This is a genomic window from Arthrobacter sp. zg-Y238 (genome assembly GCF_024385525.1).
Taxonomy (GTDB): domain Bacteria; phylum Actinomycetota; class Actinomycetes; order Actinomycetales; family Micrococcaceae; genus Arthrobacter_B; species Arthrobacter_B jinronghuae.
The window spans coordinates 114,465-169,024 of the sequence record NZ_JANFLU010000006.1 but is presented as its reverse complement, the minus strand read 5'-3'; the positions used below and the strand labels follow the sequence as shown (position 1 = coordinate 169,024).

45 protein-coding genes, 3 tRNA genes and 1 rRNA gene (1 of these 49 only partly in view) are annotated in these 54,560 nt (G+C 65.3%); 27 read left to right on the top strand and 22 right to left on the bottom strand.

Annotation, left to right across the window (positions count from 1 at the left end):
* The 4 genes from NNX38_RS06975 to NNX38_RS06960 form a co-directional block, all read right to left on the bottom strand.
* Positions 1 to 107 (bottom strand): 16S ribosomal RNA (locus NNX38_RS06975); the annotation flags it as partial.
* 651 nt (positions 108 to 758) lie between these two features.
* Positions 759 to 1,547 (bottom strand): MBL fold metallo-hydrolase, encoded by a 789-nt coding sequence (locus NNX38_RS06970; RefSeq protein WP_370646383.1) that lies wholly within the window; start codon positions 1,545 to 1,547, stop codon positions 759 to 761.
* Positions 1,548 to 1,554: 7 nt separating this feature from the next.
* Positions 1,555 to 2,661, bottom strand: a complete 1,107-nt coding sequence (locus tag NNX38_RS06965) for a branched-chain amino acid aminotransferase (protein ID WP_255797344.1) — start codon at positions 2,659 to 2,661, stop codon at positions 1,555 to 1,557.
* Positions 2,662 to 2,722: 61 nt separating this feature from the next.
* Positions 2,723 to 3,787, bottom strand: a complete 1,065-nt coding sequence (locus NNX38_RS06960; protein ID WP_255797343.1) for a 3-isopropylmalate dehydrogenase — start codon at positions 3,785 to 3,787, stop codon at positions 2,723 to 2,725.
* 131 nt (positions 3,788 to 3,918) lie between these two features.
* Here NNX38_RS06960 and NNX38_RS06955 point away from each other — a divergent pair, with 131 nt between their 5' ends.
* The 6 genes from NNX38_RS06955 (at position 3,919) to NNX38_RS06930 (ending at position 10,132) form a co-directional block, all read left to right on the top strand.
* The gene (locus NNX38_RS06955; protein ID WP_255797342.1) at positions 3,919 to 5,109 is read left to right on the top strand and encodes a sensor histidine kinase; all 1,191 of its coding nucleotides are present in this window, start codon (positions 3,919 to 3,921) and stop codon (positions 5,107 to 5,109) included.
* A 5-nt stretch (positions 5,110 to 5,114) separates the two neighbouring features.
* Positions 5,115 to 5,837 carry a response regulator transcription factor gene (locus NNX38_RS06950; RefSeq protein ID WP_255797341.1) on the top strand — a complete coding sequence of 241 codons (723 nt, stop codon included), beginning with the start codon at positions 5,115 to 5,117 and terminating at the stop codon, positions 5,835 to 5,837.
* A gap of 4 nt (positions 5,838 to 5,841) precedes the next feature.
* The gene (locus NNX38_RS06945; RefSeq protein WP_255797340.1) at positions 5,842 to 6,156 is read left to right on the top strand and encodes an MmcQ/YjbR family DNA-binding protein; all 315 of its coding nucleotides are present in this window, start codon (positions 5,842 to 5,844) and stop codon (positions 6,154 to 6,156) included.
* A gap of 68 nt (positions 6,157 to 6,224) precedes the next feature.
* Positions 6,225 to 6,995 (top strand): ABC transporter ATP-binding protein, encoded by a 771-nt coding sequence (locus tag NNX38_RS06940; protein ID WP_255797339.1) that lies wholly within the window; start codon positions 6,225 to 6,227, stop codon positions 6,993 to 6,995.
* Between the two features lie 2 nt (positions 6,996 to 6,997).
* A complete protein-coding gene (locus NNX38_RS06935) occupies positions 6,998 to 9,508 on the top strand; it encodes an ABC transporter permease (protein WP_255797338.1) in 2,511 nt (836 codons plus the stop codon).
* Between the two features lie 111 nt (positions 9,509 to 9,619).
* Positions 9,620 to 10,132, top strand: coding sequence for a hypothetical protein (locus tag NNX38_RS06930; RefSeq protein ID WP_255797337.1), 513 nt, complete (start codon positions 9,620 to 9,622; stop codon positions 10,130 to 10,132).
* A gap of 62 nt (positions 10,133 to 10,194) precedes the next feature.
* Here the strand turns inward: NNX38_RS06930 and metG are convergent, their stop codons facing one another.
* The 7 genes from metG to ilvD form a co-directional block, all read right to left on the bottom strand.
* The gene (gene metG, locus NNX38_RS06925) at positions 10,195 to 11,754 is read right to left on the bottom strand and encodes a methionine--tRNA ligase (RefSeq protein WP_255797336.1); all 1,560 of its coding nucleotides are present in this window, start codon (positions 11,752 to 11,754) and stop codon (positions 10,195 to 10,197) included.
* A 9-nt stretch (positions 11,755 to 11,763) separates the two neighbouring features.
* A complete protein-coding gene (locus NNX38_RS06920) occupies positions 11,764 to 12,498 on the bottom strand; it encodes a hypothetical protein (RefSeq protein ID WP_255797335.1) in 735 nt (244 codons plus the stop codon).
* A gap of 85 nt (positions 12,499 to 12,583) precedes the next feature.
* Positions 12,584 to 14,179, bottom strand: a complete 1,596-nt coding sequence (gene serA, locus NNX38_RS06915; RefSeq protein ID WP_255797334.1) for a phosphoglycerate dehydrogenase — start codon at positions 14,177 to 14,179, stop codon at positions 12,584 to 12,586.
* A gap of 131 nt (positions 14,180 to 14,310) precedes the next feature.
* Positions 14,311 to 15,336, bottom strand: coding sequence for a ketol-acid reductoisomerase (gene ilvC, locus NNX38_RS06910; RefSeq protein ID WP_255797333.1), 1,026 nt, complete (start codon positions 15,334 to 15,336; stop codon positions 14,311 to 14,313).
* A 48-nt stretch (positions 15,337 to 15,384) separates the two neighbouring features.
* The gene (ilvN, locus tag NNX38_RS06905) at positions 15,385 to 15,897 is read right to left on the bottom strand and encodes an acetolactate synthase small subunit (RefSeq protein ID WP_227918205.1); all 513 of its coding nucleotides are present in this window, start codon (positions 15,895 to 15,897) and stop codon (positions 15,385 to 15,387) included.
* A gap of 3 nt (positions 15,898 to 15,900) precedes the next feature.
* On the bottom strand, positions 15,901 to 17,808 hold the full coding sequence (locus NNX38_RS06900) for an acetolactate synthase large subunit (RefSeq protein ID WP_255797332.1): 1,908 nt from the start codon (positions 17,806 to 17,808) through the stop codon (positions 15,901 to 15,903).
* 408 nt (positions 17,809 to 18,216) lie between these two features.
* A complete protein-coding gene (ilvD, locus tag NNX38_RS06895; RefSeq protein WP_255797331.1) occupies positions 18,217 to 19,920 on the bottom strand; it encodes a dihydroxy-acid dehydratase in 1,704 nt (567 codons plus the stop codon).
* A gap of 150 nt (positions 19,921 to 20,070) precedes the next feature.
* On the opposite strand from ilvD, the gene NNX38_RS06890 reads away from it, so the two are divergent.
* Positions 20,071 to 20,556 (top strand): hypothetical protein, encoded by a 486-nt coding sequence (locus NNX38_RS06890; RefSeq protein ID WP_255797330.1) that lies wholly within the window; start codon positions 20,071 to 20,073, stop codon positions 20,554 to 20,556.
* Positions 20,557 to 20,567: 11 nt separating this feature from the next.
* On the opposite strand, the gene NNX38_RS06885 is transcribed toward NNX38_RS06890, so the two are convergent.
* Positions 20,568 to 21,533 (bottom strand): 2-hydroxyacid dehydrogenase, encoded by a 966-nt coding sequence (locus tag NNX38_RS06885; RefSeq protein WP_255797329.1) that lies wholly within the window; start codon positions 21,531 to 21,533, stop codon positions 20,568 to 20,570.
* A 124-nt stretch (positions 21,534 to 21,657) separates the two neighbouring features.
* Here NNX38_RS06885 and NNX38_RS06880 point away from each other — a divergent pair, with 124 nt between their 5' ends.
* From NNX38_RS06880 to NNX38_RS06865, 4 genes are all read left to right on the top strand, one after another.
* Entirely contained in the window at positions 21,658 to 21,981 is a 324-nt protein-coding gene (locus tag NNX38_RS06880; protein ID WP_255797328.1) for a hypothetical protein, read from the top strand.
* Between the two features lie 117 nt (positions 21,982 to 22,098).
* Positions 22,099 to 22,174: transfer RNA gene (locus NNX38_RS06875), tRNA-Lys, on the top strand.
* A 177-nt stretch (positions 22,175 to 22,351) separates the two neighbouring features.
* Positions 22,352 to 22,427: transfer RNA gene (locus NNX38_RS06870), tRNA-Lys, on the top strand.
* 195 nt (positions 22,428 to 22,622) lie between these two features.
* Positions 22,623 to 24,473, top strand: a complete 1,851-nt coding sequence (locus tag NNX38_RS06865) for a tannase/feruloyl esterase family alpha/beta hydrolase (RefSeq protein WP_255797327.1) — start codon at positions 22,623 to 22,625, stop codon at positions 24,471 to 24,473.
* Positions 24,474 to 24,497: 24 nt separating this feature from the next.
* Here the strand turns inward: NNX38_RS06865 and NNX38_RS06860 are convergent, their stop codons facing one another.
* The 3 genes from NNX38_RS06860 to NNX38_RS06850 form a co-directional block, all read right to left on the bottom strand.
* Positions 24,498 to 25,292 (bottom strand): GNAT family N-acetyltransferase, encoded by a 795-nt coding sequence (locus NNX38_RS06860; protein ID WP_255797326.1) that lies wholly within the window; start codon positions 25,290 to 25,292, stop codon positions 24,498 to 24,500.
* A 33-nt stretch (positions 25,293 to 25,325) separates the two neighbouring features.
* Positions 25,326 to 26,498: an RtcB family protein gene (locus NNX38_RS06855; protein ID WP_255797325.1), complete on the bottom strand. Its 1,173-nt coding sequence runs from the start codon at positions 26,496 to 26,498 to the stop codon at positions 25,326 to 25,328.
* 109 nt (positions 26,499 to 26,607) lie between these two features.
* On the bottom strand, positions 26,608 to 27,150 hold the full coding sequence (locus NNX38_RS06850) for a MarR family winged helix-turn-helix transcriptional regulator (RefSeq protein WP_255797324.1): 543 nt from the start codon (positions 27,148 to 27,150) through the stop codon (positions 26,608 to 26,610).
* Between the two features lie 149 nt (positions 27,151 to 27,299).
* Here NNX38_RS06850 and bcp point away from each other — a divergent pair, with 149 nt between their 5' ends.
* The 5 genes from bcp to NNX38_RS06825 all read left to right on the top strand — a co-directional run bounded on the left by bcp (position 27,300) and on the right by NNX38_RS06825 (position 31,887).
* Entirely contained in the window at positions 27,300 to 27,767 is a 468-nt protein-coding gene (gene bcp, locus NNX38_RS06845) for a thioredoxin-dependent thiol peroxidase (protein ID WP_229949412.1), read from the top strand.
* Positions 27,768 to 27,825: 58 nt separating this feature from the next.
* Positions 27,826 to 27,910: transfer RNA gene (locus tag NNX38_RS06840), tRNA-Leu, on the top strand.
* Between the two features lie 235 nt (positions 27,911 to 28,145).
* Positions 28,146 to 29,840, top strand: a complete 1,695-nt coding sequence (locus NNX38_RS06835; RefSeq protein ID WP_255797323.1) for an ABC transporter substrate-binding protein — start codon at positions 28,146 to 28,148, stop codon at positions 29,838 to 29,840.
* Positions 29,841 to 29,941: 101 nt separating this feature from the next.
* A complete protein-coding gene (locus tag NNX38_RS06830; protein WP_255797322.1) occupies positions 29,942 to 30,946 on the top strand; it encodes an ABC transporter permease in 1,005 nt (334 codons plus the stop codon).
* 32 nt (positions 30,947 to 30,978) lie between these two features.
* The gene (locus NNX38_RS06825; protein WP_255797352.1) at positions 30,979 to 31,887 is read left to right on the top strand and encodes an ABC transporter permease; all 909 of its coding nucleotides are present in this window, start codon (positions 30,979 to 30,981) and stop codon (positions 31,885 to 31,887) included.
* Positions 31,888 to 31,995: 108 nt separating this feature from the next.
* Here NNX38_RS06825 and NNX38_RS06820 read toward each other — a convergent pair whose 3' ends face one another.
* Positions 31,996 to 32,451, bottom strand: coding sequence for a tetratricopeptide repeat protein (locus NNX38_RS06820; RefSeq protein WP_255797351.1), 456 nt, complete (start codon positions 32,449 to 32,451; stop codon positions 31,996 to 31,998).
* 83 nt (positions 32,452 to 32,534) lie between these two features.
* The gene (locus tag NNX38_RS06815; protein ID WP_255797321.1) at positions 32,535 to 34,256 is read right to left on the bottom strand and encodes an ABC transporter ATP-binding protein; all 1,722 of its coding nucleotides are present in this window, start codon (positions 34,254 to 34,256) and stop codon (positions 32,535 to 32,537) included.
* Positions 34,257 to 34,381: 125 nt separating this feature from the next.
* Between NNX38_RS06815 and NNX38_RS06810 the strand changes: the two genes are divergently transcribed.
* The 3 genes from NNX38_RS06810 (at position 34,382) to NNX38_RS06800 (ending at position 40,955) form a co-directional block, all read left to right on the top strand.
* A complete protein-coding gene (locus tag NNX38_RS06810; protein ID WP_370646382.1) occupies positions 34,382 to 36,106 on the top strand; it encodes an ABC transporter substrate-binding protein in 1,725 nt (574 codons plus the stop codon).
* 104 nt (positions 36,107 to 36,210) lie between these two features.
* Positions 36,211 to 37,701: a malate:quinone oxidoreductase gene (locus NNX38_RS06805; protein ID WP_255797320.1), complete on the top strand. Its 1,491-nt coding sequence runs from the start codon at positions 36,211 to 36,213 to the stop codon at positions 37,699 to 37,701.
* Positions 37,702 to 37,820: 119 nt separating this feature from the next.
* On the top strand, positions 37,821 to 40,955 hold the full coding sequence (locus NNX38_RS06800; protein WP_255797319.1) for an efflux RND transporter permease subunit: 3,135 nt from the start codon (positions 37,821 to 37,823) through the stop codon (positions 40,953 to 40,955).
* Between the two features lie 120 nt (positions 40,956 to 41,075).
* Here the strand turns inward: NNX38_RS06800 and NNX38_RS06795 are convergent, their stop codons facing one another.
* Positions 41,076 to 42,887, bottom strand: coding sequence for an HNH endonuclease signature motif containing protein (locus tag NNX38_RS06795; protein ID WP_304661558.1), 1,812 nt, complete (start codon positions 42,885 to 42,887; stop codon positions 41,076 to 41,078).
* Positions 42,888 to 43,332: 445 nt separating this feature from the next.
* On the opposite strand from NNX38_RS06795, the gene NNX38_RS06790 reads away from it, so the two are divergent.
* Both NNX38_RS06790 and NNX38_RS06785 read left to right on the top strand, forming a co-directional pair.
* Positions 43,333 to 44,457, top strand: a complete 1,125-nt coding sequence (locus NNX38_RS06790) for an LLM class flavin-dependent oxidoreductase (RefSeq protein ID WP_229949427.1) — start codon at positions 43,333 to 43,335, stop codon at positions 44,455 to 44,457.
* A 9-nt stretch (positions 44,458 to 44,466) separates the two neighbouring features.
* A complete protein-coding gene (locus NNX38_RS06785) occupies positions 44,467 to 44,922 on the top strand; it encodes a MarR family winged helix-turn-helix transcriptional regulator (protein ID WP_255797318.1) in 456 nt (151 codons plus the stop codon).
* Here NNX38_RS06785 and NNX38_RS06780 read toward each other — a convergent pair.
* From NNX38_RS06780 to NNX38_RS06770, 3 genes are read right to left on the bottom strand one after another with little or no spacing between them, the layout of a single operon-like run.
* On the bottom strand, positions 44,919 to 46,382 hold the full coding sequence (locus tag NNX38_RS06780; protein WP_255797317.1) for an MFS transporter: 1,464 nt from the start codon (positions 46,380 to 46,382) through the stop codon (positions 44,919 to 44,921). The two genes, NNX38_RS06785 and NNX38_RS06780, sit on opposite strands and share 4 nt — an antisense overlap.
* Positions 46,382 to 47,782: a M20/M25/M40 family metallo-hydrolase gene (locus NNX38_RS06775; RefSeq protein ID WP_255797316.1), complete on the bottom strand. Its 1,401-nt coding sequence runs from the start codon at positions 47,780 to 47,782 to the stop codon at positions 46,382 to 46,384. The genes NNX38_RS06780 and NNX38_RS06775 overlap by 1 nt, the downstream gene beginning before the upstream one ends.
* Before the next feature lie 35 nt (positions 47,783 to 47,817).
* A complete protein-coding gene (locus NNX38_RS06770; protein WP_255797315.1) occupies positions 47,818 to 48,294 on the bottom strand; it encodes an Lrp/AsnC family transcriptional regulator in 477 nt (158 codons plus the stop codon).
* A 185-nt stretch (positions 48,295 to 48,479) separates the two neighbouring features.
* Between NNX38_RS06770 and NNX38_RS06765 the strand changes: the two genes are divergently transcribed.
* The 6 genes from NNX38_RS06765 to NNX38_RS06740 all read left to right on the top strand — a co-directional run bounded on the left by NNX38_RS06765 (position 48,480) and on the right by NNX38_RS06740 (position 54,397).
* Positions 48,480 to 49,916 (top strand): amino acid permease, encoded by a 1,437-nt coding sequence (locus tag NNX38_RS06765; RefSeq protein WP_255797314.1) that lies wholly within the window; start codon positions 48,480 to 48,482, stop codon positions 49,914 to 49,916.
* Between the two features lie 106 nt (positions 49,917 to 50,022).
* Positions 50,023 to 51,042 (top strand): thiamine pyrophosphate-dependent enzyme, encoded by a 1,020-nt coding sequence (locus NNX38_RS06760; RefSeq protein WP_255797313.1) that lies wholly within the window; start codon positions 50,023 to 50,025, stop codon positions 51,040 to 51,042.
* Between the two features lie 133 nt (positions 51,043 to 51,175).
* Positions 51,176 to 52,141, top strand: a complete 966-nt coding sequence (locus NNX38_RS06755) for an alpha-ketoacid dehydrogenase subunit beta (RefSeq protein ID WP_255797348.1) — start codon at positions 51,176 to 51,178, stop codon at positions 52,139 to 52,141.
* The gene (locus NNX38_RS06750) at positions 52,134 to 52,463 is read left to right on the top strand and encodes a biotin/lipoyl-containing protein (RefSeq protein WP_227918229.1); all 330 of its coding nucleotides are present in this window, start codon (positions 52,134 to 52,136) and stop codon (positions 52,461 to 52,463) included. Before NNX38_RS06755 ends, NNX38_RS06750 begins: the two co-directional genes overlap by 8 nt.
* 3 nt (positions 52,464 to 52,466) lie before the next feature.
* On the top strand, positions 52,467 to 53,279 hold the full coding sequence (locus NNX38_RS06745) for an alpha/beta fold hydrolase (RefSeq protein WP_255797312.1): 813 nt from the start codon (positions 52,467 to 52,469) through the stop codon (positions 53,277 to 53,279).
* 152 nt (positions 53,280 to 53,431) lie between these two features.
* On the top strand, positions 53,432 to 54,397 hold the full coding sequence (locus NNX38_RS06740) for a serine/threonine-protein kinase (RefSeq protein ID WP_255797311.1): 966 nt from the start codon (positions 53,432 to 53,434) through the stop codon (positions 54,395 to 54,397).
* Positions 54,398 to 54,472: 75 nt separating this feature from the next.
* On the opposite strand, the gene NNX38_RS06735 is transcribed toward NNX38_RS06740, so the two are convergent.
* A protein-coding gene (locus NNX38_RS06735; protein WP_255789884.1) for a hypothetical protein crosses the window boundary here: on the bottom strand, positions 54,473 to 54,560 show its 3' portion. It continues 83 nt past the right edge of the window; the window shows 88 of its 171 coding nt (coding positions 84-171); its start codon lies beyond the right edge, outside the window — the gene reads right to left on this strand; it ends in the stop codon at positions 54,473 to 54,475.

Here is a 54,560-nt window from a genome sequence, read left to right as displayed (position 1 = left end):
CGTTCGCCACTAATCATTCTGTGCAAGCACAGAAGTCATCGTTCGACTTGCATGTGTTAAGCACGCCGCCAGCGTTCATCCTGAGCCAGGATCAAACTCTCCGTAAATGTGTTACAGACACAGCACCGAAGCCAAGGAAAATTGGCTGCAGGCACTGCACTAAATTCGAAACCGGCTAAAAAAACCGTCCCTTACCCACGGGGTGGGCGGAACGGCCTGTTCAACCAATCAAAATAAATTGGTATCAATAAACTTGGCACACTATTGAGTTCTCAAACAACAGACGCAATCCGAAAATACTCGGGAAAACAATGTTTTCCTTTTCTTCTTCGCTGCAATGTTTTATATCTTATTCCATTCCGGCGTTATTTGCAATTCGCGGCTTCCCTTGTCGGGACCCGGTGAAAAGCGTTTTCCGCCGTTCCGGACCCAGCATCCATCGGAGTCTTTCCCACCGGCCCTGCAAAGGGCGCGCGCTGGTTGGACTCTGTTTTTTGTTGGGGTTTGGCCGCCATGCTCGGGCGCTTTTCCAGCGTCCCGGCCGCGGCGACTCATGCAACTTTACACATCGCTTCCGGTCCTTGCAAACCGGATTGAAGTGATCCGCCGCACAGGCTTCGGGACCCTTTTACTGTCCCCGGCCCTGCAGCCGATATATCCATTCTAGGACCGGGCGGCAGCCTCTACGCAACCCGGCAGGCGGTTTTCCTCGTCACATCCGAAGCCACTGTGCGACAGGCAATGGACGGACGCCTTCGTCAGCTGCCCTTCCGTAGATAAGCGAGCTGGGCGGCCACCGAGAGTTCCGCTGCACGGCGGACGTTCGCCGGCACATCGGAGTAGACCAGGTCAGCGATCTCCCCCGCACCTGCATCCGGGCCGGCTTGTTCCAGGGCTGTCCGGATCTGTTCCAGACGCTCTTCGCGGTGGTCTCGGTAGGTCAGGACCAGAGAACTGAGGTCCGCCTGAACCGGTCCGTGTCCGGGAAGGACCATGGCCGGGCCAAGGAGAGAGAGCATATCCAGCGTGTCCAGATAATCGCCGAGGTTTCCGTCCGGGTAGTCCAGCACGGTAGTCCCCCGCCCCAGGATGGTGTCCCCCGTCAGGACGGAACCGTTGGCGCCGTCGTCGGGAAGCCAGAAGCACACCGAATCCGACGTGTGGCCCGGAGTTGCAAGGACCCGGATGTCCACGCCTGCGGCAGAGATCTCTTCATCAGCTGCCAGCGGTTTGCCTGAGACGCAGAAAGCGGGATCAAACGCCCGCACCGGAGCTCCGGTCAGTTCGGCGAACCGTCTGCTGGCCTCCGTGTGGTCGGGGTGCCGGTGGGTGATGAGCACCAGCTCCACGGTTCCGGCATCGGCGAGGGCCTGCAGGTGCCCTTCGTCCTGGGGACCAGGGTCCACCACCACCGTGCTTCCGGATCCGGGGGCAGCCACAAGGTAGCTGTTGGTGCCGTCCAGCGACATGGGACCCGGGTTCGGCGCCAGCCTTACACGGGTCAGGTCACTGCTGCGGACCACTCCGGATTCCGGAAGCATGGGCATGGTTTTCCTAGGCCAGACGGGTGAGCCAGCCGTGGGTATCCTCCACGGTGCCGGTCTGGATGCCGAGCAGCTGCTCGCGGATGGACATGGTCACTTCTCCGGGCTTGGCATCAGCGGAGCCGATGACCTCGTTCTCCGACTTAAGCTGCCCGATGGGTGTGATGACAGCGGCCGTGCCGCACGCGAACACTTCGGTGATGTCGCCTGAGGCAATGCCCTCGCGCCATTCGTCCAAGGTGATCTTGCGTTCCTGGACGTCCATGCCGCGGTCGCGGCCCAGCTGCAGAACGGACGAGCGGGTAATGCCGTGCAGGATGGTGCCGGACAGGGCCGGCGTGACCAGGCGGCCGTCCTTGAAGACGAAGAAGACGTTCATGCCGCCCAGTTCTTCAACGGCGTTGTCATTGAATTCATCCAGGAACAGCACCTGCTTGCAACCGTTCGCTTCGCCTTCCATCTGGGCAATGAGCGACGCCGCGTAGTTACCGCCGCACTTGGCTTCCCCGGTGCCGCCGCGGCCTGCGCGGGCGTACTTGGTGGAGAGCCAGATGGATACGGGCTTCAGTTCCCCGCCGAAGTAGTTGCCGGCCGGGGAAGCGATGACGCGGTAGGACACCTCACGGGCAGGACGCACGCCGAGGAAGGGCTCGGTGGCAATCATGAACGGGCGCAGGTACAGCGCAGCGCCTTCACCGTCGGGGATCCAGTCCTTGTCCAGTGCCACCAACTGGCGGATGGACTCCAGGAAGAGTTCCTCGGGCAATTCCGGCAGGGCAAGCCGGCGGGCGGAAAGGTTCAGGCGGGCCGCATTGGCTTCCGGCCGGAAACTCACCACTGAACCGTCTGCATGGCGGTAAACCTTCAGTCCCTCGAAAATCTCCTGGCCGTAGTGCAGCACGCCGGCGGCAGGGTCAATGGAGATGGGACCGTAAGGCTCAATGCGCGCGTTCTGCCACTCCTGCTCACCGGATTCCCCCGCCTTCCAGTCAATGACGGCGGTGTGGTCGGTGAAGTAGTCGCCGAACCCGGGGTTTGCCAGGATGGCTGCACGCTCGGCGGCGGGCTTGGGATGGGTGGAAAGCTCCTGGGAAAATTCCAGTGCGCTGACGGTCATGATTCCTCCACTGTGAACGGCAAAAACCCGTTCTACGACTGCTTATTGGCTATCAACGAGCTTATGACACCGCGGCGGCGATGGCATCGCCGACCTCGGCGGTGGTACGCCGCGTTCCGTCCCGCCCGGAAAGATCCTTTTCCACTGCCCGCTCCACCTTGGCTGCTTCATCGTCAAAGCCCAGGTGCTGCAGCAGCAGGGCCGCCGAGAGGATGGCTGCGGTGGGATCAGCCTTTTGCTGACCGGCAATATCGGGTGCGGACCCGTGGACCGGCTCGAACATGGACGGGAAGGTGCGGTCCATGTTGATGTTGCCTGAGGCCGCCAGGCCGATACCGCCGGTGATTGCCGCCGCCAGGTCCGTGATGATGTCGCCGAACAAGTTGTCGGTGACAATCACGTCGAACCGTGACGGATCGCTCACCATGAAAATGGTGGCGGCGTCTACGTGCAGATAGTCGTGGGTGACCTCGGGGAACTCGTGCGCCACCTTCTCCACCGTGCGCTTCCAGAGCCTGCCGGCGTTCACCAGCACGTTGTGCTTGTGTACCAGGGTGAGGTGACGGCGCGGCCGGGCGGCGGCCCGTTGGAAGGCATCGCGGACGACCCGTTCCACGCCGTAGGCGGTGTTCAGGGATACCTCGGTGGCGATTTCCTGCGGGGTTCCTTCCCGCAGCACTCCCCCGTTGCCGGCGTAGGGACCTTCGGTACCTTCGCGCACCACAATGAAGTCGACGTTGCCGGGGGCAGCGAGCGGGCTGTGCACACCCGGATACAGGCGGGACGGCCGAAGGTTGACGTAGTGGTCCAAGCTGAACCGCAGCTTCAGCAGCAGTTCGCGTTCAATCAGCCCGGACGGGACGAGCGTGTCCCCCGGTGCAGCCCCCACTGCACCGAACAGGATGGCATCGTGTCCCTTGAGTGCTTGCAGGGTGTGCTCCGGAAGCGTCTCCCCGGTTTCCAGCCAGTGCTCGGCTCCCAGCGGGTATTCCGTCAACTCGAACCGGACGGGGCTGCCGCCGGTGACTGCCAGCAGCACTTTTACTGCTTCGGCGGTGACTTCGGGCCCAATCCCGTCTCCGGGGATGACGGCCAGGGAAATGGTTCGGGGTGTTTCTTCACTCATGCTGCCCATCCTAGGAAACAGGTCCAGATACCGGGCAACCCGTCCCGCATCGTGGACACCCGCGCAGCACCCCGGGAGTTCAGCCCCCAGTATGACGCGCTGACGCCCGAACACCCCTACAGTTGGTTTCCATGCTCGTGCACCGACGACTCTATGCCTGGCTGCAGGCGAACCCCGGGAAAGTGAATTTCTGGCAGGCAATCGCTGCCACCCTCATCTTCGCCGTCCCCTTCCTGCTGACGGGAAGAGGGCAATACGTCGAATTCTTCCTGTCTGCGGTCATCTGCATGGCCTTGGGCTGGCGCCGCAGCCACCCGGTGGCGGCAGCTGCCGTCCAGGCTGCTGCCTGCATCCTCCAGCTGTTCCTCGTACCGGTCACCGGCCTGCCCGCTGACATCTTTGTGCTCGTTACCGTGTACTCCCTGGCCGCCTTCGCCCCGCGCTGGGCGAGCCTGGCCGGGCTGGCCCTGGCCGTCGTCGGCGGGGCACTCTTTATTTTCCGCTATTTCCTTTTCCCCGAGCCCGTCCTGCGTGATCCGATGATCAATGCACTCGACCTTGTCGCCATCGAAGCGGTGGTCCTGGTGGCTTGGACGTTCGGTGACCTGACCCGCACCCGGCGGCTGGCCGTGCAGGCGCTCCAGGACCGCGCGCATCGGCTGGAAGTGGAACGCGAACAGGAACGTCAGCTCGCCGCCGCCGATGAACGCAGCCACATCGCCCGCGAAATGCACGACATCGTGGCGCACTCGCTCTCCGTGATCATCACCCAGGCCGACGGTGCCCGGTATGCGAGCGCCGAGGACCCGGAGATCGCACCGAAGACACTGGGCGTCATTGCCGAAACCGGCCGAAGTTCCCTGCGGGAGATGCGCCGCCTGCTTGGCGTATTGCGAGGCGACGAAGCCGCTTCCACCCGCCCCCTCCCGTCCCTCGCCGACATCGAGGAACTGCTGGAATCCGTCAAACGGGGCGGACTGGACACCGCCCTCAGCATCACGGGAACGCCGCGGCGCTCCTTGCCTCCCGGCGCGGAGCTGACCGCCTACCGCGTGATCCAGGAATCCCTCACGAACGTACTCAAACACGCAGGACCGAAGGCGAGCGCGAAGATAGCCCTGCACTGGACTCCTACCGGACTGGAAGTGGGCGTCCTCGACGACGGGCTGGGCGCGGCGTCGGCCCTAAACGACGACGGCGCCGGGCAGGGCATCAAGGGCATGGCCGAGCGGCTGTCCCTCTACGATGGAACGTTGAAGGCCGCCCCTGCGGCCGGCGGAGGATTCCGCGTTGAAGCATTCATTCCCTACACGGAGGCTTAGCACCAGTGCCGGATTCCCCCTGGACGGCAGCGTCCGACCCGTCCACCCAGCCCGCAGCCCCCATCCGGGTACTCCTCGTGGACGACCAGCAGCTGGTGCGCGGCGGTTTCCGGATGCTGATCAATTCCCAGCCGGACCTCAAGGTTGTTGCCGAAGCCGGTAACGGGCGCGAGGCCCTGGCCGCGCTGGCAGCCGTGTCCGCCGACGTCGTACTGATGGACGTGCGTATGCCCGGGATGGACGGCATCGAAGCCACTTCCCGGATTCTGGACTCAAACAACGGCGGCGGACCGAAGGTCGTAGTCCTGACCACCTTCGACCTGGACGAATACGCCCTCACCGCCATCCAGGCGGGGGCCAGCGGTTTCCTGCTGAAGGACGCACCGCCCGAGGAGCTTTTGGAGGCCGTCCGGACCGTGTACCGCGGGGACGCCGTCATTGCACCGTCCACCACGCGCCGCCTGCTGGACCACGTTGCTCCCCTGCTGCGTACGGCCGGTGCCCCGGGCAGCCGGCATGCCGACGCCGTCGCCTCCCTGACCCGGCGCGAACACGAGGTGTTCACCCTGATTGCGCAGGGCCTGTCCAATCCGGAAATCGCGGCGAAGCTGTACCTGTCCGAGGCCACCGTGAAAACCCATGTGGGCCATATCCTGGCCAAGCTGGAGGCCCGGGACCGGGTACAGGCAGTGGTCATTGCCTACGAGACGGGGATCGTCGCACCCTAGGGAGATGGTCACGGTAGACGACGTCCGCTCCATCTGCCTCTCCCTCCCCGGCGTGACAGAACGCCTCAGCTGGAAGCAGCCGGCCTGGTTCGCCCGGACGTTGATGGCCCGGATGTGGGAGGAAGACGTCCTGACGGTCAAAAGCGCCGAACGTGAAGCGCTGGCAGCCCTGCAGCCGGACCTCTTCTATTGGACGCCGCACCACGACCGGTCCCCCTTGCTCCTCCTGGCGAGGCTGGAGCACCTGCCTCCGGATGAACTGTCCGAGCTGCTCCGCGAGTCCTACCGGCTGGCCGGGCCGCTTCCACCCACGGGATGAGACACGGAGGAAAAGGACCCGCCTGCCCTCCGATGTAACCGCATCCACCCCGGCAATACTGTGGCGGTATGACATCACTTGCACAGCATTCCCCTGCGGCGGGCGCCGGAAAACCGCGTCTCGCAGCCGCCGCCCAGCTCCTGAACAAGACCTACGGAACCGGTGACACCCGCGTCCACGCCCTGAAGGATGTGGACGTAAGCTTCGAGACCGGCACCTTCACCGCCATCATGGGTCCCTCGGGATCCGGCAAATCCACCCTGATGCACTGCCTGGCAGGTCTGGACACCGCGGACTCGGGCCGTATCTGGATAGGCGGCACCGAAATCACCGGGCTGAAGGACGCCGATCTGACCCGCCTGCGCCGCGACAGCGTGGGATTCGTTTTCCAGTCCTTCAACCTGGTGCCCACGCTGACTGCGGAGCAGAACATTACGCTGCCGGTATCCCTGGCCAACGGCACCGTGGACCGCGAATGGCTGGACTTCATCACGGAGACCCTCGGCCTCCGGGACCGGCTCCGGCACCGCCCGCATGAGCTCTCCGGCGGACAGCAGCAGCGCGTGGCTGTGGCCCGCGCCCTGCTGACCCGCCCGCATGTGCTCTTCGGCGACGAGCCCACCGGCAACCTGGATTCCAAGTCCGGTGCCGAAGTGCTCTCGCTCCTTCGCCGCTCCACCAAAGAGTTCGGCCAGAGCATCATCATGGTCACCCATGACCCCGTGGCCGCTTCCTATGCGGACCGCGTGGTCCTGATGAACGACGGCGAGCTGGTCGGGGAACTGGCGCAGCCCACCCCCGAGTCCGTGCTCGCCGCCCTCACCCAGCTGGGGGCATAGGCATGCTGCAGGTAGCCCTGGCGCAGGTGCGCCTCAATGCCCGGCGGTTTATCGCCGTTTCCCTGGCGGTGCTGATTGCCGTCGGCTTCCTCACCGCCACCCTCATCATCAATTCCTCGTCCAAGGCCTCACTGACGCAGAGCGTCGGCGAGGCGTACCGGAACGCCGATCTGCTCGTCACCAGCGATATGTACAGCGCGGATGCCGCCGTATTGGACGAGGACACCGCGGCCTTGGTCCGCGACACCCCCGGCGTGGACGGCGTCTACGCCGCCCGGCAGGCCTTCGTCACCTTCGGCGAGGACCGGGACAGCAATTTTGCCCAGCTGGGCAACACGTCCGACTACGCCGGCCTCTTCCCGGTGGAAGTGCTGCAGGGCACGCTGCCCGCTGCGGACAACGAAGTGGCCGTGGACAAGGACACCGCGGAACGCCACGAGCTGGCCGAGGGATCGGTACTGCCCCTCACCGCCTTTATCGATGACCCGACAGGTGAGCAGCATACGGCCGAGCTGACGGTCACGGCTTTGGTGTCCCCGTCCAAGGATCCACGGGCCCTGGGCACTCCGCAGCTGTATTCAACCTCTGCCACGGTGGCAGGGTTCGCCGAGCCGGAGTCCGGTTTCAGGAGTATTCAGGTGGCAGTTGCCGAAGGTGCCGCGGTTGAGGACGTCCGCGCGGCACTGCAGCAGGACGTGAGCGGTATGGAGGGTGTGTACGTCCGCACCGCGCAGGAGCAGACAGACGAAATGGTTGCTTCCATGACCGGTGGGGACGATATCCTCACCACCATCCTGCTGGCCTTCGCTGCCGTGGCCCTGCTGGTCTGCGCCCTGGTGGTCTCCAATACCTTCTCGGTGCTGGTGGCCCAGCGCACCCGTGAACTCGCCCTCCTCCGGTGCATCGGCGCCGCCCGCTCGCAGATCCGCCGCTCCGTCATTGTGGAAGCGCTGATCGTGGGCATCGTGGCCTCAGTTGCCGGAGTCCTCGCAGCCGTTGCACTTGTTGGCGGCATTATTGCCTACCTGAAGAACATTCCGGAGAGCGGCTTCGCAACGCTGGCGGTCTCCCCGCTGTCCGTCGTCGCCGGACTGGGTGTCGGCATCGCCCTGACAGTCCTGGCCTCGCTGGTTCCGGCACGCGCCGCCACAGCCGTTGCACCCTTGGCAGCCCTGCGCCCGGCCGACGACGTCCGCGCCGGGACCCGGCGCGGCCGGGTGCGCCTGGGTATCGGCATGGTCTTGCTCGCCGGCGGCGCCGCGCTGCTGGCCTTCGGAGCAGTGAAAGGCAACCTGCTGATTGCCCTGCCCGGCGGCATGCTCAGCTTCGTAGGTGTGCTCATGTGCGCCACCCTCTTTGTTCCGTCCCTGGTACGCACCGTCGGCAGGATCGCTGCGCCGTTGGGTGTGCCGGGCAAACTGGCGGCGCTCAACGCCGTCCGCAACCCCCAGCGCACCTCCGCAACCTCCTCCGCCCTGCTGATCGGCGTCACCCTGGTGACCATGATGATGACCGGCGCTGCAACCGTCCGGACCTCCTTGGACGACGTGCTGGCCGCAGAGTACCCGGTGGACGTCAGCATCGACGGGCCCACCGATGAGTCGCCTTTCACTTCCGCAGACGCAGAAGCTGCACGTGCCGTGCAGGGCGTGCAGGAAGCGGTGCTGGTGCCTACGGCCGGCATGACCGAGACGGAATACGGACCTGACGGTGTGTATGCCCTCGACCCTGCCGACGCCGCGAAGGTACTGCAGGATTCCACCCTTGCGCTGGAGGCCGGCGTTATCCTGATGCCGCAGGGAACCACGGAGAAAACCCTTACGGTTCAGGGGGCATCCAAGACCGTCGAGCTGAAGGTGGTGGTGTCAAGAAGCAGCCAACTGCGGCCGCTGATCAGCACCTCCACTGCCGAAACCCTGGGCGGTATGCCGGCCGCGGCAGCGGAAGACATGTATCCCCCGCAGCCGCAGCTGTGGCTGTCAGTGGTTGACGGCCTGAATACCAACGAGTTGATGGATCTGCGCACCGATCTCGCCGCGGCGGTGGACGTGGACGACTACGCCGTCTCGGGTTCGGCCATTGAGCGGGGGGCTTTTGAGCAGGTCATCAATGTCCTGCTGATGGTGGTCACCGGGCTGCTGGGCGTGGCAGTGGTGATTGCCTTGGTGGGCGTGGCCAACACCCTCTCCCTGTCTGTACTGGAACGCACCCGCGAGTCTTCACTGCTGCGCGCATTGGGCCTGACCCGGGGACAGCTGCGCGGCATGCTTGCATTGGAAGCCGTGCTGATTGCCGGGGTGGCTGCCCTGATGGGCAGCATCCTGGGCTCGCTGTACGGCTGGCTGGGAGCGGAATCCGCGCTGGGTTCCTTTACCACCGTGGCGCTGTCGCTGCCCTGGCTGCAGCTGCTCGCCGTCCTGGCCGTAGCGCTCCTGGCCGGACTCGCTGCCTCGGTGCTGCCTGCCCGCCGCGCGGCACGGCTCTCCCCCGTGGCCGGGCTGGCAGCGGACTAGGTCCTCGCGGTCCGGGCGCCGATCTGCAAGGATACTGAACAGGATGAATTACTAAGCAGGCTGATTTCAGCCGCCACCACGAGATGCATCCGGACAACGTGAGGAGAGCACATGCAGCAGTCCCAGACGGAACACGAATCACTGGCGGCCTACCTTGACGACCATCTGGTCGGGGCAGAAACGGGCGTCCGTCTTTTCACCGCCGCCCAGCGCACCTGGGAGGGCTCGCCCTATGAGGAAACCTTCGCGCGGCTCGCGGAAGAAATTTCGGACGAACGCGACGAACTGGAATCCCTGATCCACGCGCTGGGCTATTCGCGCAGCAAGGTGAAGGCGGCTGCGGCCATGGTGGGGGCCGCAGCCGGCAAGCTGGGTCCGCTGAATCCGCTCAGCACCGGCGGCGGCGCCACGGGACAGCTGGAGCTGGAGTCCCTGCAGTCGCTGGTGCGGATGAAGGAATCCCTGTGGCGGACCCTGCTGGTGCTTTCGGCCAAGGACCACCGGTTCAACACGGCCCGCCTGCAGGAACTTACGGAAACGGCCCGCCGGCAGCAGGAAGACGTAGCCGCCGTAATGGAGCAGACGGCCGCGCAGCGGTTCCTCGGCTCCGCCGAGTCCATCTGACCTGCCCAGTAGAACAAAAACACCCCCGGCGGCCTGCCGGGGGTGTTTTGCTTTCTGGATCCCTATTCGGCCGGCTCCTCGTACTTCGGGAAGATGGGCGTCGGAGCCGGCAGCTCGGTGCCCGGCACCAGCGGCGCGGCGATCGCGCTGAACTGCCGGGCGGCGTCGTCGTCCTGGCCCAGGACCGTGAGCAGCTTAGCCGCGCTGCCCGGCATCACCGGCTGGATCAGGATCGCCACGATGCGCAGCACCTCGAGGGTCACGTAGAGCACGGTGTTCATACGCTCGACGTCGGTCTTCCGCAGCACCCAGGGTGCCTGATCGGCGAAGTAGGCGTTGGTGTCGCCGAGGACCTTCCACGTGGCTTCCAATGCACCGTGGAAATCCTGGACGTCGTAGGCCTCGCGGGAAACCTGCAGCAGGTTCCCGGCCGCTTCCAGCAGCGCAGTGTCCTCAGGGGTGAACGCCCCGGGCTGCGGTACCGCTGCACCGCAGTTCTTGGCCACCATGGACAGTGAGCGCTGGGCCAGGTTGCCCAGGTTGTTGGCGAGGTCGGAGTTCATCCGGCCGACGACGGCGTCGTGGTTGTACGAGCCGTCCGCGCCGAAGGGCACCTCGCGCAGCAGGAAGAACCGGACCGAGTCCAGGCCGTACTGCTCGGCCCAGGCCTTCGGTGCCACCACGTTGCCCAGCGACTTGGACATCTTGACGCCCTTGTTGTGCAGGAAGCCGTGGATCATGATGCGCTTGGGCAGCTCCAGCTTCGCGGACATCAGGAATGCCGGCCAGAAAATGGCGTGGAAGCGGGAGATGTCCTTGCCGATCACGTGTACATCGGCGGGCCAGTACTTCTTAAAGGCTTCACTGTCCGTATCGGGGAAGCCGACGCCGGTGAGGTAGTTGGTCAGCGCGTCCACCCACACGTACATCACGTGGTCCGGGTTGCCGGGAACCGGGACGCCCCAGTCAAAGGTAGTGCGGGAGATGGAGAGGTCTTCCAGGCCGCCCTTGACGAAGCTGATGACTTCGTTGAACCGCGAGCGCGGCGCAGCGAACTCCGGCTGCGACTCGTACAGGTCCAGCAGCCGGTCCTGGTAGGCGGAGAGGCGGAAGAAGTAGCTCTCCTCCTCCGTCCAGGTCACCTCGGTGTCCGTTTCCTTGGAGTAGCGGACGCCGTCCTCGCGGACCTCGGTTTCGTCTTCGCTGTAGTAGGCCTCGTCCCGGACGGAGTACCAGCCGGAGTACTTGGAGAGGTAGATGTCCCCGTTGTCCTCCATCCGCTTCCAGATGGCCTGGGCCGCGGCGTAGTGGTCCGCATCGGTGGTGCGGATGAACCGGTCATAGGAAGTGCCCATGTCCGCTTCCATCTGCTTGAAGGCGGCGGAGTTGCGGTCCGCGAGTTCCTTGGCGGTAACGCCTTCCTTGTCCGCGGACTGCTGCATCTTCAGGCCGTGCTCGTCCGTGCCCGTCATGAAGAACACGTCGTAGCCGTCCAGCCGCTTGAAGCGGGCCATAGCGTCCGTGGCGATGTGCTCGTAGGCGTGACCGATGTGTGGTTCGCCGTTGGGGTAGGAGATGGCCGTGGTGATGTAGAACGGGGTCTTGGAATCGGAAGAAGTCACATAAGAAAATTACCCTGTTTTAGCGGGACTTGTCGCTTCGGCGCCGGTACGGCGGGCCAGGCCCAGAAGGACGAGGGTGTAGAAAAGGCTAATGGTGCACGCCGTACCGACGAGGCTGCGGTAAGGCACCCAGGAATCCCCCTGCGGCAGGATGACGAACTCGGCCCCGATGCACGCAGCCAGAAGCACCGCAAGGAAAATCTCCACCGCCATCCTGAGCCTGCGCTCCCGGTAGCGGCGCAAGAGCAGGAGCCCCAGGGGCAGTAAGGGCATAACCCACACCAGTTCGTTGAACCAGACCGTGGCGATCAGCAAATACCCCGCCGCACCTGTGCCAAGACAGACCAGGACGAATTTCCATCCCTTCGGAAGTCCGCCTGGAACCCCGTAAAGCGCGGTCAACAAGGCCCAGGGCGGCAGCAGCGCCGCCACCAATTCCATAGAGCCGGTCTGTGCCGGGACAAGCCACAGCAGCAGGCCAAGCGGAGCCAGATAAACCGCCAGCCGGATTCCGGCGGCAGGCGGCCGGGCAGGCGCAAAAACCATCAGCCCGGTCAGGACCACTACCAGGGCGAAAACCATCCGGTTGACCAGGACAATTGCGCCTTCGTCGTCCAGCGGCCAAATGAACTGCGTGTTGAGGAAGACGGCCGCATAGGAGCCGATTCCCACCAGCAGCAGGGCGGCCGTGGTCCAGGGCCGTTCGCGGGGTGGCGTTGCCTGCTCCCCAGGGGACTGTGACATGGCACTCAGCATAGCCAGAAGGCCGGCCCCGTTCGGGACCGGCCTTCCCGCTAAACTGCGTTGCCCTGCGGACTGCGACGTGCTGCTAGTCCTGCAGGTCCACCTCGCGGGCCACGGTGGCGCCGATTTCGAGTTTCAGTGCTTCCAGCACATCCTGCGGCACGGAGGAATCCACGGTCAGCAGGGACAGGGCCTGGCCGCCCTCGGAGTTGCGGGCCACCTGCATGCCGGCAATGTTGATGTCCTTCTCCCCCAGCACCCGGCCCAGGGCGCCGATGACGCCGGGACGGTCCTGGTAGAGCAGCACCACCAGGTGCTCGCTGATGGGGATTTCGAGGTCGTACCCGTTCACGCCCACGAGCTTCTGGATCTGCTTGGGGCCGGTAAGTGTGCCGGCCACTTCCAGCCGGGTGCCGTCGGACAGGGCGCCGCGGATGGTCAGCAGGTTGCGGTAGTCGTCCACGTCCGGGGTGGTCAGCAACCGGACCTCGATGCCGCGCTGTTCGGCGAGGACCGGAGCGTTCACGTAGGAAACCTGCTCGGACACGATATCGGTGAAGATGCCCTTCAGCGCCGCCAGTTCCAGTGCCTTCACATCGAGGGCAGCGATTTCTCCGGCTACTTCGATGTCGATGGCGGTCACGGAATCCGAGGCAAGGGCGGTGAAGATCCGGCCGAGCTTTTCGATCAGCGGGATGCCCGGGCGGACGTCTTCGGCGATGACTCCGCCGGCCACGTTCACGGCGTCGGGCACCAGTTCTCCGGCCAACGCCAGACGGACGGACTTCGCCACCGAGATGCCGGCCTTTTCCTGCGCTTCGGCGGTGGAGGCGCCCAGGTGCGGGGTGACCACCACGTTGTCCAGCGCGAAGAAGGGCAGGTCGGTGCTGGGTTCCTTGACGAACACGTCGACGCCGGCGCCGGCGATCTTTCCTGCCTGCAGCGCCTCAAACAGGGCTGCTTCGTCCACGAGGCCGCCGCGCGCCACGTTCACCACGTAGGCGGTGTCCTTCATCTTCTCGAACGCCTCGGCGCCGAGCATGCCCAGGGTTTCGGGGGTCTTGGGCATGTGGATGGTGACGAAGTCGGACTCGGCGAGCAGTTCGTCGAGGGACACCAGCCGGACATTCAGCTGGGCGGCACGTGCGGAGGTGACATACGGGTCATAGGCGAGGATCTCGGTGCCGAAACCCTGCATCCGGGCGGCCACCAGTGCGCCGATACGGCCCAGTCCGATGATGCCGATCTTCTTTTCGAACAGTTCGGTGCCGCTGTACTTGGAACGCTTCCACTCGCCGTTCTTCAGGGCGGCGCTGGCCTGAGGGATGTTCCGGGCCAGGGACACGATGTGCCCCACCGTAAGTTCCGCCGCAGAGATGATGTTCGACGTCGGCGCGTTGACCACCATCACGCCGGCCTGCGTGGCGGCCTTGATATCCACGTTGTCCAGGCCCACGCCCGCCCGGGCAATCACCTTGAGGTTCCTGGCGGCGGCGATCGCCTCGGCGTCCACCTGCGTGGCGGAACGCACGAGGATGGCGTCGACGTCGGCAATCGCGGACAGGAGCTGGGAGCGGTCGGCGCCGTCGGTGGTCCGGATGTCGAAATCGGGGCCCAGGGCCTCGACGGTGGCGGGCGAGAGTTCCTCCGCAAGGAGTACGACTGGTTTGGTGGCAGACACCGATGACCTCTTTACACTTGGAATATTTCTTTGCACTGGAAGAGTTGCTGGGGTTTTCACGCAGGAGGCCGGACCCGTGGGGCCCGGCCTCCTTGCCGATTTGGCCTGCTTTTCGAGCTTAGCGCGCAGGGCTAGCGGGCTACCGAACCCTCGGTGTAATCGTCGTCGTTCTTGATCCAGGAGAAGAGCTTGCGCAGTTCGCGGCCGGTGGATTCGATGGGGTGGTCCTCGCCCTTCTTGCGCAGGGCCTTGAACTCGGGAGCGCCGGCGTCCTGGTCATCGATGAAGCGCTTGGCGAAGGCACCGTTCTGGATGTCCGCGAGGACGGCCTTCATGTTTTCCTTCACGTGCTCGTCGATGACACGCGGGCCGGAGACGTAGTCGCCGTATTCGGCGGTGTCGGAGACGCTCCAGCGCTGCTTGGCGATGCCGCCTTCCACCATCAGGTCCACAATCAGCTTCAGTTCGTGCAGCACCTCGAAGTACGCGACCTCCGGCTGGTAGCCGGCCTCGGTCAGGGTTTCGAAGCCGTACTGGATCAGCTGCGACGCGCCGCCGCAGAGCACTGCCTGCTCGCCGAAGAGGTCCGTTTCCGTTTCTTCGGTGAAGGTGGTTTCGATGACACCGGCTCGGGTGCCGCCGATGGCCTTGGCATAGGACAGGGCCAGTTCCTTGGCGGTTCCGGAGGGGTTCTGCTCGACGGCAATCAGGTCCGGGACGCCGCGTCCGGCTTCGAATTCGCGGCGCACAATGTGGCCCGGGCCCTTGGGTGCTACGAGCGCGACGTCGACGTCGGCCGGCGGCTGGATGTAGCCGTAGCGGATGTTGAAGCCGTGGCCGAAGAACAGGGCGTCGCCGGCCTGCAGGTTCGGGGCGATTTCCTCCGCGTAGACGAACCGCTGCACCTGGTCAGGGGTAAGCACCATGATCAGGTCCGCTTCGGCGACGGCGTCCGCCACGTTCAGCACGCGCAGGCCCTCGGCCTCGGCCTTGGCGCGCGAGGCGGAACCTTCCTTGAGGCCCACGCGGACGTCCACGCCGGAGTCGCGCAGGCTGAGGGCGTGGGCGTGGCCCTGGCTTCCGTAGCCGATGACGGCGACGGTACGGCCCTGGATGATCGACAGGTCAGCGTCGTCGTCGTAATACATGTCAGTCACTTTGGTTATCTCCTACTGGTTTCTAAGGACAAGGGTCTGTGGTGGAACTCAGGCGCTGCGCAGCGCGCGGTCGCTCATGGATTTTGAGCCGCGTGCAACGGCGAGGGTTCCGGATTGGACTATTTCGCGGATGCCGAAGGGCTCGAGCACCGAGAGCAGTGCGTTGAGCTTGTCGGCGGTGCCTGTTGCCTCGACGATGAGCGAGTCGGTGGAGACGTCCACTATCGAGGCGCGGAACAGCTCGGCTGCCTGGGTTACCTGCAGCCGGGTTGCGGCATCCGCGCGGACCTTGACCAGGATGTGGTCCCGCTGCACGGAAGAATCTGGAACCAGCTCGACAATCTTGATGACGTTGATGAGCTTGTTCAGCTGTTTGGTGACCTGCTCGAGCAGGTCACCTTCGGCGTCGACCACCACGGTGATGCGGGACATGCCCGGCACCTCCGACGGGCCCACGGCGAGGGAATTGATGTTGAATGCCCGGCGAGCGAACAACGAGGCGACCCGGGTCAGCACGCCGGGAACATCTTCTACCAGCACGGAAAGGGTGTGGCGGGCCATCTCCTAGTCCTCCTCTTCCCAGGTGGGAGTCATGTTGCGGGCAATTTGGATCAGGTCATTGCTGACCCCGGTGGGGACCATCGGCCACACCATGGAGTCGCGGCTGACCACGAAGTCAATCACGACGGGGCGGTCATTGATCTCCAGCGCCTGCGCGATGGTCGCGTCGATATCCTCGTCGCGTTCGCAGCGCAGGCCCACGCAGCCGTACGCCTCGGCTAGCTTGACGAAGTCCGGGATCCGCACGGTGTCATGCCCGGTGTTCAGGTCCGTGTTGGAGTAGCGGGACTCGTAGAAGAGGGTCTGCCACTGCCGGACCATGCCCAGCGAGGAGTTGTTGATGATGGCGACCTTGATCGGGATGTTGTTGATCAGGCAGGTGGCCAGTTCCTGGTTGGTCATCTGGAAGCAGCCGTCGCCGTCGATGGCCCAGACCACCCGGTCCGGTGCGCCCACCTTCGCGCCCATGGCTGCCGGCACCGAATAGCCCATGGTGCCCAGGCCGCCGGAGTTCAGCCATGCCCGGGGGCGCTCGTACTTGATGAACTGTGCGGACCACATCTGGTGCTGGCCCACGCCGGCCACATAGACGCCTTCGGGGCCGGTCATCGCACCGATGCGTTCGATGACTTTCTGCGGGGCAATCAGTCCGTCTTCGGGAGTGGTGTAACCGATCGGGTAGGTTTCGCGCAGCCGGTCCAGCACGGCCCACCAGGCCGAGATGTCGGGTTTCGCGGTTTCGAACTGTCCGCGCACGGCGTCGGCCAGTTCGGGGATGATTTCCTTCACCGAGCCGACGATCGGCACATCCGCCGGCCGGTTCTTGGAGATCTCTGCCGGGTCGATGTCCGCATGGATGACCTTGGCACCGGGTGCGAAGGAGCTCAGCACCCCGGTGACCCGGTCATCGAAGCGGGCGCCGAGGGTGATCAGCAGGTCCGACTGCTGCAGGGCGGTCACGGCCGAAACCGACCCGTGCATCCCCGGCATGCCGACGTGCAGTTCGTGTGAATCGGGGAAAACGCCGCGGGCCATCAAGGTGGTGACCACCGGGGCGCCCACCAGTTCGGCCAGTTCGAGCAGCTCTGCCGAGGCGTTGGCCTTGAGCACACCGCCGCCCACGTAGAACACGGGCCGCTGCGAGGCGGCAATCAGGCGGGCAGCCTCACGCACCTGCTTGGAATGTCCCCGGACCACGGTCCGGTAGCCCTGCAGATCGATCTTCGGCGGCCAGGAGAAGGTGGTCTTCGCCTGCTGCGCGTCCTTGGCAATGTCCACGAGGACCGGACCGGGACGGCCAGATGTCGCAATGTGGAAGGCCTCGGCCAGCACGCGGGGAATATCGGCCGCGTCCGTCACCAGGTAGGAGTGCTTCGTGATGGGCATCGTGATGCCCACGATGTCGGCTTCCTGGAAGGCGTCGGAGCCGATGAACGCGCTGGAGACCTGCCCGGTGATGGCGACCATCGGAACCGAGTCCATGTGCGCGTCGGCAATGGCGGTGACGAGGTTGGTGGCCCCGGGGCCGGACGTCACAATGCAGACGCCGGCGCGTCCGGTCACCATGGCGTAGCCTTCGGCCGCGTGGCCGGCGCCCTGTTCGTGGCGGACCAGGATGTGCCGGATCTTCGTGGAATCCATGAGCGGGTCATAGGTGGGCAGGATGGCGCCGCCGGGCAGTCCGAAGACTTCATCGACGCCGAGTTCCTCGAGCGAACGGACGATGGCCTGGGAACCGGTCATCTCGGTGGGCGGAACAGTGTTGTTGGGCCCCTGGATGCGCTCATCCGCGGCTTCCGGATGCGCAGACACGGAACTGGCTACGTCTTTGGTCTTGGCTGCCGCGGCGCGTGCAGCGGCATTTGCCTTCGAGGCCATCAGCGAAGGGCTGATTGGCGATCCCTTACTCATCGGAACTTCCTTTGCGGATGCTAATCCATGGTCAATGCGGTCATGCGACGGCCGTCCCGGGTTGTGCCCGGTACGGCTTCTGTGTTCAGCGAAGCCAAAACTGGCGATGCCAATAAAAAAACCCCTCGTGCCTGTTGGCTCCGTAGGGGTTCGCGCGTGACGTCTTAGACAAGTCGGGCTGTTACGCCACGCGCTTGATAAGGACGACGGGTACGATCTGCATACCGTTCAGTCTTGCGTTCCCCTACGGGGGTGTCAATCATATGAGACGTCCGTCTCACTATCTGGACGTAACGTCCAAGGTTTGGATGCCCCGCCCACTACAGGCGGCAGGGCGTAATAAGGCTGCAAGGGCCTTAGGGGCCCCGATGACGTCCGCTCTCGGCGGGCGTCATCGGGGAGGCCCTATCAGCCGCAGTAGGCCCCCGTGGACGCAGAGTTCACCATCTTGGCGTACTTGGCCAGGACACCCTTGGTGAACTTCCCGGGCAGCGGCTGCCAGCCGACCTTGCGGGCTTCGAGCTCGTCCGGGTCCACCAGCAGGTCGAAGCTGCGGGCGGCAATGTCCACCCGGATCCGGTCGCCGTCCTTCACGAAGGCGATGGGGCCGCCGTCAACCGCTTCGGGTGCCACATGGCCGATGCACAGGCCCGTGGTGCCGCCGGAGAAGCGGCCGTCGGTCAGCAGCAGGACATCCTTGCCCAGGCCCGCACCCTTGATGGCGCCGGTGATGGCGAGCATTTCGCGCATGCCCGGTCCGCCCTTGGGGCCCTCGTAGCGGATGACGACGACGTCGCCGGCGTGGATTTCTCCGGCATTCAGGGCGTCGAGGGCACCCTGTTCACGCTCGAAGACGCGTGCGGTGCCTTCGAACACGTCGGCGTCGAACCCTGCGCTCTTGACCACGGCGCCTTCCGGAGCCATGGACCCCTTCAGGACGGTGATGCCGCCGGTCTTGTGGATGGGGTTGTCCATGGCTCGCAGGACCTTCCCGTCCGGATCCGGCGGGTTGATGGCCGCGAGGTTCTCCGCGACGGTCTTGCCCGTGACCGTGAGGCAGTCGCCGTGGATCAGGCCGGCGTCGAGCAGTGCCTTCATGATCACGGGCACGCCGCCGATCTTGTCGACGTCGAACATGACGTACCGGCCGAACGGCTTCAGGTCGCCCAGGTGCGGAATGGTGTCGCCGATCCGGTTGAAGTCCTCGAGGGTGAGGTCCACTTCCGCTTCGCGGGCGATGGCCAGCAGGTGCAGCACGGCGTTGGTCGAGCCGCCGAAGGCCATGGTGACGGCGATGGCGTTTTCGAAGGCTTTCTTGGTCATGATGTCGCGGGCGGTGATGCCCTTGCGCAGCAGGTTGACCACTGCTTCGCCGGACTTGCGGGCAAACTCGTCGCGGCGCCGGTCCGCGGAGGGCGGCGCGGCCGAACCGGGAAGGGACATGCCCAGTGCCTCGCCGATGCAGGCCATGGTGTTGGCGGTGTACATCCCGCCGCAGGCACCTTCACCGGGACAGATGGCCCGTTCAATGGAGTCGAGGTCCTTCAGGCTCATCTTGCCTGCGGCGCAGGCACCCACTGCTTCGAAGGCGTCGATCAGGGTGACTTCCCGCTCGCTGCCGTCCTCCATCTTGGCGAAGCCGGGCATGATCGAGCCGGCATAGAGGAAGACGCTGGAAAGGTCCAGCCGTGCTGCGGCCATCAGCATGCCGGGCAGGGACTTGTCGCAGCCGGCAAGCAGCACGGAGCCGTCCAGGCGCTCGGCCATCATCACCGTTTCCACCGAGTCCGCTATGACCTCGCGGGACACCAGGGAGAAGTGCATGCCTTCGTGGCCCATGGAAATACCGTCCGAGACGGAAATGGTGCCGAACTGCATGGGGAAGCCGCCGCCTGCGTGGATGCCTTCTTTGGCACCTGTGGCGAGGCGGTTCAGGGAAAGGTTGCAGGGAGTGATCTCGTTCCAGGAACTGGCGACGCCGATCTGCGGCTTGGCGAAGTCGTCGTCGCCCATGCCTATGGCACGGAACATACCGCGGGCAGGTGCCGCGTGTATGCCGTCCGTAACGACTCGGCTGCGGGGTTTGATGTCCGGTGTGTTGTCCACGCTCATGGGTAGATCGTAGGACCTAAGCCTGCCGGGGTGGGCTCTGTGACGGACATTGGCAACTGTTGTTACGGCCTGTGAACGGCAGATGAAGATCAGAGGCAGGGGCCCGTACGGGCTTCCCGAATAGGGGGACGGTGTTCATAGACTGGGGGTATGACATCGGATACAGGGTCCACGGATCCGGGCGTACATACTGCAGACACGGATACTGCAGACCCAGGAACCCCCGCCAGTGACCAGCTGAAGCGGGTGCTGCGCCGGGTCTTCGAATCCCAGATTCCCAATTACGGTGACTACAACCTGGTGCTGGCCACGCCGGGGCTCGACGGTGAAACGGGTTTTTATGTGCTGGGCTACCGGTGGCGTCCGGCGGAGGTTGTGTTCGCTCCGTTCGACGTCGATACCCTCGCCGGGCTGGAAGCGCCCACTTCGGTGAACACCACCAATCTCAGCCACACCGACGAGCTGGACACGGACGCGTACGAGGTGGGCACGAGCACCGGGCGGGTCTTCCAGTTTGCCGTGGAAGCGCAGGCCGCTCTGCCGGCCACGGCTTCAGCGGGCGAGCGCCTGCTGGAGCAGTCCGCCGACTGGGAAGATTTCCGCTCCTTCGTGGACTCCTACCTGGAACTGGCCTGACACAGGTCCGCCTACCCCCACGGGCCGGGGCGGACGAGGTTCAGCGGTTCCTTTCCTGCTGCCAGCCGCTGCACCTGCTTGCGCAGCAGGGCCTTGATCCGGGGCTCGAACGCGGCGGTGTTTCCGCCCCAGTGGGGAGTGATGATTGCCCCCGGCGCCTGCCGCAGCGGATGCTCCGCCGGCAGGGGTTCCGGGTCGAAGACGTCAAGAGCGGCCCGCAGCCGGCCGGACACCACTTCCTTGGTGAGGGCCTCGCTGTCCACCACGGCACCGCGGGCAACATTGACTACCAGCGCCCCGTCCGGCAGGGCGGCGAGCACGCGGGCGTCGATGAGGTGGAGGGTCTGCTCGTTCAGCGGCGTGATGACCACCAGGATCTCGGCCGTGGCCGCCAGTTCGGCCAGCTCGTCCGTACCGTGCACGGCGCCGTCGTCATCCGTCCGGGCGGTGCTGCCCACCCGGGTGAGTTCGACGTCGAACGGGTGTAGCCGTGCGGCAATCTCCCGGCCGATTCCGCCGACCCCCACGAGGAGCACGCGGCGGTCCGCCAGCCCCGGATACCGGATCGATTCCCACCGGCCCTCATGCTGGGCGCTGAGCGCGTTGTCGATCCCCCGCTGCGCGGACAGGATCAGGGTAAGGGCCATCTCGGCCGTGGCGGCAGCATGGACGCCCGCGGCGCTGGCGATGGCCGTCCCCTCGCCGACCAGATCGGGCAGTCCGTCGTAGCCCGTCGACTGCGCCTGCAGGAGCAGCAGGTCAGGTACCCGGTCCAGCGCGTCTCCGTAGTCGGATCCGTTGGCGTAGGGAAGCACCACCGCATCGATCTCTCCGTACGCCACCCCCTCGGGCTCACCGACCAGGTCCCAGACGGCGGCCTTCATGCCGTCGGGCAGCGGCTGCAGGGCTTCGAGAAGTTCGGGCGTGGGCACGGTCAGGGTGCGCACCGGGACATTGCGGGATTCAGTGTCGGCCATGCCAGCCAGCGTAACGGGTGTCACTGCGGGAGCGGGACGGTGGCCGGGGTCCTTCGCTATGGACAGCGGCAGGTGCCGGCCGTAACGTGAAAAACGTGCCTTCCGACGATCAAAGGAGGCCGTTGTGGCCCGGAAATCTTTTCTCTTCACAGCCCTCGGGGTTGGGTCCGTCGCGGCTGTCTGGGCCGCCTGGACGGTGGATCGGATGCTGGTCCACGGTGCGGTGAGGACCGCTGCGGGTATCGACACCGCCGGCGTGCCGGACCCGGACCTGCCGGTTACTCCGATTCCCGGCGATGCCGTTACTACAGTGACCACCGGGGACCCGGCGTCGAACCTGCCCGCCCGGACGTGGGTGGTGGACAGCAGCGGCGCCTGGGACGGGAATCCGGGCGAATTGGTGGTCCTCCCCCATCCAGGCGGGACGCCGGAGCGGAACGCAACGTGAGAAGGGGCACAAAAGCCGCCGGGATTTCGTTCTCCGGCGGAACTGCTGGTAGTGTTTCATGTCGTTGCTGATGCGGACTGCGGAAGAAATGCCGCCGGTTTCCATCACCTCGAATACGCACCTCTAGCTCAATTGGCAGAGCAATTGACTCTTAATCAATGGGTTCCGGGTTCAAGTCCCGGGGGGTGCACCAACTACCCCGTCCGATCAGGCTCCACGCCTGGCCGGGCGGGGTTTTTTGTTGCCCGGGGCCGGTCGGGACAGCCTGCAGGCCGGATTTCACGGACTCTGTTCCCACGTGGTAATGTTTCATGTCGTTGCGGAGAACGAACCGCGCCTCACGGCGAAGGTCTTCCTTCCAACAAAGTGCGCACCTCTAGCTCAATTGGCAGAGCAATTGACTCTTAATCAATGGGTTCCGGGTTCAAGTCCCGGGGGGTGCACCAACGAAAACCCCGTCTGACCAGGCATTGCGCCTGGCGGACGGGGTTTTTCTTTTTGCCTTCGGGAATCTCCAACCGGCCCGCACACCGTCAATGTCGGCGAACAGCTGTTACGGATCGTCAACAATATTGGTACCGTGCGGCCCGTGGCAGCGTTGCCACGGTCTTGGGGGAGGCCTCTACGTCAAAGGAGACCTGATGCACCGATCCGGATCCACCACTCACTCGCTTTTCCTTTCCCCGCAGCACCCTCACTCCGAACGTACGAAGCGGCGGCCGGGGCTTAGCGCCTTCCTGTGCTTCCTGGCCGTGCTTGCGGTGTCCCTCTCCCCCGTGCCGGGAGCCGCGGCCGACCGCCGCAGGCCCGCACCGCCCCCAGCCGTTACGGCGGAGGGGCTCCGGGTGCTGCCGGCGGTCGCGCCCGTTATGTCCTGCGGCGACGTCACCGGACTCGACCTGCGCCGTGCGGCCGGAGCCGAAGTCACCATCACCTCCGCCGTCGTCGTCAGCGAAAACACTCCGAACCCGTACTGTGAGGTCCGCGGCACCATCGCGCCGGCCAACACGATAGTGGTCCGGCTGCCGCTGGAGGGATGGACCCAGCGGTACCTGCAGACCGGCTGCGGCGGCCTCTGCGGCAACGCCAGCATCAACTATGGCCAGGCGGAAGATTGCCCGGTGGTAGAAGACGGCACCGTTGCCAGCGCCACCACCGACATGGGACACCAAGGGCAGAATGACGGGTCCTGGGCGGCAGACAATCCCCAGGCGCAGATCGACTTCGCCTACCGCGGCGTACACGTCACAGCCCTGACGGTGAAAGCGCTGATCACGAAGTTCTACGGCCGCTCCCCCGCCTACTCCTATTTCACGGGATGCTCGGACGGCGGACGGGAGGCACTGATGGAGGCGCAGCGCTTCCCGGACGACTTCGACGGAATTGCGGCCGGCGCCCCGGCAAACAATATGGCTGTGCAGAACACCTACCACCATGCCTGGAATGTCCTCGCCAACAAGGACGCCGACGGCAACGACATCCTGCTCGCAGGGAAACTGCCGTTGATCCACGACGCGGTCCTGGCGGCCTGCGATACGTTGGACGGCCTGGCCGACGGCGTCCTCGATGACCCGCGCGCCTGCGGCTTCGACCCGGCGTCGCTCATCTGTGCAGCCGGGCAGGATCCGGCAGCCTGCCTGTCCGCTGCGGAGGCCGACGTGGTCCGGAAGCTGCATGACGGGGCCGTTGACGACAAGGGCAGGCGGCTGGAACCGGAAATCTCGCACGAGTGGGGTTCGGAACTGGCGTGGACGCTCTTTGTTCCCGTGGCTCAGGGCGATCCGGTGTCCAGTGAGCAATTCGCCCTGTCTTACCTGCGCTATCTGGCCGATCCGAACAACCCCCGGCCGGACTTCGAGCTGACCGATCTCGAATTCACCAAGCAGGCCTTCTGGGAAACCATGCAGTCCTCCAGCTACATGTCCGCCATGGATCCGGACCTCGGAGCGTTCAAGCGGAGCGGCGGCAAACTGCTGCTGTGGCACGGCTGGAATGACCACCACATTTCGCCGCAGTCCACGTTGGCCTACTACGACGCCGTCCGCGGGACCATGGGCAAACATGCTGTCAACGACTTCGCCAGGCTCTTTATGTTCCCCGGCGTCGAACACTGCAGCGGCGGCGAGGGACCGGACAGCTTTGACGTCCTGACCCCGGTGATGGCATGGGTGGAAAGCGGCCGGGCGCCGGCGTCGATTATGGCTTCGAAAATAGAAACCGCCGACGACGGCGCGGAGACGGTTTCGCGCACCCGGCCCGTCTACCCGTATCCAGCCGTGGCCCGCTATGACGGTACGGGCAGCACCGACGACGCCGCGAACTTCGCTTCCTACACCCCCAAACGGGAGATCGGGCCGGACTACAAGTGGCTGGGGTCCCGGCTGTACTCGTCGGACTACCAGACGTGGTGCCGCGCCGAGGGAACGGAACTCGTCTGCGGGCAGCACCGCGGCGGGCGCAACTGGCTTTCCCGGGAAGCCGGCCGGCACTAGCGGCCAGCGCTCCGGCTCCTTCAGCTACGCCTCCGCACTCCAGAGATAGGGCGTTGTGGAGGACACCTTCAGGAAGCCGGAGCGCTCCAGGATCGGTCGGGAGTATTCGGTGGAATCGCTGTGGATCAGTGTCTTGCCCGCTGCCAGTGCGGAGCGGGCACGGGCTGCAGTGAGGGCACGGTAGATACCCCGGCCCCGCCAGGGCGCCAGCGTTGCACCGCCCCAGATACCTGCGAAGTCCGTGCCGGGAACCGGTTCCAGGCGGCCGGCGCTGATGATCGTGCCGCCGCTTTCCGCCACCCAGAGTTCCATCCCGTCGCCGCGGGACAACCGCCGCAGGAGGGAGTCCGCCGTCGCTATGGAGACCGGATCGCCGAATACCCCGTCCGCCATGGCACTCATGGCGCGGACATCTTCCTCTTCCGTAACGCGGCGGAGGGCAACCCCTTCGGGCAGCGGGACATCAACCGCCAGGTCCGCCGCGCGCCCGATCATGATGGATTCCGGTTCCTCCGGTTCGAAGCCGTGGTGCAGCAGCGCTTCGTGGAGTCCGGGGGCCCGGTCGTGGCCCCGGGTTTTCCACTCCACTTTCCGGATCTGCGGGTCGCTCCGGTAGTGCGTGAGGGCACCGGCCACCCAGCCGGCAATGGTCGCGGCGTCCGCCCCGTCCAGGCCGGCATAGGTGATGAAGCCCCGGCCGCCGTCGAACGTCACCAGGCGCAGCGGCCCCAGCCGTTCGACGGCGACTGCACCAGGGGTTTCCGCGTCGGTGCGCAGCTGCCGGTCGTAGGCGGCAAGGAGCTCTGTGGGTGTGGTCATGGGTCCATACCCTACCTTCACTGGCGCCCGTGCTTAGTTTCCCTTCACATTCACGATCTGCCGCAGTACGTGCTTCACCGTGACCAGGTCCTTCGCGTCCGCCATCACGGCGTCGATGTCCTTGTACGCTGCAGGGATCTCATCAAGGAATGCGGGGGTGTCGCGGAACTCGATCCCCTTCATTGCCTTCCGCAGCTGCTCCTGGCTGAAGGTCTTGCGCGCCCTGGTCCTGGAATACTCCCGCCCGGCGCCGTGCGGTGCGGAGTTCAGCGACGGCGCGTAGCCCTTGCCTTCCACCACGTACGACGCCGTACCCATGGATCCCGGGATCAGTCCCGGACGCCCCGGCGACGCGTCTATGGCACCCTTCCGCGAGAGCCAGACATCCCTGCCGTAGTGGTGCTCAACCTCGGTGTAGTTGTGGTGGCAGTTGATCCGTTCCCGCTCCTGCACGGCCTCCCCAGCCCAGGCACTGAAACATCCCACGACCCGGTCCATCATTTCCTCGCGGTTGAGCAGGGCGAATTTCTGCGCCCACATCAGTTCGGCAATGTACCGGTCGAACTCCTCTGTCCCCTCTTCGAGGTAGGCCAGGTCGCGGTCCGGCAGGTCGATGGACCGCTTCCCGCAGTAGTTCTGGGCTGCCCAGATGTGCTGCTGGGCGATCTTGTTCCCGACGCCGCGCGAGCCAGAGTGCAGGAACAGCCAGACGGCGTCCTCTTCGTCCAGCGACACTTCGATGAAGTGGTTCCCCGACCCCAGCGTGCCCAGCTGGAGGCGCCAGCCCTTGAGGTACGAGGCGGGGTCAAAGCCGGCGGCAGCGGCGTCGTCGGCCAGTTCCTCCACCCGGAGACGTGCCGAGTCTGTGAGGCTGCGGTTGTTGTTGCCGGCCGAAAGCGGAATGGCATGTTCTATCGATTCACGCAGGATCCGGCGGTTAAGGCCGGCAATATCCGAGGCAAAAAGCTGGGTCCGGACGGCGATCATGCCGCAGCCGATATCGACGCCCACCGCCGCGGGAATGATTGCCCCCAGCGTGGGAATCACGGATCCGACAGCTGCGCCCTTCCCCAGATGCGCGTCCGGCATGGAAGCCAGGTGCGGATAAATGAACGGCATCCTGGATGTCTTGACGTTCTGCTCCAGGGTGACGTCGTCAATGACGCTCGCGAAGTTGAGGTATTTGTCGTTGACCTGCTGTTCCACGGCCGCCCTTTCGTCAGTGTGCTTACCATCGAGGCTAACGGCCAAACGAAAGAAGAGGCACATCCGGCGGATGTGCCTCTTCTTACATATTCAGCTGCCGCTCCGGCGGTCAGCGGCTGTCGGCCTGGGCTTCCGCGGCTTCCGCAGTCTCCATGGCTTCCGCGGTCTCCGGCAGCATCACCAAACCGCTCTCGGGCGGGACCGGAAGTCCGGGGACGTCGACGGCGACCTGCCACCGCGGGCTTCCCAACTCGCTGATGACCTTCCGCAGCTGGCTGCGCAGCGCCTCGGACAGCAAGTCACCACCGTCAAGGAGCGTGCGCTCGATGTTCTGAGCTTCGTGGAGCGCCTCCTTGCCCTGCTCGGTGATAGTCACCATGTGGCTGCGCTTGTCGAGGTCATTGCGCACACGGCTCACGTGTCCGTGGGTCTCCAGGCGGGCCAGGGTCTTACCCATCGTCTGTGCCTGCACACGTACCAGCTGCGCCAGGCGTGCCTGCGTCATTGGTCCCTGCGAGTCAAGAACACCCAAGGCGATGACGCCTGCGTGGGTCAGGCCAATGCTGACCAACCGCTCGTTCCAGGCATGCTCTACAAGGCGTGCAGCTGTAGACAACAGGCGCCCGGTGGGCCAGCGCTCCATATCCGGCATAAAATAAAACTCTTCCTCTCGGCGACGGATCCGCCCGCACAGACAGTTTGCTGATTACGTCCCGATCCACAGTCTAGGATAGCCACCGCACGCTGGAAATGTCGCGTTTTGGCGCACCAGCGACGAAATCGACACCAAGGAGAGACCTAATGCCCCGTCTGAGCCCGGACGAAACCGCACCGGAATTCGCGCTTCCCGCCGCCGATGGGACAACCGTGTCACTGGCGGACCTGCACGGCAGCAGCACCATCGTCTACTTTTATCCGGCCGCGGCCACACCCGGCTGCACGAAGGAGGCCTGCGACTTCCGCGACAACCTGAACAGCCTCAAGGGCGCCGGCTACACCGTTCTGGGCATCTCCCCCGATCCGGTGGAGAAGCTGGAGAAGTTCGCGGCCTCCGAGAACCTGAACTTCCCGCTGCTCTCCGACGCCGACCACGCCGTGGCCGAAGCCTATGGCGCATGGGGAGAAAAGAAGAACTACGGCCGCACCTACGAGGGGCTGATCAGGTCCACCGTGGTGGTGAACCCCGAAGGCAAGGTTGCCCTCGCCCAGTACAACGTGAAGGCCACCGGGCATGTTGCCAAGCTCCGGCGTGATCTGGGGCTCGACTAACCTCGGGTAGACTAAAACCGGTTTCCCGGCTGCGCAGTAGAGCCGGCAGGGGAAATCGGCGCGAGTGGCGGAATTGGTAGACGCGCTGGATTTAGGTTCCAGTGTCTTCGGACGTGTGGGTTCAAGTCCCTCCTCGCGCACCAAGCACTAAAGCCCCGGTCTTCGGACCGGGGCTTTTTTCGTGCCCGGGGCCACCTCCTCCCGCCCTGGCGTTGCCGAATCGTAACCACGCCGACGGTGACGAATGTCACGTAACAGAAACACTTCCGCATTAGGCTCTGTCCATACGTGTGCGTCCAAAGGACGCATCCGGGCTGGTTTTCCGGCCGCAGGCAGCACTCGCACAGTGTTCATCCGCCCTTGAGGAGTACCCAAAACATGTTTTCAGCAGACAGCGTCCGGAAGGGCCGGGCCGCCAAGAAGCGCGCGTCCGCCCTTACCGCCGGCCTTGCCCTGAGCGCGCTTGTGCTTTCGGGCTGCGCCCAAAGCAACCGCGAGGAAGGGGCCGACGGCGGCTCCAGTGAGGTGGACGGCACGTTCGTTTTTGCCGCTTCATCCGATCCCAAGTCCCTGGACCCCGCCTTCGCCTCCGACGGCGAGTCCTTCCGCGTCAGCCGCCAGATCTTCGAAGGCCTTGTCGGCGTCGAACCCGGCACCGCAGACCCGGCACCGCTGCTGGCGAAGTCGTGGGAAGCTTCGGAAGACGGCATGACCTACACCTTCACCCTCGAAGAAGGCGTCAAGTTCCACGACGGCACCGATTTCAATGCCGAAGCGGTCTGCGCCAACTTTGACCGCTGGTACAACTTCACCGGCATCCAGCAGGCCGAAAGCCAGGCCTACTACTACGGCATGTTGTTCAAGGGCTTCTCGGATACACCCGAAGAGGCAACCTACAAGTCCTGCGAAGCGTCCTCGGATGCCGAAGCCGTGATCACGCTGAACAAGCCCTTCGCCGGTTTCGTTGCGGCGCTCTCGCTGCCCGCCTTCAGCATGCAGAGCCCGTCCGCGCTGGAGGAGTTCGGCGCCAACAACTCCTCCGGAACGGCCGAAGCTCCCGAGCTGACCGAATACGCCAAGGAACACCCCACCGGCACCGGTCCCTACAAGTTCGACGGCTGGGACGTGGGCAACCAGCTCACCCTGTCCCTGAACGAGGATTACTGGGGCGGCGACGACGCGCAGGTCACCGACATCATCTTCCGCGTCATCGATGATCCGCAGGCCCGCCGCCAGTCGCTGGAGTCCGGCGACATTGACGGCTACGACCTCGTGGCCCCTGCCGACACCGAGGCACTGGCCGAGGCCGGATTCAACGTGGTCCAGCGCGATCCCTTCACCATCCTGTACCTGGGCATCAACCAGCAGGTGCCCGAGCTGTCCGACCCCAAGGTCCGCCAGGCTATTGCGCACGCCATCGACAAGGAAGCACTGGTCAGCCAGACCCTGCCCGAGGGCACCAAGGTTGCCACCCAGTTCATCCCCGACGTCGTCAACGGCTACAACGAAGACGTCACCACGTACGAATACGACCCCGAGAAGGCCAAGTCCCTGCTGGCCGAAGCCGGCTACCCGGACGGCTTCACTGTGCAGTTCAACTACCCCACCGGCGTCTCCCGGCCGTACATGCCCACGCCTGAGCAGGTCTTTACCAACCTGAGCGCGCAGCTGGCCGAAGTCGGCATCACGGTCAACCCTCAGTCGGACAAGTGGTCCCCGGACTACCTCGACCGCGTGCAGGCAGGCTCCGACCACGGCCTGCACCTGCTGGGCTGGACCGGCGACTACAACGACACGGACAACTTCGTAGGCGTGTTCTTCGGCCAGGAGAAGCCCGAGTTCGGTTTCAACAACCCGGAGATCTTCAACGCCCTGGAAGAGGCACGCCAGGTGTCCACCCTCGACGAGCAGACTCCGCTCTACGAGCAGATCAATGAGGACATCGCCCAGTTCGTGCCGGCCATCCCGCTGGCCCACCCGGCGCCGTCGCTCGCGTTCTCCGAGCGGGTGGAGTCCTACCCGGCCAGCCCGGTGAACGACGAAGTCTTCAGCGAGATCAAGCTCTCCAAGTAACATCCCGCGGAGGCCGGGGACCCCGCGGGGTCCCCGGCCTCCTACGCGCCTCGCCTTTTCCTCCCCAGATCCTCCAGCCCCACGGCTGGGAAAGGACACTCGTGCTACGAGTCATCGGCAAACGCCTTCTTATGCTGATCCCCACCCTGATCGGCCTTTCGATCCTGCTGTTCCTGTGGGTCCGCAACCTGCCCGGCGGTCCGGCCACCGCGCTGCTCGGTGACAAGGCCTCCCCCGAAGCCATCGCCAACATCAACAAGGCCTACGGCTTTGACCGCCCGCTGATCGAGCAGTACTTCACCTACGTCGGCAAGCTCCTGAAGGGCGATTTCGGCACCTCAATCGTCACCGGGCGCCCGGTGCTGGAGGAATTCGCCACCCGTTTTCCCGCCACCGTGGAGCTGGCGGTCGTGGCTCTTGTCTTCGCGGTCGGCATCGGCATCCCGCTGGGTTACCTGGCCGCCCGCCACTACGGACGTTTCTGGGACCACTCCTCGGTGGTCCTGTCCCTGATCGGCATCACCGTCCCGGTGTTCTTCCTGGCCTTCATCCTCAAGTGGGTGCTGGCTATCCAGCTCGGCTGGTTCCCCACAGACGGACGCCAGGATCCACGCATCGATGCCACGCATGTCACTGACTTCTACGTTTTGGACGGCCTGCTCACCCGGGAATGGGATGCGTCCTGGGACGCCGTTATGCACCTGGTGCTACCCGCCATCGCACTCGGGACCATTCCGCTGGCGATCATCGTACGCATTACCAGGGCATCGGTCCTGGAGGTCCAGGGTGCCGACTATGTCCGCACGGCCCGCGCCAAAGGATTGATGGAGAAGACCATCCGCGGCCGTTTTGTGCTGCGCAACGCCATGCTGCCGGTAACCACCACCATCGGCCTGCAGACCGGCCTTCTGATTTCCGGCGCCGTCCTGACCGAGACGGTCTTCGCGTTCAGCGGTATCGGCAGGTTCCTGAGGGACGCGATCTTCGCCCTCGACTATCCCGTCCTGCAGGGCTTCATTGTCTTCATAGCCGTGGCGTATTCACTGATCAACCTGCTGGTTGACGTGTCCTACGGCTTCATCGATCCAAGGGTGCGTGTCCAGTGAGTACTACTCTGCCTCCCGCAGCCGGCGGGTCCATCCTTCCCGAAGGTGCTCCCACCGCCAAGCCCGTCACCGGAAGCGGGATGTGGAAAGACGCTTTCCGCCGCCTGCGCCGCAACCCGGCCGCCGTCGCCGGCGCCGTCATCGTGGGGCTGTTCATATTGGTGGCCATCCTCGCCCCGCTGCTTGCCCCCTTTGGCGGCGACGACCTCCCCGGCCGTACGGAGATCACCCCCACCAACATCCCCGGTCCGGGAGACATTGACGGTTATCCCCTGGGCCTGGACCGTTTCGGCGGCGATGTCCTCTCCAAACTGATCTGGGGCGCCCGGGCGTCACTGATCATCGGCGTAGTGTCCACGGCGCTGGGCCTGGCCGGCGGAGTGCTGCTCGGCGTGATTGCCGGCGGCCTGGGCGGCTGGGTGGACAGCGTGATCATGCGCTTCGTCGACATCCTGCTCTCCGTGCCGAACCTGCTGCTCGCCGTGAGCATTGCCGCCCTCCTGGGCCAGAGTTCCCTGGCAATCATGATTGCCATCGGTGTCTCACAGGTGCCTATCTTCGCCCGGCTCCTGCGTTCGTCAATGATCTCCCAGCGCAGCGCCGACTACATCCTGTCTGCGCAGACCCTGGGGCTCAGCCGGCGGACCATCACCATGAGCCACCTGCTGCCGAACAGCATGGGTCCGCTGATCGTGCAGGCCACCCTCACCCTGGCGACAGCGGTCATTGACGCCGCCGCGCTGGCCTTCCTGGGCCTCGGCGGCGGCCTGCCGCAGACCGCTGAGTGGGGCCGGATGCTTACCTACGCGCAGGCCGAACTGGCCGTGGCACCGCAGCTGGCCTTCCTGCCGGGTATCTGCATTGCCATCACCGCGCTTGGCTTCACCCTGCTGGGCGAGTCCCTGCGTGAGGCGCTGGATCCCAAGACACGGCGGAAATAACCGTCGCGGACGGCAATGCCTCCGTCAACAAAGAAGGGCCCTCCCAACGGAGGGCCCTTCTTCGTTGTCCGGCTTTGGTGTCCGGTACCTTCTGTTGTCCGGTACGGGTCAGGCGCGGTGGCCGTCCCCGGCGTCGAGCGAAGCGAGGTAAGCGGCGTTGCCGTGCAGCGCCGGGAGATACCGCTCCAGGTCCTCCGACGACACATTCTCCGCAAGCAGGACCAGAAGACCGGCGAGCGCCGCGTTCACCTTGCCCGCCGCATGCAGGGTCAGGGCCTCGAAGACCCCAAGCGACACTGATGCGGGAAAGCTATTCCGGGCGCAGGCAAAGACCGCCAGCGATTCCTCCGAGCGTCCGAGCAGCCGGAGGGTGCTGCCGTACTGCAGGTAGCAGCGCCGCAGCACGTCGCCTTCCAACCCCAGGGCCAGGGCCCGCTCGTAGAATCCGGCGGCCGTTGCCTCTTCACCTGCGGTGTCATAGGCGCCGCCGACTTCATAGAGGACGCGGGCATTGTCCGGATAGCGGTCAAGGACGTCCAGCAGCGCCGCGATGGTGGGGGCCATGTCCTCCCGGTTCCGGGCAGCCAGCAGCTGCTCCAGTTCTGCGTCCAGGTCCGCTGCGGAACCCGTCTGCGTTTCTGCCACGGTCAGGAAGCCAGCTCGCCGTCGATGTTGAGCTCGTTGCCGGGAATCGAGGCCAGGAGTTTCCGTGTGTAGGGGTGGCGGGGATTGGAGAAAACCTCCTCGGAGGTGGCGGCTTCCACCAGCTCCCCGTCCTTCATCACGCACACATAGTCGGAGATCAGCCGGACAACCGCCAGGTCATGGGAAATGAACAGGTAGCTGAGGCCGAACTCGCGCTGCAGATCCCCCAGCAGCTGGAGGATCTGCGCCTGCACCAGGACGTCCAGCGCCGAGACCGGCTCGTCGCAGACAATCAGCTCGGGCTTCAGCGCCAGCGCACGCGCGATGGCCACGCGCTGCCGCTGCCCGCCCGACAGTTCGGCGGGGTACCGGTGCAGCATCTCCGGGGGCAGCGCCACCTGCTCCATCAGTTCCCGGACGCGGCGCTGACGTTCTGCCTTGTCTCCGCGCCGGTAGGTTTTGAGCGGCTCCTCCAGGATCCGCTCAATGGTGTACATGGGATCCAGGGAGGAGTAGGGGTCCTGGAAGATCGGCTGCACCCGCTGCCGGAATTCGCGCAGCTGGACCTTGTCCAGCGTGGCAACATCCATGCCGTCGAAGGTCATGGTCCCGCTGGTGGGTTCAATCAGTTTCAGGAGCATCCGCGCCGTGGTGGTCTTGCCCGAACCGGACTCCCCCACGATGGCCACGGTGCGGCCGCGGGGAATGTCCAGGGTGACGTTCTTGGCGGCATAGAAATCGTCGGAGCGGCCGCGGATCTTGAACACCTTGGTCAGGTCGCGGAATTCCACGATGTTGTCCGGTGCGGTCTCCGTCCCGGCGGGGGCGGCAGCCAGTTCGCCGGCCGCCGACGCCGCGGCAGGGGTCCCGCTCCTGGAGCCGGCATGTCCCGCAAAGGCACCCGGGCTTAGCCGCACGGCTGCCACGCTGGGGGCTGCACGGACCAGGGATTGGGTGTACGGGTGCTGCGGGTCCTCCAAGAGCTGGCGGGCGGGACCTGTTTCCACTACCTCGCCGCGGTGCATAACCACCAGCTCGGAGGCGCGCTCGGCTGCCAGTCCCAGGTCATGGGTGATCAACAGGACGGATGAACCCAGTTCCTCCGTCATCCGATCGATCTGGTCCAGGATGGTCCGCTGGACTGTGACGTCCAGGGCACTGGTGGGTTCGTCGGCAATCAGCAGCCGGGGACGGCAGGCCAGGCCGATGGCAATCAGCGCACGCTGGCGCATGCCTCCGGAGAATTCGTGCGGGTACTGCTTGGCACGCTCCGCGGCGTTGGGCAGCCCGGCTGCGGTCAGGACCTCCACTACTTTCCGGTCCACGTCCTTGCTCGTCGCCATACCGTGCACCAACAGGGTTTCGGCAACCTGGGTGCCGATCTTAGTCACCGGGTTGAGGTTGGACATCGGATCCTGCGGCACCAGGCCGATGGAACGCCCGCGGATTGCCCGCATCTTGGATTCCGGCAGACCCACCAGTTCCTGGCCGTCGAAGCGGATGCTGCCCGAAGCCACGGTGCCGTTACCGGGCAGCAGCCCGATGACGGCCATCGCAGTAGTGGATTTCCCGGACCCGGACTCCCCCACGATGGCCAGTGTCTTTCCTGCCGGGAGGGAAAAACCGGCGTTGCGCACGGCCGGAACTTCTCCATCCATGGTCCGGAAATTAACCGCGAGGTTGCTCACCTCGAGCAGGGGCGAATCAGTGCTCAAATCAGTCATTTCCCCATCCTGCCCCACTCTCGCCCCTTGTGACGCGTGTCTCACAGCTGTTTACCGGTTTTTAATCATTTAGAATGAAGAATCACTAAAAAACGAGGGATGGAGCGTCCCGGAGGAGTATCACCGTGACCAAATCCGGCACCGCAAAATCCGGCACCGCGAAAGATCCAGACACCGGATCCGGCGCTCCCGCCCTTTCCCGCCGCTCCGTCATCCGTGCAGGTGCGGTGGCTGCGGCCTTCATGCTCGCCGGCTGCACAGCCGAAGCGGATTCGCCTTCCCCTTCCCTCACTCCCACGGCAACCGGTCCGGCCGGCCCCAGCGAGCGGTTCACCTTCGCGACGGCGGCCCGCCCGGTCACCCTGGACCCCGCCCTTGCCGCGGACACCGAGTCCTACCGGGTCACCCGGCAGGTTCTGGAAGGCCTGGTGGGTGTGGACGCCCTGACCTCGGCCCCGACACCCCTGCTGGCAAAGAGCTGGACCAGGTCCGAGGACCGCCGGACCTACACGTTTGAGCTGCGGCGCGACGTCACCTTCCACGACGGCGAACCCTTCAACGCAGAAGCCGTACGCCGGAACTTCGAGCGCTGGTACACCCTGCCGGAATCCGTGCGCAACGATTCCCTCATGTATCGATCCGTCTTCCGAGGGTTCTCGGACTCCCCGAAGACCGCGGTCTACCGCGAATGCGTGGTGGAGGACGAGTACACGGTGCGGGTGGAGCTTACCGAGCCGCTCGACAGCTTCATTTCCGCCCTGGCCGCTCCGGCGTTCGCCATGTCCTCTCCGAAGGCCCTGGCTGACGCCTCGGCCGATGACCTCACCCAGGAACGCAACGGCCGGAATATCTCGGCCTACGGCGCTCATCCGGTGGGCACCGGGCCGTTCCGTTTCGTCAGCTGGAACGAGGACGTCGTGGAACTGGCAGCGTACCCGGAGTACTGGGGCGAAGCCGGACAGATCGGCACGGTTGTCTTCAAGACCGTTTCCAGCCCCGAGGGCCGGCTGCGGGCCCTGAAGAAGGGCGAGGTGGACGGCTATGACCTGGTGACCGTCAACGACGTCGGCGATCTGGCCCGCAACGGCCTGCAGATCCAGCAGCGGGACCCCTATTCCATCCTCTATCTGGGCATCAACTCCAATTTCCCCGGGATGGACAATGTACTCATCCGCCGGGCGGTGGCCTATGCCATCGACAAGCCCGCCGTATTGGACGGCCTGTTCCTCAACGGCACCAAGCCCGCAAACCAGTTCCTTCCGCAGAAGCTGGGTCTGACCTCGGACACCGTCACCGGCTACGGGTACGACGTCGACAAGGCCCGTGAGCTGCTCACGGAAGCTGGCTATGACGGCCGCGAACTGCCCTTCTACTACCCCCGCCGCGTCACCCGCAGCTACCTGCCCGCCCCGGAAAGGGTCTACGCCAGGCTCAGCAGCCAGCTCACCGCGGCCGGGTTCAACATCCGGCCGGTCCCGGTGGACTGGTCCGAGGGCTACCTCGATAAGGTCCAGGGCAAGGAGGACCGGGCCTTCCACCTGCTGGGACTTGCCGGGACCTATGAGGCCGGGGACAACTTTGTCGGGACCCTGTTTGGCCGGTATACCGACGAGTTTTCCTATAACGATCCCGAGGTTTTCAGCGGCATCGACAAAGCGCGGGGCCTCGTGGAAGGCCAGGAACAGACCGACGCCTACCGGGCCATTACCGACCGGATTTCCGAACGCGTGCCGGCGGTGCCCCTCGCCTTCCCCATTTCGGCCCTCGCATTGTCCCCCCGCGTGGCCGGCTATCCCACCAGCCCTGTCCTGCACGAAGTATTCAACCGGATAACGCTGGCGGATCGCTGAGTTAGCCCCCTCCCGCCCGAGGGCCAAGTGCAGCGATAATTTTAGGAAGACATGTGGTCGGGGATACGCTTCTAGGGCTAGCGCCCACGCGACTGGAGAACAAGTTGACTGCTAATAGCCCGGCGGATAATTCCGCAACGAAAACTGATGTACTGCTGATCGGCGGCGGCATCATGAGCGCCACCCTTGGTGCGTTCCTGAAGCAACTCCAGCCAGATTGGGACATTTCCCTCTACGAGCGCCTTGACCGGGCGGGGCTGGAAAGCTCCGATCCCTGGAACAACGCAGGAACCGGCCATGCCGCGCTCTGCGAACTGAACTACAGCCCGGCCGCTGCCGACGGCTCCGTTGACCCGGCGAAGGCGGTGGGCATCAACGAGCAGTTCCAGGTTTCCCGGCAGTTCTGGTCGCATCTGGTCTCTGCAGGCCACATCTCCAACAACTTCATCAACCCGCTGCCGCACATGAGCTTCGTCTGGGGTGACGCACATTCCGAGTACCTGCGCCGCCGCTACGAGTCGCTGAGCGCGCAGCCCCTGTTCAAGACCATGGAGTTCTCCGAGGATCCGGCCAAGCTGGCTGAATGGGCACCGCTGATCATGGAAGGCCGCGACCCGTCACAGCGCGTTGCCGCCTCCCGCGTCGCCGGTGGCACCGACGTCGATTTCGGTGCGCTGACCCGTGAACTGACCAACTACCTGGGCGCCAACGGCGTAAACCTGCACTTCGGCCACGAAGTCGGCAACGTGTCCCGGTCTTCCACCGGCGGCTGGGATGTCAAGGTCAAGGACCGTGCCACCGGCACCACCCGCACCGTCTCGGCCCGCTTCGTCTTCATCGGCGGCGGCGGAGGTGCCCTGCACCTGCTCCAGGCATCCGGCATCCCCGAGGGCAAGGGCTTCGGCGGCTTCCCCGTCTCCGGCCAGTTCCTGCGCTCCACGGACGAATCCATCATTTCGCGGCACAACGCCAAGGTGTACGGCCAGGCCTCGGTCGGCGCTCCGCCCATGTCGGTCCCGCACCTGGACACCCGTTTCGTCAACGGGAAGCGTTCGCTGCTGTTCGGGCCGTACGGCGGCTTCTCGCCCAAGTTCCTGAAGACCGGCTCCTACCTGGACCTGCCCCTTTCGGTCCGTCCGTCCAACCTGGTGCCCATGCTGGGCGTAGCCAAGGACAACATGAGCCTGGTCAAGTACCTCGTCACCGAGGTAATGAAGACCCGCGAAGGCAAGACCCAGGCCCTCCAGGAATTCATGCCCTCCGCGAAGACCGAGGGCTGGGACCTCATCACCGCAGGCCAGCGCGTGCAGGTGATCAAGAAGGATCCGAAGAAGGGCGGTGTGCTGCAGTTCGGCACCGAACTCATCACCGCTGCCGATGGTTCCATCGGCGCCCTGCTCGGTGCCTCCCCCGGCGCTTCCACGGCACCGCCCATCATGATCAACCTGCTCAAGCGCGCCTTCCCCCGCCAGTTCGACGGCTGGGAGCCGAAGATCAAGGAAATGATCCCGGGCTACGGCGTCAAGCTCAACGAGAACGAGCAGCTGGCGGCAGAGATCGAAGCCGACACCAATAAGGTCCTGGGACTTTCCTAGCACCTGCAGTATCCGCGGCGCAGGTTCCCCTTCGGGGCGGACCTGCGCCGCACAGCGATTTACGACGTCGGCACGGGCCGCGTCGCCCAACTCCAGTTCGCCCTTCCTAAGGCAGGATCATGGACCGTTTGGCCAAGCTGTCCCTCTCCAACAGGGCGCTCATTGCCCTGATCACGGTTTTTGTGGCTGTTTTCGGAGTCATCTCCATGGGCTCCCTGAAACAGGAACTGATCCCGTCGCTGGAGTTCCCGCAGATCAGCGTGATCACCGCCTTGCCGGGCGCTTCCCCCGATGTGGTTGATGCCCAGGTCAGCGAGCCGCTGGAAGGTGCGCTCACCGCCGTCGAAGGCCTCGAGTCTTCCTCGGCTACGTCCCGGTCGGGGATTTCCACGATCAGCCTGACCTTCGCCTACGGAACCGATCTGGACCGGGCACGCGGACAGGTGGACCGGGCCATTTCCAATTCCCGCCAGCTGCTTCCCGACGATGCCAATCCGCAGTCGCTGGCCGGAAGCATCAGCGATTTCCCGATTGTCTACCTTGCGGTGTCCTCGGATGAACCGCTGGCCGAGCTCAATGCAGACCTGCAGCGCCTGACCGTTCCCCGCCTGCAGAAGATCGAGGGCGTACGTACCGCAGAGGTCACCGGCGGTGCCACCCGCCACGTGGCCATCCTGCCCGACGACGCCGCGCTGGCCGCCTCCGGGGTCACCCCCTCGGCCATCGTCGATGCACTGGAAAACAGCGGTGCCCTCCTGCCGGCCGGAACGGTCCAGGAAGACGGGCGGACACTGTCGATCCAGGTCGGCGCTCCGCTGGACAGCCTCGAGAAGATTTCCGGCCTGCCGGTCGAGTCCTCGGGTTCGTCACCGGGCAGCACGCCGGTCACCATCGGTGACGTGGCCTCGGTGGATGTCACTGAGGATGAAGCCAGCTCCATCACCCGGACGAACGGTGAGGCCACCTTGGCCGTGTCCATCACCAAGACCCCGGCCGGGGACACCGTGGGCATTTCCCACGAAGTCATGGACCTGCTGCCCTCGCTCCAGGACGAACTGGGCAACGGCGCAGTCTTCACGGTGATCTTCGACCAGGCCCCGTTCATCGAAAAGTCCATTTCCGATCTCACTACAGAGGGATTGCTCGGCCTCGGCTTCGCCGTGCTGGTGATCCTGGTCTTCCTGCTCTCCCTGCGTTCCACGCTGGTCACGGCAGTGTCCATTCCACTGTCGCTGCTGGTGACCTTCATTGGGCTGCTGGCGTTCGGGTACTCGCTGAACATCCTCACCCTCGGTGCGCTGACCATCGCGATCGGCCGCGTCGTGGATGACTCCATTGTGGTGATCGAGAACATCAAACGGCATCTGGGCTACGGCGAGGACAAACGCAGTGCCATCCTCACTGCCGTCCGCGAAGTTGCCGGCGCCGTGACGGCGTCGACCCTCACCACTGTGGCGGTGTTCGCGCCCATCGCCTTTGTCGGCGGCCTGGCGGGCGAGCTGTTCCGTCCCTTCGCGGTGACCACGACGCTCGCGCTGCTGGCCTCGCTGCTGGTGTCCCTGACGATTGTGCCCGTCCTGGCCTATTGGTTCCTGAAATCCTCCCCTCCGGTTGCCGATCCGGCCGCCTATCGTGCCGAGGCCGAAGAACGCGAGTCGCGCACCCTCCTGCAGCGCGGCTACCTGCCGATCCTGCGCACTACCCAGCGCCACCCCGTCTACACGGTTACCGCCGGGCTGATCATTCTGGTGGCTACGGCGGCCCTGACCCCGCTGCTGCCCACCAACCTTCTGGGCGACACGGGACAGAACACCTTCAGCGTGCGGCAGGAGCTGCCGGCCGGCACCTCCCTCGAACGGACTTCCGAGGCCGCTGCCGACGTTGAGGACATCCTGGGCGGGACCGAGGGTGTCAAGGACGTCCAGGTCACCATGGGCACCTCCACCTCCGGGCTTGCGGCGTTTACCAGCGGCGGCTCCTCGGTTGCGAACTTCACCGTCATCACTGAGGAAGGTGTGGACCAAGTGGCCCTGCGGGATACCGTGCTGTCTGCGCTCGAGGACGTGGACGACGCCGGCGAGGTCACCCTGGGCAGTACCGGCGGCGGTTTCGGCACGTCCAACACGGTGGATATTTCCCTGTCCGCCGGAGATCCGTCGGAGCTGCAGCCTGCCAGCGATGCCATCGTCGAGGCGATGTCCGACCTGCCCGGCGTCGCCGAGGCGAGCAGCAACCTTTCTTCCTCCCAGCCGGTGGTTCAGATCAGCATCGACCGGGGCAAAGCTGTTGCTGCCGGCCTGAACGAGCAGCAGATCGCCGGGCTGGTCGCTTCCACCATCAGCCCGCTTCCGGCGGGAACTGTCCGTCTGGGTACCGATGACCTGCCCGTGCTCATTGGTGAAGGAACTCCCATCACCTCACTGGAGCAGTTGAACGGCATTTCCGTGCCGGCCGGATCCGGCTCCGTGCCGTTGAGCGCGCTGGCCACGGTGGAAGAGGTGGAGGTGCCGACGTCGGTCTCCTCCTCCGGCGGCGAACGCACTGCCGTTGTCTCCGTTTCTCCCGACGGCGACAACCTTGGTGCCACCATCACCGAAGTCCAGTCACGGCTTGCGGAAGTCGACCTTCCGACCAGCGTTACCGCCGAGCTCAGCGGTGCTGCCACCCAGCAGAACGAATCCTTTACGCAGCTCGGCCTGGCTCTGCTTGCAGCCATTGCCATTGTCTACGTGATCATGGTGGCGACGTTCAAGTCCCTGCTGCAGCCGCTGATCCTGCTCGTCTCCATTCCGTTCGCTGCCACCGGTGCCGTCCTGCTGCTGCTCTTGACCGGCGTTCCGCTGGGACTTCCGTCTCTGGTGGGCATGCTGATGCTTGTGGGCATTGTGGTGACCAATGCGATTGTGTTGATGGACCTGATAAACCAGTACCGGCAGCCTCGGGGCAACGAACCCGGCATGAACGTGGAGGATGCCATCTTCCGCGGCGCCCGGCAGCGTCTGCGTCCGATCCTCATGACCGCTCTGGCCACCGTCTTTGCGCTCACTCCGATGGCTCTGGGCGTCACGGGCGAGGGCGGCTTCATTTCCCGTCCTCTGGCCATTGTGGTGATCGGCGGGCTCATCTCCTCTACCGCCCTGACTCTGATTCTGGTGCCGGTCCTCTACCGATTGGTGGAAGGGTCTCGCGAGAGGCGGCAGCAGCGGAAGGAGCAGAAGCTGGTGCAGGTGAGCGAGGCAGAGTCTCGCGCCTAGCCGGGATTAGCCCCGTCTGGACGCCGATGCAGGCGCAGCCGCGCGGGGCGGGCTCAGAGCGGGGCGGGCTCAGAACGGCGGGCGGGCTCAGAGCGGGGCGGGCTCAGAACGAGCGCAGGTTCAGAATGGTGGCACAGTCTCCGATTCCTGCCGCGGAACCATGGTCTGGTCTACGGCCGCTTGCGGTGGTCCGAGTTCCAGGAACGGCTCGGTGCGATAGACGCGTCCGGTCGGTGATGTCCACTCGATCACCCCGGGTTCGGGCTGGCACGCTTTCCAGAAACCCAGGGTCTTGAACCTGTGGTGACGACGGCACAGATGTTCCAGGTTTCCCTGGTCCGTGGGGCCACCTTTCGCCCAATCGATGGTGTGGTCGATATCCGAGTTTGCAGTGCTGACCCGGCAGCCGGGGAACCTGCAGGTTCCGTCCCTTGCGCGGAGCCATCGGCGGAGTCCGGCCGGGACTTTTCGGCGTCGTCCCACGCCGAGTATTTCTCCGGTCTGCGGGTTTTGGGCGAGTCCGGTCCATCCGGTCGCGTTGCGGGCGAGCCTGCGGGCTTCTTCAGCGCTGATGGGTCCGTAACCGTGCAGCTCGGCAGGTTGGCCATCGGCGCCGAAGAGGGTCTCGGCGTTGATCAACACCATGATTTCCGCCCGCGGAATGATTCCCTCGTCCGGTCCTACGCCATCTCTACCGGTTCCGCGCGCACCTGTTGCTGCACCGCCGCCGGTTCCGCGCGTACCTGATGCCGCACCGCCGCCGGTTCCGCTCTCACCGACTGCCGCGCTGGCATCCGTGACACGGGTTGAGCCAAGGCTGCCCATCAGCAGCTGCGCCAGAATGTCCGCACGCAGCTGATCCGTGGAACGGGAATCTCCGGCGGACTGCTCTCCCCGGGCCGCATTGCTGAGCGTTGTGTAGATCTGCTGGGCTTCTTCTGCCCGCAGGTGCGCGGAGAGACAGGACATGCCGTCCTCTTCCCGATCCATAGTGACTTTGCGCTGCTCGAACGCGGTCAGGTGCCGTTTGCTGACAGTTTCGGGAAACTTCCTCTCGCGCAGCCGTCGTGCCTTGCAGGAGAACTGCGCCCGCGTCTGGCCCTCCGCAGCGGCCAGCAAGTCTGCTTCAAACTCAGGAAGCTTGGAGGCGGGAACATTCTGGCACTGGTCCAAGACCACCTGCGCATGCTGGTACGAGAACCGTCCCTCTTCCAGCCCGGCCAAGGTCGCCGTATGGCTGCCGCACAGCTGCCCGGCCTCACTGAGGAGCCGCTGACCGGTCACCTGCGGAACGTTCAAAATGGCGGCGCATTCGGACGCTGCCAGGGTGAACGCCATCCCGGGTTCGAGCCTCCCCGACGCAGCAAAAAGGCTGTCCCGGAAGATTTCTTCCATCCGGTTCACCAGACGCGCCTCCTGTGCCTGCACCCAGGACATCAGATGTGCCATCCGGGACAGGGCATCGCCCACCATCTGCTCGTCAAAGGCTTCAAGGTTCTGCAGCGCCAACGTCCCGGTAAACCCGTCTGGGTAGGCCTCAGCAGGACTCCCCTGAGCACCGGCAGTCGCAGCCCCGGAACCCTCCGGGTCGGCTTCGGAATCGGGGGTGGCGGGTGCCCCTGATTCGGGGGCGGGAGTTCCGGGATCGGCTGGCTCGGCAAGACCAGGCCCGGCATCAGGAACGGGATTGCCGACTGGCCGGGCGTCAGCCTCGGCGTCATTCTCGGCGTCGTTCTCGGGAGTTGCAGCAGAAGCAGGGGTACCCGCGGCAGCGGCCCCCGCAGGGCCGGCAGGCGCGACAGCAAGTTCCGCGCGATACACCGCCAGAGTGACGGGAGAGCAGGGCGCCTCCGTGTCGCCGGCCTGCCCTTGAGGCGCCTGGTCCCTGCCTGGTTCTTCAGTTTTCGGTTCGGTATTCCCGAGCTGATCCATACCTCAGGATTTCATCCGGCACTGACATTCCCAGGCCGAAAACAGACCCAAAACGGCCTCTCCGGAAAACTCGATTACCCGTCTTTTCACCCCCGACTACCTACCCTGAAAACCGGCACACTCGTGGAGTTGGCCAGAAACGATTTTCGCGTCCAGCGGCAGCAATCGAACCGCCACGCCAGCGTCGTCCACCGGCCGCGCCATTCCCCCGCAACGTGACCGGACCGTCGTCGCCCACCCAGCGCACACCCGAGCGCCCCGACCCCACAGGCCGCACCCCAACCGAACGATGCCGCACCACTAACACCGCCGCACCCACCCCGCACCCGCACCCGCACCCACCGAACCGGAGCCCGGACCGGGAATGAACCGAATCCCGTAACGGTTAGGTGAGATGTATGCATATGCATATACTTTAGAAACACCCGAACTTCCGGAGGCAACCATGCAGATCGGCGTCTTCAGCGTCAGCGACATCACCCGAGATCCCGTCACCGGACGAATCCCGACCGAGGCGGAGCGCATCAAGGCCGCCGTGGCCATTGCCCGCAAGGTCGAAGAAATCGGCATGGATGTCTACGCCACCGGCGAGCACCACAATCCGCCGTTCTATGCCAGCTCCCCCACCACTCTGCTGGGCTACATTGCCGCACAAACGGAGCGGATCATCCTCTCCACCACCACAACGCTGATCACCACCAATGACCCGGTGAAGATCGCGGAAGACTTCGCGATGCTCCAGCACCTCGCGGACGGCCGGGTGGATCTGGTCCTTGGCCGCGGCAACACCGCGCCTGTCTACCCCTGGTTCGGCAAGGATCCGCAGGACTCGGTGGAACTGACAGTAGAGAACTACAACCTGCTGCGCCAGCTGTGGGACAACGAAACCGTGAACTGGCAGGGCAAGTTCCGCACCCCGCTGCACAACTTCACGGCCACGCCACGCCCGCTCGACGACGTCGCCCCCTTCGTCTGGCACGGCTCCATCCGTACGCCGCAGGTGGCCGAAATTGCCGCCTACTTCGGAGACGGATTCTTCGCCAACAACATTTTCTGGCCGAAGGAGCATTACATGCAGCTGATCGGCCTGTACCGCGAGCGCTACGAACACTACGGCCACGGCCGCGCCGATCAGGCCATTGTGGGACTCGGAGGACAGTTCTTCATGCGCAAGAACTCCCAGGACGCCGTCAACGAGTTCCGCCCGTACTTCGACAACGCCCCGGTATACGGCCATGGGCCAAGCATGGAGGACTTCACCGCACAGACCCCGCTGACGGTGGGCAGCCCGCAGGAGGTACTGGAGAAAACGTTGAGCTTCCAGGAGTACTTCGGTGACTACCAGCGCCAGCTGTTCCTGATCGACCATGCAGGACTGCCCCTCAAGACGGTGCTGGAGCAGCTGGACCTCTTCGGCGAGTACGTGCTGCCGGAACTGCGGAGGGAATTCGATTCCCGCCGTCCGGACGACGTTCCCGAAGGACCTACCCACGCCGCACGGGTGGCAGCACGGAAGGCAGATGTGAAGCCTGCCTCGTCATCTGCATCGCCGTCTCCTGCGGTTCAGTAGGCTGGGACAATGCACTCAACAAACGACGTCACGGCGAAACAGGCAGCCGAAGCGTGGGAATCCTTGTTCCGGGTCCAGGTCGGCGTCATGCGGCGGCTGCAGCGGGATCCGGAATTCCGGGAGCTCACCATGCGGGAGTACGACGTCCTGTTCAACCTGACGCGTTGCCCCGGCGGCTGGTTACGGCTCAACGAGCTCAACGAGCACCTGCTCATCAGCCAGCCCAGCCTGAGCCGGATGGTGGACCGGCTTGAAGCCCGGGGCCTGGTGCAGCGCCGGCCGGCACAACAGGACCAGCGCGGCGTGGAACTTTCGCTGACCGATGAGGGGCGGGCTGTCCAACGGCGGCTGGGCCGCATCCACGTACGCGGAATCCACGAACTGCTGACGCCGGCCCTGGACAACGCTGAGCTGGCACGCCTGAAGGAACTGACGGACAAGGTCCTGGCCAGCCTGACGGACTAGGCGGCCGCCTCCGTCAGCGGCGGATCGGCGAATGCCAGCCGGGGCACCAGCAGCAGGAGGGCCGCGGCAATAAACGCAGTCACCGAACACACTGCCCAGACCGTCAGGTAGCCCTCCAGCGGTGCCACCGTCCCGGCGTCGGCGGCTGAACTCGAGAGAGCGTCCGCAGCTGCGCCTGCCAGCGCAATTCCGAAGACCGCCGAAGCGAAGGACCCGCCGATGGTCTTGGTGGTGTTGGTCAGTCCGGTTGCCATGCCGGTTCTGTTCAGCGGCGCCGCCGCGGCAGCAGCCGAGGGAAGCGCAGCCACCAACGCCCCCGACCCCAGCCCGGCGACCACCATGTTCATTAGGGCCTGCGGCAGGGTGTCATGGAAGGGCAGGAAGAGCCCGTAGCCGACACCGACCAGGAGCGACGCACCTACCAAGGTGTTCCTCGGGGTGGTCCTCCGGGCTGCCAGGGGGAAGAGCAGCGCGCCGGCGAGCAGCGCGAAGACGTAGGTGCCGATGATGATGGACACCTGCGACGCCGCCAGTCCCAGGCCGTAGCCGTGCAGTCCGGGATCGGTGCGGGCGAACGTGGACATGGGCGCCTGGGCGCCAAGCACCGAAATGCCGAACAGCCCCGCCGTCAGCTGGACCGGCCACATGGACGGGCTGCGCAGCATCCGAAAGTCCACCAGCGGATCCTTCTGCCCGAGCTCGTAACGGACAAAGGGAATGAACGCGGCGGCACCGGCGGCAAGGACCGCCCACACCCACCAGGTATCCGGACCGTTGATCCGCAGGAAGGTCAGCCCGGAGGTAAGCAGCAGCAGCCCGACCGCCAGCAGGACGAAGCCGGTGCGGTCCACCGTCCCGCCGTCCAGGGAGCTGGATTCCGGCACTCCGAAGTGCACGGCGAAAATGCACAGCGTCACCGCGGCGGCGGGCACGCACAGCGTGAGCCAGAGCGGGAGGTGCTCCACCAGCACTCCACCCAGCAGGGCTCCGCCGATCACGCCCAGCTCGAGTGCGCCGACCAGCAGGCCTGCCGCCTTGCGGGTCAGCACGGCCCGGTTCGGGGTGTGGCGCACCCGGCTGAAGATCAGGGCGATTTCCATCGGCAGCCAGACCACGTAGAACCCCTGGAGCGACCACGCGGCCAGGAACGTCCAGAAGTCCGGTGCCACGGCAACTCCCCAGGAAGCCGCCGCCGTCAGGACCGTGGAGACCAGCAGGATGCGCTTGTGCCCGTAGATGTCCCCCAGCTTCGCCAGGATGGGCACGGCCAGGGCGCTGAGCATCAGCTGGGCGGATTCAAACCAGTTGACGTCGCCGTCGTCGATCCCCAAATTGCGGGCAATGTCAGTGAGCAGCGGCGTGTAGTAGCCCTGCAGGATGCCGCTGGTGATTTCCACCAGCACCAGGAACCCCACGAGGGGGCCGATCATGCGCAGCCCGGGCAGGGACGGCGCGGACATCAGAGCGCACCCATCAGGGCCTTGTAGAACGCGATGCCCTCACCGAACGTTTCAATGCCCAGCCGTTCGTTGTCGGCGTGGATGCTGGCCCGGTCCGCAGCACTCATCCGGAAGGGGGCGAAACGGTACACCGCGTCGCAGATGGAGGTGAAGCGGCGCGCATCGGTTCCGCCCAGCATGATGTACGGCACCGGGACGGCATCCGGGAAGCAGGTCCGGATGGTTTCCTCCAGCAGGGCGAACTGGGCGTTGTCCGTTGCGGAGACCGGCGACGGCTCGTTGCCCTCCACCACGCGCAGGCTCACCTGGGGGTCCCGGATGATCGACCGCAGCCGCGACACCGTGGACGCCACCGTCTCACCCACGGCCACCCGGATATTGGCATTGGCCGTAGCGCGCGTGGCCAGGACATTGGATCCCTTGCTTCCCCGCAGCTGGGTCACCGCCACCGTGGTGCGGGTCATGGCGTTGGGCTCCCCGCCGAGCAGGCCGAACACCCGGGTGAGCGCACCGCGCAGGTGGGCGGCGTTGCCCAGCACCAGGCGGAGCGGCAGCGGTGCCGAGCCGGACAGCCGCTGGACCATTTCCACGCTTACCTCCGGAAGGGACGCCGGGAAAGGACGGCGGTCCAGGCGGACGACGGCGCGGGCCAGCCGCGCCGTTGCGCCCATCCGGTTTGGCGTGGACGCATGCCCGCCGGCGTCCTCGACCGCCAGTTCGACGTCGAGGATGCCCTTTTCGGAGACGCCGACGACGGCGAGCGGCGCAGACACGAACGGGAAGGCACCCGAGGCGACCGCTCCCCCTTCATCCAGCACCAGCCAGGGACGGATGCCGCGTTCCGCGAGCAGGGCAGCGGCAGCAGCAGCCGTATCGCCGGCCGTTTCCTCGTTGTTGCCGAACGAGAAGTAGATGTCCCCTGCGGGTGCGAACCCCTCAGCGAGCAGCTGTTCAGCCGCTTCGAGGACGGCAGCCAGCGCACCCTTGTCATCGAGGGCGCCGCGGCCTTCGATGGAGGTTTCCGTGACCGTGCCGGCGAACGGCGGGTAGTCCCAGCGCGACGGGTCCTCCACAGGGACCACGTCATAGTGGGCCATCAGCACCGCGGGACCCCTGCCGTCCGCCGGATCCCCCGCCGCAGCTTCCGGTGAGGCCTCCGGTGACGCTGTCCCGGGCCAGCGGTACAGCAGCCCGAATCCGTTGACCCGTTCCAGCTGCAGGGCGGCGGAAACCAGGGGGAAGAGTTCCGGAAGCGCTGCAATAAAGGCTTCGAACTGGTCCGGCTCCATTTCCTCGGGCACCCGCGAGGAAACGGTGCGGTACGTCAGGAGCCGGGCAAGCTTCGGGGCGGCCGCGCGGCCGAGTGCAGCGGCGGATAGCGCCGTGGGAGAGCTGAGCATGGGGCGAGTGTAACGGCTGTGCGGTGCATCACAGCTCAGGCTTCCGGTGTTGCTGCGGCATTCAGCAGGGGCAGCATCCGCCCCTGGAAGTGCGTGTTCAGCACAATCACCGAGGAGGTCCGCAGGACGGTGTTGGTGGCGACTATCGCGTCAATCACCCGCTGCAGGTCAGAATTGGACCGCGCCGCCACGCGCGCCAGCAGGTCGCTCTCCCCCGAGACGGTATGCACCTCCTGGATTTCCGGAATCCGGGACAGTGCCGCAACCACTGCGTCGTGGCCTGTGTCCTGGCGGATGGTGAGCGAGCAGTAGGCGATGACGTCGTAGCCCAGGGCCTCGGCGTCGATCCGCGGACCCCACCCGGCAATTACTCCGGTCTCCTGCATCCGGTCCAAGCGTGCCTGCACGGTGGCCCGGGCAACGGCGAGCCGGCGCGAGGCCTCGAGCACCGACATACGCGGGTTGTCGGTAAACAGGGTGACGATACGGGCGTCCAGCGCGTCGGTGGGCATGGGGTCCTTTCCGGGACTAAGCACAGGCAGTGTACAAATTGTAAAGGCAGCACGGCCGACTGCCGGAACAGAGGACACACAAACCGGCCTTAAGATGGAATCCGGTGTACAGACCCGCGGCAGCATCCCTGCCGGCCGGTGCCCGCACCGGCAGCCCATCCGTTCGTTCTAAGGCCTCCCCTGTTATGCCCAGTTCCGCCCGCCCGTCCAGCACTGATACTGCACTTCCGGCCGGGGAACCGTCCGGAGCGAAGAAGATGCAGCCGAGGCACCTTGTCCTGATGAGCCTCGGCAGTGCCATCGGCACCGGCCTCTTTGTAGGGTCCGGCGAAGGTATCGCAGCCGCCGGTCCCGCAGTGCTGATCTCCTTCCTGATTGCCGGAACCATGGTGATTCTCATCATGCGCATGATGGGCGAGATGGCGGCGGCAGATCCCAGCAGCGGTGCGTTTTCCGTGTATGCCGAGAAAGCCCTGGGGCGCACGGCGGGCACCACGGTCGGGTGGATGTGGTGGTTCCAGATTGTGATCGTCATAGCCGCGGAGGCCACGGCCGCCGCGGCCATCGTCGCTTCCCTGATCCCAGGCGTCGAGCAGTGGATGCTGGCGCTGGCGTTCATCATCGTGTTTACCGCCGTCAACCTGGCCGGGGCTGCCAGTCTGGGTGAATTCGAGTACTGGTTTGCCATCCTGAAGGTGGCGGCCATCATCATCTTCCTGGCGGTCGGCGTCGCCTTTGTGGCCGGACTGCTTCCGGGCGTCCCGTCGCCGGGCACCTCCAACCTCTTCGACAACGGCGGCTTTATGCCCAACGGGCTGACCGGGGTGGCCTCAGGACTGCTGCTGGTGGTCTTCGCTTTCGGCGGCACCGAGATCATCACCATCGCGGCGGCGGACACCGAAGAGCCGTCCAAGAACATTGCCGGAGCCATTAACTCGGTGATCTGGCGGATCCTGGTCTTCTACATCGGTTCGGTGCTGGTGATGGTCACCGTGCTGCCCTGGGACAGTGAAGCGCTGAGCACCGGGCCGTTCGTAGCCGTCCTGCACGCAGCGAAGGTACCCGGCGCGGACACGGTCATGGCCGTCGTCATCGTCATTGCACTGCTGTCCGCCATGAACGCGAACCTGTACGGCGCGTCCCGGATGATCTACTCCCTGGGCGAGCGCGGCCGGGCTCCGGCTGCCCTGGGCCGCCTCGGCTCCGGCGGAGTGCCCCGCCGGGCCGTGCTGGCGTCCGTGGTCTTCGGCTTCATCGCCGTGGTGCTGAACTACCTCTACCCCGACACGGTGCTGATGATCCTGCTCAACACCGTCGGCTCCACCTGCCTGGTGGTCTGGGGCATCTCCATTGTTTCGCAGATCATCCTGCGGCGGCGGGCGGAAGCGGCCGGCGTCGAACTCACGTTCAAGATGTGGGCCTTCCCCTGGCTCTCCTACTTTGCGCTGGCACTGCTCGCAGGAATCGTGGTCCTGGGCTTCTTCGACCCCGATGTGCGTATCCAACTGCTGGCGACGGCGGCCCTCAGCACCGTGCTGGTACTGCTGGCCTGGTCCTTCGAGCGGCGCAGCGCCGCCAAGGTCCGCACCGCACCCGCGGACCGAGGCAACCAGGCCGGATAGGCAAACTGCCAAGCACAGTCGACTGCCGAATGCCACATTTGTACAGACTGTGTCATGTTCGGGGCGCTGTTTGCTGACTGTGGCGTGAACCACTAAATTGCGGACTATGGACAATAATCTGCAACCTGCGGCCCTGCCGGCGGAGGAACTCCGGGAGCTGTACCGCCTGGTCACCGCCGTCCGGCAGCTGGACCTCGCCGCAATCGCCTGGCAGCGTCAGGGCATCATCCCCGGGTATGCCCCGGAACTGGGCCAGGAAGCCGCCCAGGTGGGCAGCGCCTTCGCCATGGACCCCGAGCATGACTTCGTTTTCCCCACCTACCGGGAAATGGGGGTGGCTCTGACCATGGGCGTGGACATGACCGCCTATATGTCCACCCATAAGGCCAGCTGGCACGGCGGCCTCTACAACCCGGTGCAGACCCGGCTCGCCCCGATTCAGGCAGTGGTCGGCGGATCCGTACTGCACGCCGTGGGTTGGGCCCACGGCCAGACCCTCGCCGGGAACCCCGGCGTGGCCCTGACCTACTTCGGCGACGGCGCCAGCTCCCAGGGCGACGTCCATGAAGCAATGAACTTCGCCGGCGTCCTGAAGGCGCCGGTCATTTTCTTCGTCCAGAACAACGGCTGGGCCATTTCCCTGCCCACCGAGGCCCAGGTGGCCGGCGGAACCGTCGCCGCCCGTGCCGCCGGGTACGGCATGAAGGCCATCACCGTGGACGGCAACGACGCCGCCGCCGTCGTCCTCGCCACGCGGGAGGCCGCCGCTCACGCCAGGGCCGGACACGGACCGGTACTGATCGAGGCCATGACCTACCGCCGCGGCCCGCACTCCACCAGCGACGATCCCGGCCGGTACCGGAGCCTGGCGGAGGAACGGCGCGACGAAGGCGCGGATCCGGTCCAGCTGCTGGCAGACCGGTTGCTCGCCGACGGGATAGCCGACGACGCGTTCCTGGACACCGCGCTGCAGGATGCCAAGACCAACGCGGACGCCGTCCGCGAAGGTGTCATGGCGCTCGGCCCGCGGCCCGGACGGGAAATGTTCGACTTTGTTTTCGCCGAGCCCACCGAAGCACTCAAAGCCCAGGCCCGCGCCTGGCGGGAGGAATCCGAACATGTCTGAGCAGCTAAGCGACGCCGTGGCGTCCTCCGACCTGGAAGCCGCTGCCCGGAACACGGAGCAGACCGCCGCGCAGGAGCAGTCCCCCCTGGCCCCGTCCCCGGAGGACTGCGACGGCCGGGTGGAAAACCTCTCGATGCAGGCGGCCCTCAACCGTGCCCTGGCCGAAACACTGGCCGAGGATCCTCGGGCCGTTGTCCTGGGCGAAGATGTGGGACGGCTCGGCGGTGTCTTCCGCATCACCGACGGCCTGCAGCAGCGCTTCGGCGCCGACCGCGTTTTCGATACCCCGCTGGCGGAGTCGGGCATTCTCGGCATGTCCGTGGGGCTGGCCATGGCCGGTTTCCATCCGATCCCGGAGGTGCAGTTCGACGGTTTCGCGTATCCGGCGGTGAACCAGATAGTCACCCAGCTGGCCCGGATGAACTACCGCAGCCGGGGCACCATGCCGATGCCGGTGACCCTGCGGGTACCCAGCTTCGGCGGCATCCGCGCCCCCGAGCACCACGGCGAGTCGCTGGAGGCGCTCTTCGCCCACGTTCCGGGGTTGAAAGTGGTTTCCCCGTCCAGCCCGCACGAGGCCTACCATCTGCTGAAGCATGCCGTAGCCGTTCCGGACCCGGTGATCTTCATGGAACCGAAGTCCCGCTACTGGCAGAAGGGCGACGTGTTCCTGGACGACGCCGGCCCCGTGGAGGGTGCCAAGGTGGTCCGTCCGGGCAAGCACGTCACGCTGGTGGCATGGGGTGCCATGGTGGCCCGCTGCCTCTCCGTAGCCGAGCTGGCTGCCGAGGACGGCATCGAGGTGGAGGTCCTGGACCTGCGGTGGCTCAAGCCGATCGACGCCGAGGGGCTGGCCGCCTCCGTCGCCCGGACCCGGCGCGCCGTCGTCGTCCACGAAGCGCCGCTGACCTCCGGTCTCGGCGCCGAAGTGGCCGCCCTGATCACGGAACGCTGCTTCGATACCCTGCGCGCTCCGGTTGGGCGGGTCACGGGATTCGACGTACCGTATCCCTCAGGCGATCTTGAAGACGAATACATCCCGAACATCGACCGCATCCTGTTCGGGATCCAGCGAGTATTGGAGTACCGGCGTGGCTGAAATCCCCTTCCCCCTTCCCGACCTCGGCGAAGGCCTGATCGAGGCCACCGTGCTGGAATGGCTGGTGTCCGTGGGTGATCAGGTGGAACGCAACCAGCCGCTGGTCGAGGTGGAAACCACCAAATCCGCGGTGGAGCTGCCCTCCCCGCAGGCCGGCCGCGTTGCACGCACCTACGGCGAGCCCGGGGAAACGATCAACGTGGGCGAACCGCTTATCGTCTTCGAGGTTCCGGACAACACCGCCGGCATCGTAGGCACCGTGCCGCAGGAAGCTCCGGCACGCCGCCGGGTCCGGCTGACCGCCGCACTGGACGAGGACTAGGCAGTGGCCGACTACGGCTCCCTGGTGGAAGGCACCGATCCCCGCCTTTCGGTGGAGATTATCGACCCTGCCGGCGGTGCTGCGGGCACGACGGCGCTGCGTCCCGTCCTCCTGTTGCACGGCTTCGCCTCCAGTGCGCAGTTGAACTGGCACGACTCTGGGTGGATCACGGCACTGACCGCTGCGGGACGCCGGATCATTACCGTGGACCTGCCCGGCCACGGCGGCAGTGCAGCACCGGAGGACCTCGATTCCTACCGCCCCAGCCGCATCCGCGCGGACCTGCTGCAGGTACTTCAGGACGCGGGTGTTGCTCCGCTGGCCGACGGCGACCCGGCCAGCGGCCTGGACGTGGTGGGCTACTCCCTCGGTTCCCGCCTCGCCTGGGAATTCGGTGCGACCCAGCCCGAACTCGTGCACCGCATGGTGCTCGGAGGGCCGGGAAGCGGAGACCCGCTGGCGGACTTCGACCTCGATGCCGCCCGTGAAGCAGCCGCGGGCGGGGCACCGGTGGCGGATCCCCGCACCGCCGAACTGCTGCGCATGGCCCAGCTGGTTCCGCAGAATAACCTGGCCGCCCTGTTCCGGATGATCGAAGCCATCAAGGAGGAACCCTTCTCCCCCGCAGCGGCGGTTCCTTCCATGCCGCTGCTCCTGGTTGCCGGGGAACGCGACGACCTCGCGGCGACAGCGCCCAAGCTGGCAGCCCTGAGCGGACAGGCCGAGCTGGTATCCCTTCCCGCCCGCACCCACACGAACGCCATAACCTCCCGGGCGTTCAAAAACGCTGCAGTGGAGTTCCTGGCCGGCGAATAACAGCTTGGTTACGGCGGCGGGTTATTCCGCCAGCATTTCCGGGTGCACGCTAAGATGAAAAGGCTAGGGGGCTAGCCGGACATTGATCAGCCTACTGATTAATGTTCCGCGAGATTCCCTGCTTCATCTTTGACCCTCAAGGGAGGACACCCGTGGATGTACTCCTGGGGCACCGGTACCGCACCACCGAACTCATAGGGTCCGGTGGTGCTGCTGCCGTCTACCGTGCAGTCGACGAGAACCTTGGGCGGGAAGTAGCCGTCAAGCTTTTCAACGCCGGGTTCCGAGAGGATGACGAAACCCGCCGCCAGCAGATCGAAATGCAGCTGCTGGCAACCCTGAACCATCCGGGATTGGTCACCCTGCTGGACGCCGGCGTCAACGTTGATGACGAGGGCCGCAGCTCCAGCTTCCTCGTGATGGAGCTGGTGGACGGACCGGACCTGCGCGGCACGCTCAAGGAAGGCCCCCTCTCCTCCTCGGCAACGGCGGCGCTGGGCGCCGATCTGGCCGACGCGCTGAACTACGTGCACAGCAACGGCGTGATCCACCGCGACGTAAAGCCTGCGAACATCCTGCTTTTCCCGCAGGAAGACATGGACACCCGCCTGTACCCGCGGCTCACCGACTTCGGGATCGCCAGGATGGTCGAGGCCACCGTAGCCACCGCCAACGGTGCGACCATCGGAACCGCGAACTACCTGAGCCCGGAACAGGCACAGGGGGCTGCCGTGGATCCGCGGACCGACGTCTACTCACTGGGCCTGGTGCTCCTGGAATGCCTTACCGGGGAAAAGGCATTCCCCGGCCCGATTGTGGAAGCAGCCGTGGCACGCCTGCTCCGTGACCCCGAGATTCCCGAGTGGGTGGGACCGGATTGGACCGGCATCCTTCGGGCCATGACATCCCGCCTCGTGGACGCACGCCCCGAGGCACACGAAGTGGCAGTGGCGCTTCGTTCCCTGGCTTCCGAAGCCATGGTGCTGGACGGACCTGTCCCGTCGCCGGGCAGCTCCGCCTTCGGCGATCCGGACACCGGAGAATCCGCAACGGGCGGCGCTACCACGGGCAACATCTATATTCCGGCCCCGCCGCAGCATGCCCCCAGTCTGGGCTAGGCCGGGCTAGCCTGGAGAGACACAAAAACGGATCGGTCCCGCGGGACCGATCCGTTTTTTTGAAGTCAGGAAAGGCTACTTGCCGTCGTCGGCCGCTTCATCCTCTTCGGGCTCAAAGTTCGAGGCTTCTTCGGTGCTCGCCGCAGCGATCCCGTCCTCGCTC

What these genes read in the sequence shown, in the direction of transcription:
- NNX38_RS06970 (WP_370646383.1), bottom strand. Translation starts at nt 1,547, where the DNA reads ATGCCCATGCTTCCGGAATCCGGAGTGGTCCGCAGCAGTGACCTGACC.
- bcp (WP_229949412.1), top strand. Translation starts at nt 27,300, where the DNA reads ATGCCCCGTCTGAGCCCGGACGAAACCGCACCGGAATTCGCGCTTCCC.
- NNX38_RS06935 (WP_255797338.1), top strand. Translation starts at nt 6,998, where the DNA reads ATGCTGCAGGTAGCCCTGGCGCAGGTGCGCCTCAATGCCCGGCGGTTT.
- NNX38_RS06790 (WP_229949427.1), top strand. Translation starts at nt 43,333, where the DNA reads ATGCAGATCGGCGTCTTCAGCGTCAGCGACATCACCCGAGATCCCGTC.
- NNX38_RS06785 (WP_255797318.1), top strand. Translation starts at nt 44,467, where the DNA reads ATGCACTCAACAAACGACGTCACGGCGAAACAGGCAGCCGAAGCGTGG.
- NNX38_RS06920 (WP_255797335.1), bottom strand. Translation starts at nt 12,498, where the DNA reads ATGTCACAGTCCCCTGGGGAGCAGGCAACGCCACCCCGCGAACGGCCC.
- NNX38_RS06815 (WP_255797321.1), bottom strand. Translation starts at nt 34,256, where the DNA reads ATGACTGATTTGAGCACTGATTCGCCCCTGCTCGAGGTGAGCAACCTC.
- NNX38_RS06800 (WP_255797319.1), top strand. Translation starts at nt 37,821, where the DNA reads ATGGACCGTTTGGCCAAGCTGTCCCTCTCCAACAGGGCGCTCATTGCC.
- NNX38_RS06775 (WP_255797316.1), bottom strand. Translation starts at nt 47,782, where the DNA reads ATGCTCAGCTCTCCCACGGCGCTATCCGCCGCTGCACTCGGCCGCGCG.
- ilvN (WP_227918205.1), bottom strand. Translation starts at nt 15,897, where the DNA reads ATGGCCCGCCACACCCTTTCCGTGCTGGTAGAAGATGTTCCCGGCGTG.
- NNX38_RS06945 (WP_255797340.1), top strand. Translation starts at nt 5,842, where the DNA reads ATGGTCACGGTAGACGACGTCCGCTCCATCTGCCTCTCCCTCCCCGGC.
- NNX38_RS06820 (WP_255797351.1), bottom strand. Translation starts at nt 32,451, where the DNA reads ATGGCCCCCACCATCGCGGCGCTGCTGGACGTCCTTGACCGCTATCCG.
- NNX38_RS06885 (WP_255797329.1), bottom strand. Translation starts at nt 21,533, where the DNA reads ATGGCCGACACTGAATCCCGCAATGTCCCGGTGCGCACCCTGACCGTG.
- NNX38_RS06770 (WP_255797315.1), bottom strand. Translation starts at nt 48,294, where the DNA reads ATGCCCACCGACGCGCTGGACGCCCGTATCGTCACCCTGTTTACCGAC.
- NNX38_RS06860 (WP_255797326.1), bottom strand. Translation starts at nt 25,292, where the DNA reads ATGACCACACCCACAGAGCTCCTTGCCGCCTACGACCGGCAGCTGCGC.
- NNX38_RS06795 (WP_304661558.1), bottom strand. Translation starts at nt 42,887, where the DNA reads ATGGATCAGCTCGGGAATACCGAACCGAAAACTGAAGAACCAGGCAGG.
- NNX38_RS06890 (WP_255797330.1), top strand. Translation starts at nt 20,071, where the DNA reads ATGACATCGGATACAGGGTCCACGGATCCGGGCGTACATACTGCAGAC.
- NNX38_RS06835 (WP_255797323.1), top strand. Translation starts at nt 28,146, where the DNA reads ATGTTTTCAGCAGACAGCGTCCGGAAGGGCCGGGCCGCCAAGAAGCGC.
- NNX38_RS06765 (WP_255797314.1), top strand. Translation starts at nt 48,480, where the DNA reads ATGCCCAGTTCCGCCCGCCCGTCCAGCACTGATACTGCACTTCCGGCC.
- NNX38_RS06955 (WP_255797342.1), top strand. Translation starts at nt 3,919, where the DNA reads ATGCTCGTGCACCGACGACTCTATGCCTGGCTGCAGGCGAACCCCGGG.
- NNX38_RS06965 (WP_255797344.1), bottom strand. Translation starts at nt 2,661, where the DNA reads ATGACCGTCAGCGCACTGGAATTTTCCCAGGAGCTTTCCACCCATCCC.
- NNX38_RS06755 (WP_255797348.1), top strand. Translation starts at nt 51,176, where the DNA reads ATGCAGGCGGCCCTCAACCGTGCCCTGGCCGAAACACTGGCCGAGGAT.
- NNX38_RS06900 (WP_255797332.1), bottom strand. Translation starts at nt 17,808, where the DNA reads ATGAGTAAGGGATCGCCAATCAGCCCTTCGCTGATGGCCTCGAAGGCA.
- NNX38_RS06960 (WP_255797343.1), bottom strand. Translation starts at nt 3,787, where the DNA reads ATGAGTGAAGAAACACCCCGAACCATTTCCCTGGCCGTCATCCCCGGA.
- NNX38_RS06850 (WP_255797324.1), bottom strand. Translation starts at nt 27,150, where the DNA reads ATGCCGGATATGGAGCGCTGGCCCACCGGGCGCCTGTTGTCTACAGCT.
- NNX38_RS06760 (WP_255797313.1), top strand. Translation starts at nt 50,023, where the DNA reads ATGGACAATAATCTGCAACCTGCGGCCCTGCCGGCGGAGGAACTCCGG.
- NNX38_RS06780 (WP_255797317.1), bottom strand. Translation starts at nt 46,382, where the DNA reads ATGTCCGCGCCGTCCCTGCCCGGGCTGCGCATGATCGGCCCCCTCGTG.
- NNX38_RS06940 (WP_255797339.1), top strand. Translation starts at nt 6,225, where the DNA reads ATGACATCACTTGCACAGCATTCCCCTGCGGCGGGCGCCGGAAAACCG.
- NNX38_RS06865 (WP_255797327.1), top strand. Translation starts at nt 22,623, where the DNA reads ATGCACCGATCCGGATCCACCACTCACTCGCTTTTCCTTTCCCCGCAG.
- NNX38_RS06930 (WP_255797337.1), top strand. Translation starts at nt 9,620, where the DNA reads ATGCAGCAGTCCCAGACGGAACACGAATCACTGGCGGCCTACCTTGAC.
- ilvD (WP_255797331.1), bottom strand. Translation starts at nt 19,920, where the DNA reads ATGAGCGTGGACAACACACCGGACATCAAACCCCGCAGCCGAGTCGTT.